We start from the raw sequence: 48,824 nt of genomic DNA, 5'->3' as shown, positions 1-48,824 counted from the left end.
GCCGAACTGCGTCACGACGGCGCCACCGTGGTCGTCGACGACCTTTCCGAGCTCCTGGGGGACGAGGCATGAGTTCCTCGGACACCTTCGCGATCGACCCCTGGCAGATCACCGAACAGGGCCTGGACCTGGCCTCGATGGCCCGCGCCGAGTCCGTCTTCGCGCTCTCCAACGGGCACATCGGCCTGCGCGCCAACCTGGACGAGGGCGAGCCGCACGGCCTGCCCGGCACCTACCTCAACGGCGTCTTCGAGCTGCGGCCGCTGCCCTACGGCGAGGGCGGCTACGGCTACCCGGAGTCCAGCCAGAGCGTCATCAACGTGACCAACGGCAAGATCATCCGACTGCTGGTGGACGACGAGCCCTTCGACCTTCGCTACGGCGAACTCGTCAGCCACAAGCGCTGGTTGGACTTCCGTGAGGGCCTGCTGCACCGCGAGGCCGAGTGGACCTCCCCGGCCGGGCGGACGATCCGGGTCCGCTCCTCCCGGCTGGTCTCGCTCACCCAGCGCGCCGTCGCGGCCGTCGAGTACGTCGTCGAGGCGGTGGACGGCCCGGTGCGGATCGTGCTGCAGTCCGAGCTGGTCGCCAACGAGCAGCTGCCCGGCGGCCCCGAGGGCGACCCGCGCGCCGCGGCCGTCCTGGAGGCGCCGCTGCAGCCCGAGGTGCACCACGCCGGCGCCACCAAGGCCGTCCTGGTGCACCGCACCCGTTACAGCGGCATCCGGGTCGCGGCCGGCATGGACCACATCATCGAGGGCCCGGAGAAGTCCGACACCGTCGCCGAGGCCGAGGCCGACCACTGCCGGATCAGCGTCACCACCGTGCTCGAGCCCGGACAGCGGCTGCGGCTGACCAAGTTCATGGCCTACGGCTGGTCCGGCACCCGCTCGCTGCCCGCCGTCCGGGACCAGGTGGAGGCCGCGCTCACCGCCGCCCGGTACACCGGCTGGGACGGCCTGGTCGCCGAACAGGCCGCGTTCCTGCGGGAGTTCTGGGAGACCAGCGACATCGAGATCGAGGGCGACGTCGAACTCCAGCAGGCCGTCCGGTTCGCCGTCTTCCACGTCCTGCAGGCCGGCGCCCGCAGCGAGGAACGGGCCATCCCCGCCAAGGGGTTGACCGGCCCCGGCTACGACGGGCACAGCTTCTGGGACACCGAGACCTTCGTCCTGCCCGTGCTCACCTACTGCCTGCCCGCCGCCGTCAACCAGGCCCTGCGCTGGCGGCACACGACCCTCCCGCTGGCTCGCGAACGGGCGGCCCAACTCGGCCTGTCCGGCGCGGTGTTCCCGTGGCGGACGATCCGCGGCGAGGAGTGCTCCGGGTACTGGCCGGCCGGCACCGCGGCCTTCCACATCGGCGCCGACATCGCGGCCGCCGTCGCCCGCTACGTCCGGGCCACCGGGGACGAGGAGTTCGAGCGCGAGTACGGGCTCGAACTCCTCGTGGAGACCGCCCGGATGTGGCGCTCGCTCGGCCACCACGACGTCGCCGGGAAGTTCCGGATCGAGGGCGTCACCGGCCCCGACGAGTACAGCGCCGTCGCCGACAACAACGTCTTCACCAACCTGATGGCGCAGACGAACCTGCGCGCCGCCGCCGAGGCCGCCGTCCGCCACCCGCGCGAGGCCGCCGACCTCGGCGTCGACACCGAGGAGACCGCCGCCTGGCGGGACGCCGCCGCCGCGATGTACATCCCGTACGACGAGGACCTCGGCGTCCACCCGCAGGCCGACGGCTTCACCCACCACCAGTTCTGGGACTTCGAGAACACCCCGCCCGAGAAGTACCCGCTGCTGCTGCACTTCCCGTACTTCGACCTGTACCGCAAGCAGGTGGTCAAGCAGGCCGACCTGGTGCTCGCCATGCAGGTCCGCGGCGACGCCTTCACCGACGAGCAGAAGGCCCGCAACTTCGCCTACTACGAGCGCCTCACCGTCCGCGACTCCTCGCTCTCCGCCTGCACCCAGGCCGTCATCGCCGCCGAGGTCGGCCAGCTCGACCTCGCGTACGACTACACCGCCGAAGCCGCCCTGATGGACCTGCACGACCTCGGCGGCAACACCCGCGACGGCCTGCACATGGCCTCGCTCGCCGGGGCCTGCATCGCCCTGGTGGCCGGGTTCGGCGGGCTGCGCGACCACGGCGGGACACTGTCCTTCCGCCCCCGGCTGCCGTCCGGGCTGATGCGGCTCAGCTTCTCGCTGCTGGTGCGCGGACACCTGCTCGACGTCCGGATCAGCCACGAGGAGACGACGTACACCCTGCGCCGCGGCGACGTGCTCCACCTGCGGCACGACGGAGACGCGGTCCAGGTCAAGTCCGGGAAGCCGGTCACCCTGCCCACCACCGCCCCGCCCGCCCAGGAGCGCTGCGCCCAGCCGCCCGGCCGCGAACCCGCCCGCCGCCAACCCCAGGCGGGCCTCGCCGCGGGCAAGCTCGGCCAACACGACCACCTGGCGGCGGAGTAGCGCCCGGGGTGCGGGTCCGCGCCCTCCGCGCGGACCCGCATCCGCACTCGCTGCCGGACGGGCACCCTCGCCCTCACCCGTCCGGCCCACCCCGGCTGCGCCGCCCCGCCGCCCGTCGGAGTGTGCAGGTGCCTGTGAGAACCGGCGCCCCAGCGAAGGAGTGCACCCGTGGCGAGCGTGGCCGAACAGATGGTGGAGGTGCTCCGGCAGGCCGGGGTGGAGCGGGTCTACGGCGTCGTCGGCGACAGCCTCAACCCCGTCGTGGACGCGATCCGCCGGGCCGAGGGCATCGGCTGGGTGCACGTGCGCAACGAGGAGGCCGGGGCCTTCGCGGCCGCCGCCGAGGCCGAGCTCACCGGCCGGCTCGCCGTCTGCGCGGGCTCCTGCGGCCCCGGCAACACCCACCTGATCCAGGGCCTCTACGACGCCCAGCGCAGCGGCCTGCCCGTCCTCGCGCTCGCCTCGCACATCCCGTCCGGCCAGATCGGCACCGGCTTCTTCCAGGAGACGCACCCCGAGCGGGTGTTCACCGACTGCAGCAACTGGTGCGAGATGCTCTCGGCCCCCGCACAGCTGCCCCGGCTGCTGCGGATCGCCGTCCAGCACGCGCTCGGCTCGCACGGCGTCTCGGTGCTCGCCTTCCCCGGGGACGTCGCCGCGCTGCCCGCCGCCGGCCCCACCGGCACCAGCCACTTCCTCACCGAGCAGGCCGTCGCCGCGCCACCGTGGTCGCAGGTGCAGGAGCTGGCCCGGCTGCTCAACGCGGCCCGCAAGGTCGTGCTGTTCTGCGGCGCCGGGGTGCGCGGCGCGCACGCCGAGGTGATGGAGGCGGCGCAGGCCCTGAACGCGCCGATCGGCCACTCCCTGCGCGGCAAGGAGTGGATCCAGTACGACAACCCGTACGACGTCGGCATGAGCGGCCTGCTCGGCTACGGCGTGTGCCACGAGGCGCTGCACTCCGCCGACCTGGTGCTGCTGCTCGGCACCGACTTCCCGTACGACTCCTTCCTGCCGCAGGCGCACACCGTCCAGGTCGACCACGACGCGACCCGCCTCGGCCGCCGCACCGCGCTCGACCTGGCCGTCCACGGCGACGTCGCCGCCACCCTGCGGGCCGTGCTGCCGCTGCTGGAGGCCAAACGCGACCGGGCCTTCCTCGACGGCATGCTGCGCAAGCACGTCCGATCGCTGGAGGACGTGGTAGGCGCCTACACCCGGGACATCGAGAAGCACCTGCCGATCCACCCCGAGTACGTCGCCGCCGTCCTCGACGACGTCGCCGCGCAGGACGCGGTGTTCACCGTCGACACCGGCATGAACAACGTCTGGGCCGCCCGCTACCTGCAGCCCAACGGCCACCGGCGGGTGATCGGCTCCTTCCTCCACGGCTCGATGGCCAACGCCCTCCCGCACGCCATCGGCGCCCAGCTCGCCAACCCCGGACGCCAGGTGATCGCGATGGCCGGCGACGGCGGCCTCGGCATGCTGCTCGGCGAACTGCTCACGGTGGCGAAGCACCGGCTGCCGGTGAAGACGGTGGTGTTCGACAACGGCGCGCTCGGCATGATCAAGCTGGAGATGCTGGTCTCCGGCTACCCCGAGTCGGAGATCGACAACGGGGACGTGGACTACGCGGGCATCGCCCGTGCGATGGGGATCCCGGCCAAGCGGGTGACCGAGCCGGCCAGGGTGCGGGAGGTGCTGGCCGAGGCGCTGGAGCGACCGGGACCGGCGCTGGTCGACGTCGTCACCGACCCCAACGCGCTGTCCATCCCGCCGCACATCACCGCCGCCCAGCTGAAGGGCTTCGCCCTGGCGGCCGGGCGGACGGTGCTCTCGGGCGGCGTCGGACGCATGATCGACCTGGCCCGGAGCAACCTGCGGAACATCCCCCGGCCGTGAGGCCCCGGTCGCGCGTTCGGTCGCGCAACCCGGCGTTTTGCCTCTGAGGCAAGATTCTTGCCCGAGCGGCACGCCGGGTGTCCACTGGGTACATGACCACCAGCTCCACCGGTGCCCCCGCCGCAGGCGACCAGCTCGACGACCAGGAGGTCGTCGGCCTCGCCGCCCGCCTTCGCGAGCACCGGCTCAGCAGCCGTCTCACCCTCGAAGTGGCCGCCGCGCGGGTCGGGCTCTCCCCAGCGTATCTGTCCCGGCTGGAGACCGGCCGCCGACAGCCCTCGCTGCCCGTCCTGCTCGGCCTCGCCCGCGCCTACGGCACCTCGGTGTCCGGCCTGCTCGGCGAGACCATGGCCGAACCGGATCCGGTGGTCCGCGGCGGCGCCATAGAGCCCGGCCGGGCCGGCGGCTGGGGCTACCGACGGGCCGGCGCCCCCGGCCGCGCCATGCAGGCCCTGCGGGTGCACGTCCCGCCCGGCGTCCAGGACGCGGTGGTCCGGGTCCACCCCGGCGAGGAGTGGCTGTACATCCTGCGCGGCGAACTCCGGCTCACCCTCGGCGACCGCGTCCACCACCTCCGCGTGGGCGACTCCGCCCACTACGACTCGCTCACCCCGCACTGCATCGCCGCCGAGTCCGAGAACGGCGTCGAGCTGCTCTTCGTCCACACCCTGCTGCAGAGCCCCGGCGGCGAACTCTGCCTCGGTGGCGGCCCCGCCGCGACCCACTGACCTGCCGTCAGAACCATCCGGAGGAGATCACCATGGCCGATCCCACCACCACCGCCACCGCCCCGGCCGCCCCGGCCGCCCTGGTCGGCGCGGCCGACACCCCCGCCGGCCCGAAGACCATGGACGCCGGGAAGTGGGCCAACAAGCGGGTCTACCTCCGCCTGGTGATCTACACCGCCGGCATCCACGTCTTCGCCGGTTTCATCATGCTCCTGTTCGAACTCGGCAGCCGCAACAAGTAGGCGCCCCCGGCCGTCCGCCCGCCTCCACCCCCGAGGGAGGCGGGCGGAACGCACTCCCGCCCCCGCTGCCCCCGCCCGCCTCCTGCCTCTCCCCTCACGCCCTGCGCAGCAACTCGCAGAGCGCCTGCACCGCCGCCGGGAAGGCGTGCTCCGGGGGCGTGGCGTAGCCGATGACGAGGGAGGGCGGTGCGTCGGTGGCGTTCGAGGTGGCGCGGTGCCAGGAGAGGCCGTTGAGGGAGATGCCGGCGGCCCGGGCGCGGGTGAGGAGTTCGGCTTCGGGGGTGGAGCCGGGCGGGAGTCGGAGGACGACGTGCAGGCCGGCCGCGATGCCGGTGACCCGGACGTGCGGGGCGTGTTCGGCGAGTGCGGCGACCAGGTGGTCGCGGCGGCGCCGGTAGTGCAGGCGGCAGCGCCGTACGTGGCGGTCGTACGTGCCGGAGGTGATCAGCTCCGCCAGCGTCAGCTGGTCGAGCACCGGGGACATCGTGTCGGCCAGGACCTTCAGCCGGGCGACGGGTTCGACCAGGGCGTCCGGCAGGGCCAGCCAGGCCAGCCGCAGGCCGGGCGCGAGGCTCTTGGCGGCCGTTCCGGCGTACACCACGCGTTCGGGGTCGAGCGCCTGCATGGCGCCGAGCGGCTGCCGGTCGTAGCGGAACTCGCCGTCGTAGTCGTCCTCGATGACGTACCGGTCCAGCTCGCGCGCCCACCGCACCGCTTCCGCCCGTCGTTCGGCGGAGAGCACGGCGCCGCTGGGGAACTGGTGGGCCGGGGTGAGCAGGACGGCGCCGGGGCGGGTGTCCAGCCGGTCGACCCGGGCGCCTTCCTCGTCCAGCGGCAGCGGGATGGTGGTGAGTCCGGCGGCCCGGGCGACGGCGTGCTGCGGCGGCAGCCCGTACTCCTCGACGGCGAGCGTGCGGGTGCCGCGTTCCCGCAGGGCGGTGGAGAGCAGGCCGAGGCCCTGGGTGACGCCGGTGCAGATGAGCAGGTGATCGGGGTCGGTGCGGACGCCGCGGACCCGGGCCAGGTAGTGGGTGAGGGCCTGCCGCAGTTCGATCCGGCCGAGCGGGCTGCCGTAGTCGAGGGCATCGTGCGGGGCGGTGGCGAGGGCGCGGCGGGCGGCGGCGAGCCAGGCGCTGCGGGGGAAGAGCGAGAGGTCGGGCCGCCCGGACATCAGGTCGTGCCGGGCGGTCCGTCGCCGCGCAGCCTCCCGGGCGCCGGCCCGCCTGCCGTGGGCGGGGGCTTCGGGTACGGCCCGCCGGGCGACGGTGGTGCCGGAGCCCTGGCGGGAGTCGAGCCAGCCCTCCGCGGTGAGCTGGCCGTACGCCTCGACGACGGTGTTGCGGGCGATCCCGAGGTCCTCGCCGAGGGCCCGGGAGGACGGCAGCCGGGTGCCGGGTGCGAGCCGCCCGTCCTGGACGGCCTCGCGCAGGGCGTCCTCCAGGGCGGCCCGCAGCCCGGTCCCGGCGGCGCGCCGCTCGGTGAGGTCCAGGTGCAGATCGCCGCCGAAGGAGGTCCAGGAGCTGGTCACGGGCCCATTCTCGCGCGGGGGAGCGGGCCGTCGGGGTCACCAGGCGGTGCCGGCGGGCTCCTCGATGGTGGTGTTGATGCGGTTGAAGAAGTTGGTCAGCGCGATCATCAGGATGATCGCGGAGAGCTGTTCCTCGTCGAAGTGGTCGGCGGCGGCGTCCCAGATCCCGTCCGGGACGGCCTTGCCGGAGCGGTCGGCGATCCGGGTGGCGGCCTCGGTGAGTTCGAGGGCGGCGCGCTCCTCGTCGGTGAAGAACGGCGCCTCGCGCCAGGCGGCGACGGCGTGCAGCCGCTCGTCGGTCTCGCCGTGCTTCTTGGCGCCCTGGACGCCCGCGAACACGCAGGCGCTGCAGCCGTTGATCTGGCTGGCGCGCAGGTGGACCAGTTCGAGGAGCTGCGGGGCGACGCCGCCCTGGTACATGGCCTTGTAGACGGCCTGGATGCCCTTCATCGCGTCGGGCAGGACCATGGCGGGGTTCTTCATGCGTGCGGTGGTCACGGTGATCTCCTCTTCGGTTAGCGTCCGTCACTGGACCGACGGATCCCGACGCGAGGATGTGACAGCGTGAGCGAAGAGATTTCTCCGGCCGGGCGAGCCCAGCCGGCCCAGCCGGCCCAGCCGGCCCAGCCGGCCGAGCAGTCCGAACTGGCCGAGCTGGCAGGGCGTTTCGAGGCCGAGCGGCCACAACTGCGCGCGGTGGCCTACCGGATGCTCGGGTCGATCGCCGAGGCGGAGGACGCGGTCCAGGAGACCTGGCTGAAACTGAACCGCAGCGACGTGGCCGAGGTGCGCAACCTGGGGGCGTGGCTCACCACGGTGGTCGGCCGGGTCTGCCTGGACCAGTTGCGGTCCCGTACCTCCCGCCGGGAGGACCCGCTGCCCGAGCAGGAGGGGCGGGTACGGCTGCCGGACCCGGTGGTCAGCGGGCTGGCGGCGCTGGACCCGGTGCACGAGATCCTGGTCGCCGACTCGGTGGGGATCGCCCTGATGGTGGTCCTGGAGACGCTGTCCCCGGCGGAGCGGGTGGCGTTCGTGCTGCACGACATGTTCGAGGTGCCCTTCGACGGGATCGCCGAGGTGCTGGGCCGGACGTCCGCCTCCACCCGGCAGTTGGCCAGTCGCGCCCGCCGCCGGGTGCAGGGCGCCACGCCGGCCGCGGACGCCGACGACGCCCGCAAGCGCGAGGTGGTGGAGGCGTTCCTGACGGCCTCCCGGGGCGGCGACTTCGATGCCCTGCTGACCGTGCTGGACCCGGACGTGGTGGCCCGTTCCGACGGCGGCACGCTGGTACCGAGCGTGCTGCGCCGCGGCGCTGCGGACGTCGCCTCCCAGGCGATCACCTTCGCCCGGTTCGCCGCCGACGGTCGCCTCGTCCTGGTCAACGGTTCGCCCGGGGTGGTGTCGTTCGCCGAGGGCCGTCCGCTGTCGGTCATGTCGTTCACCATCCACGGGGGCCGGATCACCGCGATGGACATCCTCACCGACCCGACCCGCCTGGCCGCCCTGGGCCTCACGGCCTGACCGGGCACCGGCGCTCCCCGGGTCCGTCCGCGAGCCGCGGACGGGTCCGGGGAGCGGTTTCAGGCCAGGCCGCCGGTGGCGCGGAGGTTCTGGCCGGTGATCCAGCGGCCGTCCGGGCCGGCCAGGAAGGCGATGACGTCGGCGATGTCCTCGGGGTGGCCGAGGCGGCGCAGCGGGGTGAGGCCGGCGACCCGGGTGAGGGCTTCGGGCGGGTTGGTGCCGCGCAGCAGGTCGGTGTCGGTGGCGCCGGGGGAGACGGTGTTGACGGTGATCCCGCGCGGGCCGAGTTCGACGGCGGCGACGGCGGTGAGCTGTTCGACGGCGCCCTTGCTGGCGGCGTACGCGGCGATGCCGGGGACGGGCCGGACGGTGTTCGCGGTGGAGACGTTGACGATCCGTCCGCCGTCGCGCATCCGGCGGGCGGCGTAGCGGACGGTGGTGAAGGCGGAGCGGGTGTTGACGGCCAGGACGGCGTCGAGGGTCTCGTCGTCGAGTTCGGCGAGCGGGGTGGGCGCGAAGGACCTGGCGGCGTTGTTCACCAGGACGTCCAGTCCGCCGAGCCGGTCCTCGGCCTCGGCCATCAGCCGCTCGGCGGCGTCCGGCTCGCCGAGGTCGGCCCGTACGGCCCACGCGCGGCCGCCCTCGGCCTCCACGGCGCGGACCGTCTCGGCGGCGGCCTCCTCGTCGTGGGCGTAGCCGAGGACGACCTGCGCGCCGTCGCGCGCCAGCCGCCGGACGACGGCCCGCCCGATGCCCCGCGAGCCGCCCGTGACGACGGCGGCCTTGCCGTTCAGTGCCAGTGGTTGCGCCATGCTTCCTCCACGTGTTCGACGGGTGGGTTGTCACACTCTCGCGCTACCGTGCCGCGCATGGCGAACTTCGTACTCGTGGCGGGCGCGTGGCTCGGTTCCTGGGCCTGGGACGACGTCGTGCCGGAGCTGCGCGCGGCCGGGCACGGGGCGTACCCGCTGACGCCCGCCGAGTTCGCCGGGCAGGGGCTGACGACCGGGCAGATCGCCCGATCGCCGAGTTGGCCACCCCGCACCCGGGCGCCTCGCTGACCGAACCGGCCGTGCTGGAGGGGCCGTTGAGCGCACTCCCGACGGTGTACGTGAAGTGCCTGCTGGACTGGCCGGAGCCGCCGCCGGTGGTCGCCGCGCTGGTCGCGGACGGCCACTGGCGGTTGGCCGAGCTGGACACGGGGCACTGGCCGATGTTCTCCCGGCCGGCCGGACTGGCCCGGATCCTGCTGGAGTCGGCCCGGCTGGACGGGCCTGCTCAGACCGACGGTCCGGTCCGGACCGACAGGCCGACTCAGACCGACAGGTAGACCGCGCTGCCGAGGCCGGCCAGGAAGCAGTACACCGCGAACGGCGTCAGGCTGCGGGTCTCGAAGTACTTGGTGAGGAACCGCACCGAGACGTACCCGGCGGCGAAGGCGGCGACGCTGCCCGCGACGACCGGGCCGAGCACGGCGGAGTTCTCCGGCTTGAACAGCTCGGGGACCTTCAGCACCGAGGCGGCCAGGATGACCGGGGTGGCGAGCAGGAAGGAGAACCGGGCGGCGTCCTCGTGGTGCAGCCCGCGCAGGATGCCGGCGCTCATGGTGACGCCGGAGCGGCTGATGCCGGGGAACAGCGCGAGGATCTGCGCGGCGCCGATCCAGGCGCCCTGCCCGAAGCCCAGCTTGGTGAGCCGGTGGTCGGAGGCGACCGCCGGGTCCAGGCCCGGCTCGTCGACGGGGGCGGCGTGCCCGGCCCGGCGGCGGCCGGTGCCGCCGCGCTTGAGCCGCTCGGCGCCGAGCAGCACGAGCCCGTTGAGGGCGAGGAAGACGGCGGCCGGGAGGGGCTTGCCGAGCGCGTTGCGCAGCGCCTTCTCCAGTACGAGGCCGGCCACGCCGACCGGGATGGTGGAGAGGATGAGCAGCCAGGCGAGCTTCTCGTTGCGGGTCTCCACCCGGCGGTGGCGGATCGAGGTGAACAGTCCGCCGACGACGCGGACCCAGTCCTGCCAGAAGTACACGACCAGCGCGAGCGCGGTGGCCAGGTGCAGGGCGACCAGGGCGGCGAGGTAGGACGATCCCTCGGCGGTCATGTCGAGGTCGTGCTGGATCTTCCCGCCGATCAGGGCGGGCAGCAGGATGCTGTGGCCGAGGCTGGAGACCGGGAAGAGTTCCGTCACACCCTGCAGCAGGCCGACGCCTATCGCTTCCGGGTAGGTCAGGGTGGACATCGCGCACCTTCGATCGGGGGGTCGGTGGCCGGCCTGATCCGGTGGCCCCCGCGAAGCTACTACGGGCATGTAGACGCCCGGCAGTCCCGCCGCCAGAAGTTCACCGACCGTACGTCTGGGGGAAACCGGCGCCGAGATGGTGGATCAGCGCCCCTGCTACGGCGGCCAGCACGGTGGTGGTCGGGACGGCCCGGTGCGCCGGGTCGCCGAGCAGGACGACGGCGGTCACCGCGAGCGGTGTGCCCGCCAGCGGCAGGGCGACGGTCAGGACGGCGGACAGGCGGTGCATCGGGGCTCCCCGGACTCGGCTTCGGGCTCGACGCACGCCACGATGGTGCCTCCCGCAGCGTCAGGTTCAAGTCCTTTTCGCCGCGGCGGCCGGCGTGCCGGGCGGGCCGCGCCTGTCATGCCCGTCGGGGCCGGGCCGGGCCGGGGCCGGGGCCGCCCGGTGCCTGGGTCAGCCCGTCGCGATCCGCCGCCAGCCGGACCCGTCCGAGCCGTTTGAGCCGTCCGCCCCGTCCGAGCCGTCCGCCCCGTCCGCCGCCACCGGCGCGGCCGCGAAGTCGTACCGCAGCAGGTCCGGTCCGAGCGCGAGCAGCGAGATCGACGAGGAGCCCCAGATCCGCCCGTCGCCGAAGTCCCGGCGCTGGATCAGCGCCGCGTCCTCGTCCGGCGCCAGCCCGTCGCCGCTGACGATCGGCAGCCATCCGCCCCAGGCCTGCGCGGCGGGTCCGGCGGCGGTCGGCTTGGGGCGGGGTGCGGCGGTGAAGCGGGCCCGGAAGTGCTCGGCGCGGGCGGCCATCAGCGCGCTGATCCGCTCGGAGGCGGAGCGGTTGGCGGCCAGGCCCTCCAGCCCGTCGTTGAGCACCACGCTGAGGCCGGCGGGCAGTTCGTGCTCCGCCGGCCGGCCGCCGTCCCAACTGGCGACCCGGGCGCCGTCCGGCCGGACCAGGACGAGGTGGAAGGGGTCGTACGGGGTGAGGTCGAGGTGGCCGATCCCGCCCTGCGTGACGGCGGTGAGCGGCAGTTGGCCCCGGGTGAGCCGGGAGCCGGCGGGGGCGAGCGGGCCGAAGCCGTTCAGCAGGCAGGCGGCGGTCCGCCGGCCGGGGTCGACGGCCAGCCAGGTGCCACCGGCCGCGAGGTCGAGGCCGCCGAGCAGCTCGGGCCGGTCCGGCCAGTGGTGGTCCGGCGGCAGCCAGGCGCGCCCCAGGTACTCGTCCCGGACGGACAGCAGCAGTACCGGTACCGCCGCCCCCGGTTCGATGCTGACGAACGCCGTGCACACGACCCTGGCCCCCTGACCTCGTCCTGTCAGCGATCCTCGCACGGCCGTTCGCATGCCGGAAATGGCCCAAGGAAACCGGTGCCGAATGCACCACGGCGACGGGCCACCGGGCTCCTAGGCTGGCGCTCATGACGACGAACGACAGCCTGACCACCCCCGACTCGCACGTGCCCGCCCCGGCCCAGCGCCTCTCGCTCCCGAAGCTCGCCCCCGCCTACTACCAGGCGATGGTCGCCGTGGACCAGGCGTCCCGCACGGGCCTCGACCCGGTGATCGTCGAGCTGGTCAAGCTGCACGCCTCGATGATCAACGGCTGTGCCTTCTGCATCGACATGCACGCCACCGACGCCGTGAAGCACGGCGAGCAGGAGCACCGCCTGCTCTCCCTCCCGGCCTGGCGCGAGACCCCCTGGTTCACCGCCCGCGAGCGCGCCGCCCTGGCCCTCACCGAGTCGGTCACCCTGCTGACCCAGGGCCACGTGCCGGACGCCGTGTGGGCGGAGGCCGCCGAGCACTTCGACGAGACGGAGCTGGCCCAGCTGGTCGCGCTGATCGCGACCATCAACGCCTGGAACCGGATCGGTGTGAGCACCCGCCTCAGCCCGGCCGCGAAGTGAGGTCCGGGGACATGACGGCCCAGCAGGACAAGGCCCGGCTGCTCCGGGAACTGCACCGCCCGGGCGATCCGCTGGTGCTGGCGAACGTGTGGGACGCGGCGAGCGCCCGCCTGGTGGCCGCCGCCGGGGCGCGCGCGGTGGCGACGGCCAGCGCGAGCGTCTGCTGGTCGCTCGGCAGCCCGGACGGCGGCGGCGCCGACCGCGAGCAGGTGCTGGTCCGGACGGCCCAGGTGGTCCGGTCGGTCGACCTGCCGGTCACCGCGGACCTGGAGAGCGGCTACGCGGACACCGCCGCCGGGGTCGGCGAGACCGTCGCCGCGCTGCTGGCCACCGGCGCCGTCGGGGTGAACCTGGAGGACGGCGGACGCCCCCTGGAGGAGGCCGCCGAGCGGATCGCGGCGGCCCGGGCGGCGGCCGACGCGGCCGGCGTCCCGCTCGTCGTCAACGGCCGCACCGACGTGTTCCTGCTGGGGATCGGTGCCCCGGAGGGCCGGCTGGACGAGGCCGTCCGCCGGCTGCGGGCGTACGTCGAGGCGGGCGCGGACACCGTGTTCGTCCCCGGTGTCGCCGAGCCGGAGACCATCGCCGCCCTGGTCGCAGCCGTCCCGGCGCCGCTGAACGTGCTGGCCGGCCCGGGCTCCCCGTCGGTCGCCGAGCTGGCGAAGCTCGGCGTGGCCCGGATCAGCCTCGGCCCGGGCCTGGCCAAGGCGGCCTACGCGGCGGTCCGCCGGGCCGCCGAGGAGGTGTACGCGAGCGGCACGTACGGCGCACTCGACGGCGGGCTGACGTACCCGGAGCTCAACGGGCTCTTCGCCGACTGAACCCCGGTACCGGGCTTGAACCCGGCACCGGGCACCGGACCGGGGGCGGCCGACCGTTCGGGGGACGGCCGGCCGCCTTCGCAGGACCGCCCGCCCGGGCGGCACCGGCCGGTCGGCCGAGGGCGCGGTCGCCCGTCAGCCGATCTGCCCGCTGAGCCCCGGGTGGCTCATCTGGTTGGTGCCGACGGCCTCCACCTCGTTGGCGGCGTGCCCGACCACCGGGAGCTTGCCCGCGGTCTGCAGGGCGAGGTCGGCGGGGGAGAGGTTGAGGCCGTCGGTCAGGCCCCCGGTGGCGTCCGGCGAGGCGGCGGTCTGGGTGGTGGCGGAGGCCACCGGGGCGGCGACGGCCAGGCCCGCCATGGTGAGGGCGGCCAGGGTGGCGAGCTTCTTCATACCGTGGCTCCTCGGGCCGTGCGTGCGGTGCGTGCCGTCGTTCTTGGTGCCGTGGTTCGTCATGCACTGCCGAACGACCGGGCCGCCCTCAGGTCACCGGGCGGGCCGGACGGTCACCCACAGGGTTCGCACGCTGTTGCTGATGAACGACGCGATCGGCTCGTTCGTCCGGCCCTCCGCCAGGGCCAGCCCGGGGAAGCGCCCGAACAGGTGCCGCAGCGCCGTCTCGGCCTCCAGCCGGGCGAGCCCGGAGCCGAGGCAGAAGTGCGGGCCGTGGCCGAGCGACAGGTGCCGGGCGGGCTGCCGGGTGACGTCGAAGCGGTCGGCGTCGGGGTGGTGCCCGGCGTCCCGCCCGGCCGCCGCGTACGAGGCCAGCAGCGCCTCGCCGCGCCGGATGACCACGTCGCCGACCTCGATGTCCTCGATCGCGTAGCGCAGCGGGAACTGCCCGACCGGCGAGTCGTAGCGCAGCGTCTCCTCGACCACCGCCGACCACGGCTGCTCGCCGTCCAGGACGAGCTGCAGCTGGTCCGGGTGGGCGAGCAGGGCGCGGACGGCGTTGGTGATCAGGTTGAGCGTGGTCTCGTGCCCGGCGACCAGCATCAGCAGCAGGGTGCCGACGAGTTCGGCCTCGCTCAGCTGGTCGCCGGCCTCGCGGGCGGCGATCAGGTCGGTGGTCAGGTCGTCGCCGGGCTCGGCCCGCTTGGCCGCGACCACCGAGGCCAGCAGCGCGTTCAGGTCCCGTTGCGCGGCGACGGCGGCCGCCGGGGTGGCCGAGCTGGAGACCAGGGTGTCGGACAGCGCGTGCAACTCGTCCTGCTGCTCCAGCGCGAGGCCGAGCAGCTCGCCGATCACCTGCATCGGCAGCGGGTAGGCGAAGTGCTCGCGAAGGTCGAACTCGCCGTCCAGCTTCGCGACCTCGTCGAGCAGCGCGACGGTCCTGGCCTCGATCGCGGGTGCCAGGGCGGCTATCCGGCGCGGGGTGAACGCCTGGGAGACCAGTCCGCGCAGCCGCCGGTGGTCGTCCCCGTCGGCGGTGACCATGCCGGGCACCGAGATGAAGTTGGCCAGCGGCCAGCCTTCCGGGAGCCGCCCCTCCCGGAAGGTCGTCCACAGCCGGGCGTTCTTGCCGACGCGCGGGTCGGCGAGCAGCGTCTGGAGGGTGTCGTGGTGGGTTATCGCCCAGACCACCACCCCGCCAGGGAGCTCCACCAGGACCGCGGGGCCGGCCGCGCGGAGTCGGGCGTTCTCTCCGTGCTGGTCGCCTCCGAAGGGGTCGAGTCGGACGGGCTCGGGGCGGGCTCCTGCGGGATCGACGGCGGTGTCCATGCGGGCCTCTCGGGGGCTGGCGGGCGGGGCGGGGTGAAGGCGCTGTACAGCACCGGCAGGGCGGTCAGGGCCCGCGACCACGGGGACGGGCGCCAGGCCAGCTCGCCGGGCGGGACGGCGAGTTGGAGGTCGGGCAGGCGGTGCAGCAGGGTCTCGACGGCGGTCTCGACGATGATCCGGGCGGGGTGCTGGGCCGGGCAGACGTGCCGGCCCGCGCCCCAGGCGAGGTGCGCCCGGTTGCCGCCGAGCGAGCCCTGGGCGGCGGCGGAGACGCCCTGGGCGGCCGGGTCGGCGTTGGCCGCGGCCAGGCCGAGGACCAGCATGTCGCCGGCGCTGATGTACTGGCCGCCGAGCACGGTGTCGCCGGTGGCCCAGCGGCCGGGGAAGTTCTGCGTCGGCGGGTCGCGCCAGAGCACCTCCTCCAGCGCGTCGGACACGGTGAGCCGGCCACCGGTGAGGGTGGCCCGGAAGCGCCGGTCGGTGAGCAGCAGCCGCAGCGTGTTGCCGGTCCAGTTGATCGAGGTCTCGTTGCCCGCGACCATCAGCACCACCAGGTGGTGCACCGCCTCCTCGTCGGTCAGCCCGGCCGGGTGGGCGAGCAGCCAGGAGGTGAGGTCGGCGCTGGGCGCGGCCCGGCGGCGCCGGACCAGGTCGACCAGGATCGACTGGAACTCGGCGCCGGCCCGCTGGGACTCGGCGCTGCTGTCCACGAAGTGGCTGATCAGTTCGACCAGTCGGGGCCCGGCCTCGGCCGGCAGGCCGATCAGCTGGGTGAAGACCAGCAGTGGCAGCCGCCGCGCGTACTGGGCGATCAGGTCGGCGGTGCCGTCCGGCCCCCAGCTGTCGATCAGGCCGTTGGCAGCGGCCTCGGTGGTGCCGCGCAGCTGGTGGTGGTCGATCTGGGCGAGGGTGTCCGAGACGGCGGAGCGCAGCCGCTGGTGCTCGGCGCCGTCCAGGTTGAGCAGCGTCGGGCGCCAGGAGGTCATCGTCAGCAGCCGGGAGTCGGCGGCCAGCCGGCCCTCGGCGGGCACCCGCCAGCGGCGCGAGTCCTTGGAGAACAGCGCCTCGTTGCGCGTGAGTTCGAGCAGTTCGGCGTAGCCGAGGACGAGCCAGGCCTCGACCCCGGGCTCCAGCTCGATCGGTGCGACCGGGCCGTAGTGCTCGCGCAGCCGGGCGTACAGGCCGTGCGGGTCCTCGGCGACGGCCGGGCCGTACAGCGGGGTCAGCGGCACGCCCACCGGCAGGCCGCCGGGCAGGCCGGCGCCGTGCGCGACGGGGCAGCCGTGGGCGGCCGCGGCGCCGGGTTCGGAAGCGTTCATCCCTGCAGCTCCAGGATCGAGTTGCGGTGCAGGTGGTCGACGAAGTCGATCAGCAGGTCGTAGGACTGCCGCCGGTCGCGCGCGTCGCAGAACAGGATCGGTACGTCCGGCAGCAGGTCCAGTGCGGTGCGCAGCTCCTCCTCCGGGTAACTCGGCGTGTCCGGGAAGGTGTTGACCGCCACCGCGAACGGGATGCGCTGCTCCTCCAGCCGGCCGAGGACGTCGAAGCTCTCGTCCGGCCGGCGCAGGTCGACCATGGCGATGGCGCCGAGCGCGCCGCGCGACAGGTCGTCCCAGAGCGGCCAGAACCGCTGCTGCCCGGGGGTACCGAACAGGTACAGCGCGAGCCGCGGGTTGAGCGTGATCCGGCCGAAGTCCAGCGCGACCGTGGTGGTCGTCTTGGTGGCACGCCCGGTGAGGTCGTCGACGCCGCTGCTGGCGGCGGTCATGGTCTCCTCGGTGCGCAGCGGGGTGATCTCGCTCAGCGAGCCGACCAGGGTGGTCTTGCCGACCCCGAACGGGCCGGTGACCAGGATCTTGACCGCGCCCTGCACCGAGGAGGGCAGGTACTGCGGCCCGCCGGCGGACCCGGCGGCCTCGGGGGCGGCTTCAGCGGAGTTGGCGGAGGCCAACGAGCACCTCTTCCAGGAGGGTTGCGGGCAGGCGTTCGGCCTGCGGGACGGGTGGGAGCACCTGCACGGCGCCGAGGTCCCACAGGTCCCCGACCAGCACCTTGACGACGCCGAGCGGCAGCCCCAGGTGGGCCGCCACCTCGGCGATGGACAGCAGACTGTGGCAGAGCCCGAGGATGCGCCGGTGCTCCCGGTTCAGCAGCACGTGGTCGGGCAGGTCCGGGGGCTCCGGTAACGCGCTGACCAGGCTCTCCAGGGCCAGCTCGGGGCGGGTGGAGCGGCTGCGGCCACCGGTGATGACGTACGGCCGGACCGGCCCGCTCACCGGTGGCCCCCCGCCGCGTGATCGACTCGCGGCGGGCTGGTGAGGTGGGTTCCGATCCGCTCGACGAGCACCTGCATCTGGTAGGCGACCAGGCCGGCGTCCACCGCCTCGCTGGTCACCACGGCCAGGTGCGCTCCGGCCCCGGCGGCGACGATGAAGAGGTAGCCGCCGCCGTACTCGATGATGATCTGGCGGGTGGCGCTGCCCGGTCCGCCGAAGCCCGTCGCGACGCCGCGGGCCAGCGACTGCAGGCCGGAGCAGGCGGCCGCGAGCCGTTCGGCGTCCTCGCGCGCGATGCCCGCGCTGCGGCCGATCTCCAGGCCGTCGTTGGAGACGACGACGGCGTGCTGGACCTGCGGGACGTTGATGATGTCGGCGAGCAGCCAACCGAGATCAGGGGTGGTGGTCATGGAGTTCTCCGGAGCGCTGGGGAAGTCGGGGGGAGTCGGGGGAGCGGGGCGGGAGTGGTCAGGAGGGGCCGGGTGCGTTCTGGGCCTGGGCCCGGGCGGCCGATCGGCCGCTGGCGGTCCCGGCCTGGAACATCGCCATGAACGTCTGCGCGTCCCGGGCCGAGCGGTACGGCGGGGCGGGCGGCGGGGGAGCGGCGTGCTGGGCGGGGCGGTTGGCGCGGTCGCGCCGGTGGCTCCGGCGGGGCAGCGGCGGTGGGGTGTCGCCGCTGGCGGGGGTCCGGCCGGGTGGCGGGGTCTCCAGCAAGGGGTGGCCGGCGGGGGAGGCCGGCCCGGGGTCGGGGCTGAACGCCGGGTCGCCCGGCCCGAAGCCGGGGACGGTGGGCGGCAGCGGCTCGGTGAGCAGCGCGTTCGGCAGCAGGACGACCACGCGGACACCGCCGTACGGGGAGGGTGCCGAGCTGAGGGTGACCCGGAAGCCGTACTGCTCGGCGAGCCGGCCGACCGCGGCCAGTCCCAGCTGCGGGACCTCGCCGAGGCGGGAGACCTCCAGGGTGCTGCCGCCGGCGAGGGCGGCGGCGGCCTTGGCGACGGCCTGCTCGGGCATGCCGACGCCGCCGTCGTCGATCTCGATGACGGCGCCGTTGTGCACCGGCATCAGGGTGACGAACACCTGGGTGCTGGGCGGGGAGTAGCGGGTGGCGTTGTCCAGCAGCTCGGCGATCGCGTGGATCAGCGCCTCGGCCGCGGCGCCGACCACCGCGGTCTCGATCCGGCTGCGGACCACCACCCGCTGGAAGGGCAGGATGCGCGACTGGGCGCCGCGGACGACGTCCTCCAGGGTGACCGGCTCGGGCCAGTGCCGTCCGGCCCGGGCGCCGCACAGCACGGCCAGGGTCTGGGCCAGCCGGGCCTGTTGGGCGGCCGCGTGGTCGGCCTTGAGCAGGCCCTCCAGCAGCGCCGGGTCGTCGTGGGTGCGTTCCATCTCGTCCAGCAGCGCCTGCTGGTCGTGGGCCATCACCAGGATCCGGCGGGCCACGCTGAGGAAGGCCCGCTGGGTGGAGGCGGTGAGCTCCTGCTCGTGCTGGACGGCGGCCAGTTCCGCGCCCCGGCGGGAGAGTTCGGCGGCGAGCTGCTCCTGGAGCCGGGCGAGTTCGTGCTGCAGCCGGTCGGCGCGGCCGCGCTGGGTGACGGACACGGCGTGGTAGCGCGCGGCGGCCACGAGGGCGAGGACGGCGAGCACGCCGGCTGCCGTTACTGACCACTGAGTCATCGTCACGCCGCGAATTCTAGGGTGATGATCCTACGAAGGTGTGAACGGATCTCGCCAAGTGACCGGATCTCGTCAAAATCAAGTCAATCCGCCCGCAATCCGGACTCGTTCGTCCGCGACCGCCCTGCCCGGCAAGCCCCCGGCCCGGTTTCGTCGGGTCGACCGCCACACATCCCCGTCCCGCCCCGTGGCCGATTCCCGTCCCGGGATGTGTGGGGCCGGTGTGCACGGTGTCACGGAAGCGGATCCTCGGGGCCCGGTCGCACCGGACGGCCCAGGGTGACAGAGCCGCCGCACCAGCTGCTGCTGTCGGTCTCATCCCGGCGCTGCTTTCGCCGTTCCCGCCCCGGCCGGCAGACATCAGAAGTCGGCCGGTCCGACTTCCCGCGCGCGCCCTTCTCCCCTTCTCCGTCCCCTTCTCCTCCGCCCCCGCCGGGGCGGCACGAGGGCTCGGCCGGTCCGACTTCTCGTGTTCGTCGGTCGGCCGGGCTCGTGGGCGGCCTGTCAGGCGGGCCAGCTGCGGAGACCGGTGGTGAGGGTGGCGATGAGGCGGTCCTGGGTGATGGTGAGGTCCTCGGCGAGGCGGAAGGCGCCGGCGGTGGTGAGGGAGGCGAAGCCATGGGCGACGGAGCGGACGGTGCGGGCGGCGTGGATCGCCTCGGAGCCGTCGAGTCCGTACTCCCGCAGGACGGCGATGATCACGCCGACGAGTCGCGCGGCCGCCCCGGCGAGGTCGTCGTCGGCCTGGGGGGCCTGGGGGAGGGCGTTGTAGCGGTGCGGGTGTTCGGTGGCGTACGCGTGGTAGGCGCGCAGGACGGCGGCGACGGCGTCGTCCCCGCTGCGGCCGACCGCGGCGTCCGCGAGGCGGTCGGCCAGTTCGCCGGTGACCCGGACCGCGATCAGCCGCCGCAGTTCGGCCAGGCCGCCGCTGACGTGCTTGTACAGCGAGGGGGTGGCGACGCCGGCCCGGGCGGCGACCGCGGCCAGGGTGAGGGCTTCGGTGCCCTGTTCGTCCAGGAGGGCGATGGCGTGGTCGACGACCTGGTCGGGGGTCAGTCCTATGCGGGGCATGGTCTCGGGTCTCTCCGTACGGAAGTCGGGCGGTGGTCGGGCGGTGGTCCGGCGGCGGTCGGGCGGCGTCAGGCGAGTTCGGCGAGGAAGGGCAGCAGGGCGTCTGCGGTGGCATGCGGGTTGTCGGCCATCGGGTAGTGCCCGGACCCTTCGATCATCGCCTTCCGCGCGCCGAGTGCCGCGACCTGCCGGTCGGCGACGAGCTCCGGCTTGGGGAAGTCGGGGTCCTTGCTGCCCATGACCACCAGCGCCGGGCACCGCACGGCGGCCGTCCAGCCGACCGGCGAGGCGTCCCCGGTGACGTAGCCGCGGGTGGCGGTCTTGCGGCCCGGGGTGCGCAGCGCGGCGACCAGCCCGTTCACGTAGGCGTCGAAGTCGGCGGGCTTGGCGCCGGGGAAGGCCATCCGGCGCAGGTAGAAGCCCCAGAAGGCGGGCCAGTGGACGAGCGCGGCGCCCATCAGGCCGAGGACGCCGCGCATCAGGGCGCCGGGCTGCGGGTTCTCGACGAAGGCGTCGATCAGGACGATCCCGGCGACCCGCTCCGGCGCGTCCCCGGCGGCCTTGACGACCGTCGCGCCGGTGTAGGAGTTCCCGGCGAGGACGGCGCGCTCGATGCCGAGGTGGTCGAGCAGGGCGAGGACGTCGTCGGCGATGGCGGCGGGGCTGTAGTCGTCCCAGGTGATGGAGGACTCGCCGAAGCCGCGCAGGTCCATGGTGACGACCCGGTGGCCGGCGGCGACGAGCAGCGGGCGGAGGTGCCGGTACGCGGCGCGGCTGTCGAGCATGCCCGGGAGCAGGACGACGGGGGTGCGGTCGCCCTGCCGGGTGTCGTCGAAGGCGATCCGCCCGCCGGGGAGGGTCAGGTACTGGGTGTCCGGGGTGATGGTGGCGTTCATGGTGGGCCTCCTCGGTCCGCCGCTGCGGGCATCGGCGGTACTGCCGATAGCCATAAAGCTAAGGCTAATAGCCTTAGCCGTCAAGGGCTCGACCGGAGGGGCGGGGACGAGGGGAGAGGAGGGGGTGTGCCTCAGACCCCCTCGACCTTGAACGGATCGTGCTCGCTGAGCAGCTTCTCCAGCCGGGCCTGGTCGACCCGGCTGACGATCTCGTTCGTCTCCTGCCGGTCCCGGATCACCTTCGCCAGGGTGAACGCGGAGCTGACGGTGTAGAGGAGGCCGATCCCGAGGAACGCCCGAGTCCACCCGCCGACCGGCAGGTAGGCGATCCCGACGGCGAGGGTCGTGCCCGAGAGGGCGAAGGAGAGGATGGCCTGGATGTAGTAGGCGGCCGTCGTGCGGTTCTGCATCGGTGCGCTCATGGCGTCAGGATGCGGCCGCCCGGTCGGGCCGCACATGAGTAGGAGTACTCAGATGGGGTGCTCGTGTCGAAGGGTCGTTCGTTGACGTCCGATCACCCGCTCCACGGCCGTCCCGGACGGATGGCTTGGAATCAGAGCGTCCTAGGATTAACGTTTGATAACGCAGCGCGGTCGTCAACGCCGTACCCAGACGGCACCGTGCGCCGTCGCCTAATCCCGCCGGCCGGCCTCCGGGCAGGTCAGGGAGCCGGGGAACCACGTTCCTTGGGGTGAATCGGCGGGGCCCCGGCCCGGCCGTAGGAGACCTTCCTGCTCCGAACCCGTCAGCTAACCCGGTAGGCGCGAAGGAAGGAAAGGAGCGCGCCTCCGTGGCGTCGACGCACACTCCGGCACACCCGGCCGGCCCCGCAGCCGGTACCCAGCTCCTCGACCACCCCGGTGCGGACGGTCCCGAGGCCTTCGGCCCGGAGGCCGAGACCAACCGGCACCGGATGCCGCGTCAGGCCCGCGGCGCCTCCCCGCTGCTCGGCGTCACCGCCGTCGCCGCCACCCTTGGCGCCACCGGCTTCGCCTCGGCCACCCCGGCCGCCGCGCCCGCCATCGAGGCCCCGGACGAGACGCCGGTCGCCCTCTCCGCCGACCCCGGCCTCGCGCTCGCCGCCCGCATCCAGCAGCAGGCCGACGGCCAGCGCACCGCCGCCGAGGAGACCGCCCGGCTGCAGGCCGCGCAGGAGGCCGAGGCCAAGGCCGCCGCCAAGGAAGCCGAGGCCAAGCGCGCCGCCGACGAGGCGGAGGCCAAGCGGGCCGCCGCCCTCACCCTCCCGGTGAAGGACTACCGGCTCTCCGCCCACTACGGCCAGAGCGCCCGCTACTGGGCCAACCTGCACACCGGCCTGGACTTCGCCGCCGACACCGGCACCCCGGTCTACGCGCTCGGCCAGGGCACCATCACCTCGGCCGGCTGGTCCGGCTCGTACGGCTACCGGATCGTCGAGACCCTGCCCGACGGCACCGAGATCTGGTACTGCCACCTCTCCTCGATCATCAAGGGCTCCGGCACGGTCACCTCCGGCCAGCAGATCGGCAAGGTCGGCGCGACCGGCAACGTCACCGGCCCGCACCTGCACCTGGAGGTCCGCCCCGGCGGCGGCGCCCCGGTCGACCCGGAGCCCTGGCTCCAGCAGCACGGCCTCAACCCGTAACGGACACCCGGGAGCCCGTGACGGACACCTGAGAGCCCGTGACGGACACCCGGGAGCCCGTGACGGACACCCGAGAGCCCCCGGTCGCACGCGGCCGGGGGCTCTCGGTTTCCGCGGGCGCCTACTCCTCGGCGGGCAGCTGCGTCAGGTAGGCGTCGATCTCCTCCTGGCCCGGCTCCGGCGCCAGCTCCGGGAACTCCGCCACCAGCAGCCGCGGCAGCCCGGGCACCGTCCACTCCCCGAACAGGTCGAGCGCCGCATCGACCGCCGCGTCCTCGAAGTGCCCGAAGTCCCCGGTCAGTTCGTCCGGCATCGGCCGCCCGAGCGCGGTCAGCTCGGCCAGGTTGCGGTAGCTGCGCCGCATCAGGCCCTGCTCCAGCAGCCGCCGGGCGCCGTCCGTGGCCATGCCGACGGACAGCACCCGGCCCGGTCCCCAGCCCTGCTCGTCCGGCTCGTCCAGCCAGCCGGCCGGCACCAGGGCCTCGTACGCGGCCAGCCGCTCCTCCTCCGCGAGCCCGCCGAAGCCGGTCAGCCAGTCCCGCACCGCCGACCCGTCCGCGACGTCCACCCCGTGCGCGTGCAGCAGCAGCGCGTACAGCCGGGGCCAGGTCACCAGGTCGGCGCGGCGCAGCAGCCCGGCCGCGACCTCGCCCTGCCACTCGGCCTCCGCGTGCAGCCGCTCCTGACGCTTGGCGTTGAGCCGCCGGGCCGCCCGCTGGTGGTCGATCAGCAGCCGGACCGCCTCGCCGTACGCGAGCGGGTCCTCCTCGGGTTCGGGTTGGACGTACAGGTGGAGGCGCTCGTACAGCAGGTGCTCCACCGCGTCGGAGGTCAGTTCGGGCCAGCCGTCGTGCATCCTGCTCTCGCCCAGCTCCAGCAGCGCCAGCACCGCGTGCAGCGGCCCCTCGGCCACCGGCGTGCGGCCCTGCTCGGCCGCCCAGGCGAGCAGGTCGGCGGCCCTGGTGCGCGGGGCGAGCCGCAGGTCTTCGTCGTTCATAGTCCGAACGGTAGCCGCCGGGGGCGGGTAGGGTCGGCAGCCATGGTCCCCGTTCGACTCACCGGCCCCCGGCTGGCCATCCGCGAGTACCACCACACCGAGGGCGACGTGGACGCGTTGCACGCGCTGTTCGGCGACCCGGAGGTCACCCGGCACCTGCCGTTCGAGCCGCACGACCGCGAGACCTGCGCCGACCAGATCGAGCTCTACCTGGACGAGGCGATGGCCGAGCAGCGGGACACCTACCGGCTCGCCGTCACCAGGCTGGCCGACGCCGAGGACCCGCAGGACGCGACCCCGATCGGCCAGGCCTCGCTCACCCTCGGGGAGCACCGCGACGCCCACCTCGGCTGCGTCCTCGGCCGCGAGTTCCAGGGCGGCGGCTACGGGGGCGAGGTCACTGCCCTGCTCTGCGACTTCGGCTTCCGCGTCCTGGGCCTGCGCCGGTTGGAGGCCCGGGTCGAGGCGGACAACACGGCCTCCGCCAAGGTGCTCACCAGGCTCGGGTTCCGGCCGGAGGGGCGGGCGCGGCAGGACCGGCTCCAGGCCGGCGACCGGTCCGACTCGGACCTCTACGTGCTGCTCGCCGTCGAGTGGTCGGGCCCGGCCGGTAGCCGGTAGCCGTTCGACCAGTGGCCCGGAGGGGAGGGGGGTTAACCCCACCCCCGATCCGCCAGGCCTCCGGATGCCCCCGCGACCCCCCGTTCGACCAGACTGGACGACGTCAGGGAACGCGAACGACCGTCACAACGAGGGGCCGGGGGCCGGTACATGAGCAGCAGCCGAAGCACACTGGACCACGAGTCGGACATCCTGGGCGGTTACGGCGCCGACCCGCGCCCCGACCGGGCCAACCGGACGGAACAGCCGCCGGCCTTCCTGGCGGCGCCGTTCTCCGCGCACTACTACCGCGAGATCGGGTACGTGCTCACCGGCCTGCCGGTGGCGATCGCCGGGTTCACCGTCACGATCACGCTGTTCTGCCTCGGCCTCGGCACCTTCGTCACGGCCCTCGGCCTGCCCGTACTGGCCGGCCTGGCCGTCGCCGGCCGGGGGTTCGGCCGGCTGGAGCGGGCCCGGGTGCGCGGCATGCTGGCCCTGGACGTCCCCGGCCCGAAGCCGGTGCGCCAGGTCCGGCCGGGCACCTGGGGTGCGATCACCGCGCGGCTGGCGGACCCGGCGGGCTGGAAGGCCGCGCTGCACCAGGTGGTGATGTTCCCCTGGGCGATCTTCAGCTTCACCATGACGCTGGTGTTCCTGCTGGTCGGCTGGGCGATGGCGCTCTACCCCGTCTACCACTGGGTCTTCCCGACCTACACCGACTGGCGCGGGTACCAGGTGTTCGACTACACGGACAGCCACCACGTGCGGCACGTCTACTACATCGAGGGGGTGTGGCAGATCGCCGCGGTCTCGCTGGTCGGGGTGGTGCTGGTGTTCCTCACCGCGCAGCTGGTCCGCGGCCTGACCAACGTCAACCGGGCCGCCGTCCAGGGCCTGCTCGGCCGCTGAGCCGGTACCGACCGGTCCGGGCCGGTCCGGTTCGGTCCGGTTCGGTCCGGCCCCTCCGGCCCCTCCGGCCCCTCCGGCCCCTCCGGCCCCTCCGGCCCCTCCGGCCCCTCCGGCCCCCTCCGGCCCCGTCCGCCCTCCGGGTGCGGGCGGGGCCGCCGCGTGTTCGGATGGCCGCGTGGCCGCCGAAGGCTTTCCCTCCGAACGTTTCCCCGCCGAAGGCTTTCCCCCCGAACGCTTCCCCGCCGAAGGGTTCCCCCTCGAACAGGGTCCCTCCGGCCCGCCGGACGTCCTGGTCACCTCCCGTCCGCTGGACGAGTACTGCGCCCTGTTCGACCTCACCCGGGCCCGGCTCGCCGCCCTGCCGGGGCCGCTGCTGGACTGCCCCGGCGGCGCGGCCGGCCTGGCCGCCGAGGCGTGCGAGCTGGGCTGCCGGGTGATCGCCGTCGACCCGGCGTACGCGCTGCCGCTGCCGGTGGTCGCGGACCGCGCCCGGGCCGCCCGGGAGGCGATGGCCACCGCGATGGCCGACCGTCCGTACCTCTACCCCGCGCCCCGCCCCCACCGACCCGAGCGCTACCTGCGCAGCTGGGACCGCGCCCGTCGGCTGTTCGCCGCCGACTCGGCCGCGCACCCGCAACGGTACGTGGCCGCCGAACTGCCCCGGCTGCCCTTCGCGGACGGCACCTTCGCTCTCACCCTGAGCGGCTACCTGCTCTTCGCCTACCCCGAACTCTTCGGCCCCGAGCACCAGTTGGCGGCCCTGACCGAGCTGGTCCGGGTCACCTCCCCTGACGGCGAGGTCCGCGTCCAGCCGCTGTGCGACGGTCGCGGCCGCCGCTGCGGCCACCTCGACCCCCTGCGGTACGCACTCGGCGAGCGCCGCATCGCCAGCGAGGTCCACCGGGTCCCCCTGGCCGAGGACGGCCGCACCCTCCGCGTCCTGGTGCTGCGTGCCGCCGACCGTCGCCGCCGGGCGGCGGCCGCCTAGCATGTAATGATCACTAGCGCCCTGCGCCCCTATACTGGCCGCATGACCGACACGACGATCCGGCGTGCCGAAGCGGCCGACGCCGACCGGCTCACCGGGCTGATCCGGGCCTCCGACGCCTACCGCGGCGAGTACTTCGCCATGATCGACGGCTACGAGGTGACGCCCGACTACCTCGCGCGGCACGAGGTGCGGATGGCCGTGGACAGCACCGACGATCGCCTGCTCGGCTTCTACGCGCTGATCCGCGAACCGGCCGAGCTGGACCTGATGTTCGTCGCCGACGAATCCCAGGGGCGCGGCGTCGGGCGGCAGTTGATCGAGGACATGTTGGACCGCGCCCGGGCCGCCGGGATCGCCTCGGTCAAGGTCGTGTCGCACCCGCCCGCCGAGCGCTTCTACCTCCGGATGGGCGCCGAGCGCACCGGCACCCGGCCGCCGCAGCCCAAGACCCCGTGGGAACAGCCCGAACTGCGTTTCACCGTCTAGGACTCGCCCGCAGCGTCCGAGACCGACGCTGCGGGAGAGGCGGAGGAAGCCGGGGAGGCGGGCGAGGCCGGGGAGTCCGGGGAGGCCGCCGCCGCGGCCGCAGTCGGCCCGGTCGACTTCACCGACTGCGCCGACCCGACCGACTGCGCCGACCCCGCCGCCGCCGGCTGCGTCGGAACGAAGGCCGTCATCTGCAGCCGGGAGAGGATCTTCTCCGCCAGCCAACTGCGGTCCGACCCGTACGGAATGCCCCGCGGGTCGACCAGCTGCGCCGCCACCGCGTCCCGCAGCCGCTGCGCCTCGGCGGCCGGCAGTCGGGAGAGCAGGCCCCGGGCGGCCAGCAGCGCGTGGTACTGCTCGAAGCCCGAGCGCGGGTGCTCGATCGCGTCCAGCACGCTCGTCAGGTCCGCCAGAGCGGGGTCGCCCTGCATCAGCGCGAGCGCCTGGATCCGCCGCCCCTCGGAGCCGTCCGTGAAGAGGTCGCGTACCTGGTCGGCGGTCAGTGCCGAACGCCGCGCGGTCGAACGGACCTCGGCCACCACGCCCTCCGGCCCGGCCGGCGAGCCCGAGGCGGGCGGCAGCTGCCCGGCCAGCGCGGCGGGGTGCTCCGCGCTGCCGCCCAGCAGTCCGAGCTGCTGCATCGCGCGGACCCGCAGGTCGTCCGCGCCCACCTTGTCGCCGTGCCGGTCGCGGTCCTGCCCGGCGAGGAAGAGGTCCAGCGCCCGGTCGGCGTCGTTCAGCACCTGTGGCAGCGCGAGCCTGGTCACCAGCCAGCCGGCGAGGAAGCCGAGGACCAGGAAGTAGAGCACCAGCGCCGCCGCGAACGGCTCGGCGGCGGCGCCCCCGCCGAGCACGGGTGCCAGCGCCGACCCGAGTTCGTGCAGCCGCTCGCCGAGCGAGCCGAGCTGGGTCAGTCCGACGCCCAGCAGCACCTTGGTCAGCCAGTCCGAGACCTGCTCCAGATTGGTGTTCGGCGCGTACGAGCCCTGCGGCTGGTCCGCGCCGCCGCCGCGCACCCGGGGCACCCCGAACAGGAAGCCCAGCGCGCCGCCGAGCACCGCCGAGGCCCCGGTCACCACCAGGCCGCCGCCGAGCGTCTGCCAGGTCTGCTCCCGGCCGAGCGCGAACAGTAGCAGTCCGATCAGTCCTGTCCCGGCCAGTACGCCGGCGGCACCCCACTGCGCCGTCCGCACCGCGGACCTGCCGCCCAGTCGCCGCGCCCTCGCCATCGCCTACCCCCTGTGCCCGTGCCGCTCCGCTCCGGAACCCCGCGCCGACTCTAGCGCCGTGGCCCCACCACGGAAACGCCTCGGGCACGCCCCGGCTACGACACGGGGCCCTCGAAAAAACCGACGGCCCCCGAAAAACCGACGGCCCCGAAAACGCAGACGGCCCGCAGGCTGCTCCTTCGACGCCGGCCCGTGCACTGGCCTGGCGCCGAGGCACCGGGGATGTACCGGTGAGCCTGCGGGCCGGGTGACTGCTATGGATTTCGCCTGCCGGAGGCCATGGGCCTCACCCTGCGCAGGCAGGGGCGGCTCTAGCGAGCAGCCACCTCACGCATCCTGGTCGTACTCAACTCAGGATCACCTCCTTTCAGTGTGTCGCCACCATAGGCAGGCCACTGTCAGGAGGGCAACGGATTTATCCGGGCCGTTGCTCAGGCGGTCTTGAACTGGCTCTTGAACTTGCTGAAGTCGATGACGTTGTCGGCCGACGGGGCCTGGATGGTCAGCGGCTTGTCGAAGTCGGAGAAGTCGATCTGGCCGCTGCCGTCCTTGCCGCCGGTGTGCTCGATCCGGACCGGGTACGGCTTGCCCTCGGTGGCGACGTGGATGGTCGACACCCCGCCCTTGGAGTCGGTGGACTTGAGGCTGAAGGTCTTCACGCCGTTGACGTTGCCGGCGGAGCCCTTCTCGACCTTGTTGTCCGTGCCGTCGTCCTCGGTGATCTTCTTGCTGAAGTCGGCCAGGTTGCAGACGCCGGAGAGGGACTTCATCTCCGGGTCGCTGTCGAGGCCGGTCAGGTAACGGCCCTTGAACAGCTCGGCGGCCTGGGCGCCGTTCGGGCCGCCGAGGCTGGTCCAGAAAGCGGTGTCCGGCTTGATGTACGAGGTCTTGCCGTCGCTGATGATCTCGAACTTGCCCATGCCGGGCACCGACATGGTGCCGGTGCACTGGCTCTTGTTGTCCAGGGAGAGGTTCATCTCCATCTTCCCGTCCTCGTCGACCATGTTGCCGCTGATCTTGAGGGCGGTGGCGCCGGCCAGTGCGTCCTTGGCCTGCTTCTCGATGTCCTGCGCGCTGAGCTTGTCGGTGTCGAGCTTCTGCGAGGCGGCCGCCTTGGAGTCGCCGCCACCCTTGCTGTCGCCCTTGTTGTCGCCGCACGCGGCGGTGCCCGCTGCCAGGACGAGGCAGATCGCGGCGGTGCTGACCAGGCGCTTCGAGAGCATTGGTGCTTCCTTGTCCCGGGGGAGGCCCCGGGCCGCCCCCGACTGGATGAATTTTTCCTCAGTATGGGTCAGGCGCCCGACAGCGGATCTTCTTATCCGTCGCCGTTACAGGTTCGTGGCAGGACCGTGCTCTCCGTGTGCCCGGGAACGCGAAAGGCCCGGAGGACGAGTCCTCCGGGCCTTTCGTGCTACTGAGTAGCGGGGACAGGATTTGAACCTGCGACCTCTGGGTTATGAGCCCAGCGAGCTACCGAGCTGCTCCACCCCGCGTCGGTGAACACAACAATACGTGGAAGTCGCCGAGATGGGAAATCGGTTCTTCAAGCACCCCCGCCGCGGTCCCCCGACCACCCGTTCCGCGGGCCCCGTCACCTGTGGCGCGGGCCTCAGCCGCCGCCGCCGGCCGGGTGCGGGGCGGGCCGCCGCCCGCCCCGTGGCCGGTGCCGGGCCGAGCGGGCCCTCGCCCAGGCCGCGAAGCAGACCAGCGCGACGAAGCAGGGCACCATCAGCGCCGCGTACACCACCAGGAAGCCGTGCGTGCCGAGGTCGGCGGCGGCGTTCCAGGTGCCGTGCAGCACCATCGCCAGCAGCAGCCCGGCCGGCGCGGCCAGCCGGGCGAGCCGGCGCCGCCCGGTGGTCAGGGCGACGGCCAGGCCGATCCCGGTGAGCGCGGTGAACAGCGGGTGGGCGAAGGGCGAGAGCAGGGCGCGCAGCACGAAGGTCTGCACGGTGCTGTCGAAGTCGCGCAGGCTGGGCGGATCGCCGAGGCCTATGCTGTCCAGCCGCTGCCGCTGGTCGCTGGTGAAGGCCCGTCCCAGGTAGAGGGCGTTCTCGGTGAATGCGAAGCCGCAGGCGGTCATCCCGCCGAGCACCACCCCGGCGGCCAGGGTGCGGGGCCGGGAGCGGCGGTGCGGCGTGCCGCCGGACGGCGGGGCCGGGCGGAGGTAGGGCAGCGGCCGCAGGTAGGGGCGCAGTCGCAGCCGGTCCCGGGCGTGCGGCCCGACCTCGCGGCGCGGGTACGGGCGGGGGCGCCGGGGCGCGGGCGACCGGTGCAGCAGCGGCGCGCAGGGGCGCCCGGTGCGGCGGCCCCGGCAGCGCAGCCGGCGGCCGAGCGGCAGCAGCAGCACCAGCAGGGCGGTGGCCTTGGCGCTCTCCTCGATCACCGGGGTGGCGATCCCGGCACCGAGCAGCTCGCCGAGCGGGCCCTGGTGCCTGGTCAGATAGCTGGCCGTCCAGTTGTTGGCGAGGATGGCGACGGTGGTGGCCGCGCAGGCGCCCCAGGCGAGGCAGAACACGGTGTGCCGCAGCGGCACCCGGGCGGTGAGGTTGAGCCAGGCCAGGCCGCCCAGCACGAAGGGCAGCGGCACCATCGCCAGCCCCAGGCCGACCAGCAGTCCGACGGTGCCGGTCTGCCGCTGGACCAGGTGCAGGATCAGCACTCCGCAGCCGACCAGGGTCAGGACGGCGGTCGCGGTGACCGAGGAGAGTGCCATCGAGCGGCTGCGGCCCGGTGTCCCCCCGGGCGCGCCGGGGGCGGCGGAAGCGGTGGCAGGGGCGCTCGCGGTAGGCGGTGACGAGCCGCCCGGCCGGGGCAGCAGCCGTCGGCCCCGGCGCCTCCGGGGCCCCGGGATCGTCCGGGTGTCGCCGGTGCTCGGGACCGTCTCCGGTGCGTCGGCGGCGACCTGAACAGCCGTCCGGACCGTCGTCCGGGCGGTCGGCCGGGACCCGCCGCCGGACGGGCTGCCCATGCGGCACAGGGTAGGCCACGGCGGCCGCCGCTCGGGAGGACTCGGGACGAAACGTCCGTTCGGGGCACGTCCGTACGGACGCCTCGCTGCCGCCGTTCGAACGGCCGCCGGTGGGTCAGCGCCGGCGGAACAGCAGGTCGTGGACCACGTGGCCCTTGGCGATCCCGGCCCGTTCGAACTTGGTGACCGGCCGCCACTGCGGTCGCGGTGCGTAGCCGGGGATGCTGCCGTCCGGGTGGTCCGCGGGCTCCAGCCAGCCGGTCCCGTCACCCTCCGGGTGCAGGTTCTCCAGCTCCGGAGAGGCGGACAGCACCGCCAGCATCTGCTCCGCGTACGGCTCCCAGTCGGTGGCGCAGTGCACCAGGGCGCCGGGGGCGAGGCGGGGCAGCACCAGGTCGAGGAAGGAGTCCTGGACCAGCCGGCGCTTGTGGTGCTTGGGCTTGGGCCACGGGTCGGCGAAGAAGACCCGCAGGCCGGCCAGCGAGGCGTCCGGGAGCATGTCGCGCAGCAGGATCACCGCGTCGCCGGCGGCCAGCCGGACGTTCCCCGAGCCGTCGCGCTCCAGCAGCCCGAGCAGGTTGCCGTGGCCCGGAGTGTGCACGTCGGCGGCGAGGATGCCCGTGGCCGGGTCGGCGGCGGCCATCGCGGCGGTGGTCTCGCCCATGCCGAAGCCGATCTCCAGCGTCACCGGCAGCTCGCCGAACAGCTCCCGCAGGTCGAGCGGGGTTCCGTCGATCGGGATGCCGTACGTCTCCCAGCCGCGGTCCAGTGCGCCCGCCTGGGCGTTGGTCATCCGGCCCCGGCGCGGCTGGAAACTGCGGATGCGCCGCTCCCGGTGCTGCTCCTCGGTGGCCTTGTGCGGGTACATCGGGGCGGGGTAGCCGGCCGGCGCGGCGGAGAGCCGGGCGGACGGCGAGGGCTGGGGGATCGGGGCGGTGGCAGTCACAATCCCCCGAGTCTACGGGGCCGCGCTCGGCGCCCGGCGGGGTGTGTGACGGGGCTCATCCGCCCGCTTCCAGCGCGGCCAGGGCCCGGCGGGCCACCTCCCGGCCGATCGGCAGCGAGGCCGTCGCGGCGGGGGAGGGCGCGTTCAGCACGTGCACCGCGCGGCGCGGGGAGCGCGGGTCCTGCGGGTCGAAGCCGGCGAAGGCGAAGTCGTCCAGCAGCGAGCCGTCCCTGGCCACCGCCTGGGCCCGCACCCCGGCGGTGGCCGGCACCAGGTCCTCGGCGGAGACGGCGGGCAGCAGCCGCCGGACGGCCGTGGTGAACGCCCGCTTGGACAGCGAGCGGTGCAGCTCGCCCAGCTCGTACCGCCAGTGCCGGCGGGCGATCCGCCAGGTGCCGGGGAAGGCCAGCGTCCCGGCCAGGTCGCGGGGGCGGACGGTGCGCCAGTCGTACCCCTCGCGGGCAAGCGCGGGCACCGCGTTCGGGCCGACGTGGACGTCCCCGTGGATGCCCCGGGTGAGGTGCACGCCGAGGAAGGGGAAGGCCGGGTCGGGCACCGGGTAGACCAGGCCGCGCACCAAGTCCCGCCGGTGCTCGGCCAGTTCGTAGTACTCGCCGCGGAACGGCACGATCCGCACGCCGGTCTCGTCCCCGGCCATCCGGGCGATCCGGTCGCTGTGCAGTCCGGCGCAGTTCACCAGTACCCGGCACCGCAGCTCGCCGGTGGCGGTGCCCACCGTCACCCCGTCCCGGCGCCGCGCCACCGTCCGGACCTCGCTGCCGGGCCGCAGTTCGGCCCCGGCCTCCCGGGCCAGCCGGGCGTAAGCCGTGGCGACGGCGGGGAAGTCGCAGATGCCGGTGGTGCCGACGTGCAGCCCGGCGAGCCCGGACACCTCCGGCTCGTACCGGGCGATCCCGGCCCGGTCCAGTTCGGCGACCGGGATGCCGTTGGCCCGCCCGCGTTCCGCCAGGGCCGCCAGCCGGGGCAGCTCGGCGGCGCCGGTGGCCACGATCAGCTTGCCGGTCACCTCGTACGGGATGCCCTGCTCGCGGCAGAACGCCACCAGCTCGGCGGCACCCTCGACGGCGAACCGGGCCTTGTACGAACCGGGTCGGTAGTAGACGCCGCTGTGGATCACCCCGCTGTTGCGTCCGGTCTGGTGCGCCGCGAAGCCGGCCTCCTTCTCCAGCACCGCGACCCGCAGCCCCGGCCGTGCCCTGGTCAGCGCGTACGCCGTGCCCAACCCGACGATCCCGCCGCCCACCACCAGCACATCGATCTCGTCCGCCACCACAGGCTCCTCGCCTCGCCCGGCCGCCCCCACCGCCGCCGATGCTGCCACGGCGGCCGGGCCGGGTCGAGAGTGCGAACGGCCCGCGCGGGAACGGCGAGCGGCCGGGAAGGAACCACCCCCGTGGATCCCTTCCCGGCCGCTCGCCCGCTCGCTCGCCCGCCCGGGCCGGCGCCGCAGCAGCAGTGCCTCCCCCGGCGCCGTCCACGGACGGCCACGGACGGCTTCCCTCCGGCGCTGGTCCCGGCCCGACGGCCGCGGTCGGCCGCCGGTCCCCCTCACTCCTCCCAGGGCCAGTGGGCGTTCGCCCCGGCCTCCAGGAGTGGGATGAGGCGGAAGGCCGCGTCGCTCAGGCCGCCGAAGGTGTGGCGGTGGGCGCCGCCGCTGGGGCCGTGGGCCGGCGCGTAGCCGGCCAGGTTCCAGGTGTAGACGGGGACGTGGGCGGGGACGGCGGCGAGGGGGTCGCCGCCCCAGTGGTTCGGGCCGGTCTGCTCGTCGGTGACGATCACCACCCGGTCGTGGCCGCGGTAGTGGGCGCGCACGGCGTCGGCGGTGTTGGTGCCGCCGAGGCTGGAGAAACGATCCAGCACCCGCAGCACCGCCTCGCCCCGGCCGACCTGGATCACCCGGCTGGTGGTGCCGAACTCGACCAGGTCGGCCTTGGCGGCACGGACCTTCAACGCGGTGCCGAAGATCGCCGCCGAGTCCGCCCGGTTGAGCTCGGTCGGGCCGCCGGAGCGGTCGAACATCGAGCCCGAGCGGTCCACCAGGATCAGCGTCCGGCCGGGCAGCTCCGGCACGTTGGACAGCGAGTGGCCGAGCGCGGTGTCCAGCGCGTGCCCCCAGCGCAGCGAGGGCGCGTGCCGGTGCGCGGACAGGTAGCGGAACGGGAACTGGCGCGAGCGCCGCACCTCGCCCTTGTCGGAGATCCGCCGGGCCACGTCGGCCGCGACCGCGTCCGACACCCCCGCCTGGTCGAAGTTGCGCAGGTTCCGCACCAACGCCATCGGCCCCATCGACGGGATGACCGCCTCCCAGACCGGCGCGTCCAGCGGCCCCTGCAGCCAGCCGGCCAGCGCCTCCCAGGTCAGCCCGGCGGCGGCCAGCCGCTCGGCGCCGTCCTCGGCGGTCACCGCCGCCCGGCGCTCCTCGACGGGCAGTGCGAGCAGCTCGCGGTTGGCGGTCAGCAGCGGGTCGGACGCGGGCGGGACGGCCTCGTCCGGCCGGTGCTGGCGGTCCAGCGCGTACGCGAACAGGGCGCCCTGCCAGGGCTTGTCCGGGTCCGGCGAGGGGTGGGTCAGCTCGATCACGTCGCCGAAGCGGTAGCCCTTGCCCGCGGTGTCGTACTTGAGCAGCGAGCGGGCGTCGTACAGGCGCCGGACGGCGTCCGCGACGCCGCGCTTGAGCGGCTTGGGCAGCGCCCGGCCGTAGCGCGACGTCCAGTACGCGAGCAGCTCGCCGGGCTCGTCGGCGCGCCGCAGCACCGCCGCGACCGCCTGTCGGGAGTGCCCGTGGGCGCCCGCGTCGAGCCGGGCGCGGGTGAACTCGGCGGCGCCGACCAGGGCGGCGGTGCGCATGTGGGCGCCGTAGCGCAGCCAGCGCAGCAGCCCGACGGTCCACTCGGGATCGGAGACGGCGAGTTCGCGCACCAGCGCGGTGTAGCGGTCGTCGCGGTCGCCGCCGCGCTCGTAGTAGGTGTCCTTGCCGACCATGTTGGCCACCGCGAGCAGGAACAGCTCGGACTTGGCGTCCCGGACGTGGCCGGTGCCGCCGTTGTGGTTGCGGGTGAGCCGCCCGGTCGTGGCCACCGGCGAGCTCGGACTCGCCTTCGCCCTGCGGATGTTGAATCTGGACATGGGACAGCCCCCCTCGGCCTGTCGGTGTCAGTGGGAGGGAGGCATGCTGCGGCCGGGGTGCCCGAGATCATGCCGGCCGTCGCGAGGACGGCCGACGTCGGCGGAGGTTGGTATGCCTTGTGCTCTACCCGATTGAGCTAGCGGCCGCACTCGCGCACGGCACGCCCGGGACTCGAACCCGGAACCGCAAGATCCGAAGTAACCCCCGCCTGCGCACCGGGCACTCCGAAGCGCACTGCCTCCCGAGATCAAAGGTGGCCGCGGTCGATGGAACTCAGCTTCAACGCGCCCACGGGGGGCACTCGACCGAAGTAACCGCTGCCGTCGCACCGGGAGGTGCGGACGAACTATTCACGTATGGGTGTCCAGAGTTCAAGGACGGCTGAGGTGACGAAGCTGCTCTGGCCACTGAGCTACACCGGCCCGAAGCCGATGACGGGATTCGAACCCGCGACCTGCCCAATTAGGAGTTGGAAGTAACCTCTGCCTGCGCACCTGGACAAGAGAGACCTTAGCCAGGCCCCTCTCGCAGGCGCACCTCATTTACCGTCAGGCCCGGCCGGTGCACGGCCAGGCTCGCCCGGCGCTCCTCAAGCCGGAGCGACGATCACCGCCCGCGCCCGCTCGGCCAACTCCCGCACCCGGCGTTCGCCCTGGAACGGTTCCAGGCGCCGCAGCATCTCCACCACGTACTCCCGGCTGCGCTGCGAGGAGATCCGGCCGGCCACCTCGACGGCGCGTTCGCCGGCGGCGACCGCGGCGTCCAGGTTGCCCGCCTCGGCCTCGGCCATCGCCGAGACCACCAGCCGCAGGCCGTGCGAGCGGACGAAGCCCTCGGTGGGCTTGGCCAGTGCCTCGCGGGTGAACTGCCGCACCTTGGAGGGCACTCCGAGGTCACGGAAGCACTCGGCGGCGTCGGCGGCGAGCCGGTCGTAGGCGTAGAAGTCGATCCACGCCGGATCGGGATCCCCGGCGCGCGCTCGTTCGAGTGCGCTCTCCGCCGCCCCGAGCGCCGTCGCACACGCCGCCGCGTTGCGGGCCTTGGCCTGGGCCCGCGCCTCCACCAGGTGGAAGAAGCTCATCGTGCGGGCGGTGGCCAGGCCCCGGTTGCGTTCCAGGGCGGCCTGCGCCAGGTCCACCGCCTCCTCGGCGAAGCCCCGGTAGCCGGCCTGCAGGCTCATCGAGGCCAGCACGTAGCCGCCGAGCGGCACGTCGGCGGCGGCGCGGGCGAGCCGCAGGGCCTGGATGTAGTACCGCTGGGCGGCCTCGTGCTGCCCGGTGTCGAACGCCATCCACCCGGCCAGCCTGGTCAGTTCGGCCGTCGCGCCGAACAGCGCCCGGCCGACCGCGTCGCTGTACGAGGCCAACAGCAGCGGCGCCGCCTCCACCCGCAGGCACTCCGGCACCATCGACGAACGCCAGTCCCCGCCGCCGTACTTGGAGTCCCAGCGGCGGGCCTCCTGGGCGGCCTCGCGGAGCTTGGCCGCGTCCGAGTGGCCGACCCGGTAGGAGGACGTGTCGCTGGGGGAGCGCGGCACCTCGCGGGCCACCGAGCCGTCCGCCGGGGTGATCAGCCAGCGGGAGACGGGCGTCGCGTAGGCGGCGACCGAGAAGGTGCCGGCCAGGCTGTCGCTCCACCGGCCGCCGCCGGGGCCCCGGCGCAGGTCGAGGTCGACCCGCCACAGGTCGGTGGCGGAGCGGACGGCCTCGGCGACGTCGCGCGGGAAGGCCAGGCCGAGTTCGGGCGCCGGGTCGGTGTCGCCCAGGCCGATCTCCTCCAGCGGGACGGGCCGGCCGAGCTTGCCGCCGATCGCGGTGGCGATCAGGTGCGGGACGGGCCCCTGCGGGACCATGCCCTTGCTGACCCACCGGGCCACCGAGGTCTTGTCGTACCGCAGGGTCAGCCCGCGCTGGGCACCGAGGTCGTTGACCCGGCGGGCCAGTCCGGCGTTGCTGATCTGGGCGAGGGTCAGGAGCGTGCCGAGCCGTTCGTTCGGTCCACGTGGGCTGACGGTCATGGTGGCGGCGGCACCTCCTGCGGCCTTGTGCGCGGGGCCCGGGCGGCACCGGGCCGTAGCTGCTGTACCTAGAGTAGTCGGACGCGTTCCGACGGTTAAGAGGTCGCATTCCGGATGGCGGGATCGCGCACTCGGCGGCGCCGCACGGGGGTTGGTCCGGACCACTCGGATCCGGCCGATCGCGCCGCGCGCCGGAGCGTCGTGCTCCGGTCCCGTGTTCACGTGCGCCCGGCCGTGCCCCCTGGCCGCACCGGCTGGTCGGCGATTCGCTGGTGGTCGTGGGTCGGCCCGCCGTCGAGGACCCGGCGGGCCGGGGGATGCCGCCGCCTCAATCCCCGCGGGCGGCGGTGAAGTCCGGGAGGGCATGCGGATGCCCTCCCGGGCCGGGCGACGCCTTTCGGCCATCTCGCGATGCCCATGCCAAGGCGGCCCGCGGGCGGCCCGGGCCACGGAGGGGAAGGCCCGGCCCGCCCGGCCCCACCCCGCAGCCGCGGGCCGCTCCGCCCGGTTCCGCCGCGCCGCCGGTCGGCTCTCGCGCCCGGTTCGCCGCGCCCGTCGGCCGGCTCTCGCGCCCGGCTCCGTCGCGCCGCCGGTCTGCTCCCCCGCGCGGATCCGCCCCGCCGTCGGCAGGCCGCCACCGAAGCGGAACCCGCAACACCGGCCACAGCGACGCCGAGCGGTGGCACGATGTCCCCTGACGGCGCATCGAGCTGCGGGGGCACGTCGGGACGCGCGGGCCGCCACGGCACACCCACCCGGCGTTCGGCGCGCCGCGCGGATGCAGGTCCTCGTCCGGTGGAGGCGCGATGCGGTGGCTGACGGGCTGGTGCACGGGCGCGCCCCGGGCGGGCGCGCCCGCACACGAGACGCCCGGCACGGTCGCGCCGATCGCCGCGCGCCCGCTGTGGACCGGCCCCGACCCGCTCTGGGCCGTCGGCGACTGGCGCCCCGAGGAGATCCGCCTGGTCACCCTCCGCCCCGGCGCCCCCGCCGCGGTCAGCACCGGCCCCACCGCCCCCGACCCGGTCGAGGACACCCCCGCCACCACCCGGCTCGCCGTCCTCGGCCACTGCGGCGCCACCGACGCCGAGCTCGCCGCCGGCCTCGCGGCCGCCCGCGGCGGCGCCGTCCGCCACCTCACCGCCTGGCCCGGCAGCTACACCGTCGTGCTGCGCGCCGGCACCCGCTCCACCCTGCTGCTCACCGACCTCGCCGGCGCCCAGCCGGTCTTCCACACCCCCTGGGGCGCCGGCACGGCGTACGCCACCGCCGCCCTCCCGCTGGCCGACCTGGTCGGCGCCGCCCTGGACACCGGCCACCTCGCCGCCCGGCTCGCCTGTCCCGAGTCCCCCGAGGCGCTCGGCACCGGAACGCCGTACCTGGGTGTCCAGCAGGTGCCGCCCGGCCACGTGCTCGGGATCCGCGGCGGCCGCCCGTACCTGTCCGGCTACGACGACCCGGCCGCCGCCGAACAGCCCCGCGACGAGGCGCCCGCCGTCCGCGAACTCACCCGCGCCCTGCTGGAATCCGTCCGCTCCCGGGTCCGGACCACCGCGCAGGTCCTCGACCCCGCGGGGCGGCCCCGGCTCGGCGTCGACCTCTCGTACGGCACCGCCTCCGCCACCGTCGCCCTGCTCGCCGCCGCCGTACCGCTGCCGCCGGTGCCCGCCGCGACCGTCCCGGCCCCGAGGGCGCCGGGGGCCGCAGGGCTGCCGGGAGCCGCGGGGGCAGCCGGGGTCCCCGGCGCCAGGAACGGCGCGGTCAAGGGTTCCTGGGCCCGGGCCGCCGTCCGGGAACCCGCCGCGCCCGAGCAGTTGGCCGCCGTCACGCTCGGCGAGACCGAGCCCCCGGCCACCCTCGCGCTCGCCCCCGACACCCCGCGACTGCGGCACACCGTGCTGGACCCCGGCCCCGACACCCTCCCGTACGCCGGACTGCGCACCGACCCGCAGGCCGGCCGGCTCACCGACGAGCCCGGACCCGAACTCGTCGCCGCCGCCCGCGCCGAAGTCCGCTTCGACGCCGGCGGCACCGACCACCTCACCGGCTACGGAGCCCGCCAGGTCCTCGACGGCCACCCGGCCCGCCTCGCCGACCTCCTCCGGTCCGGCCGCCCGCGCGAACTCCTGCCCCCGGTCGCCGCGCTGGCCGGGGCCGACCGGGCCGTCGCGGGCGTCCTGGCCGGCGCGCTGCGCACGCCGCTCACCGTGGTCCGCGCCGCGCACCGGCTCTCCCGGGTCGGCTACGCCGAGGCACTGGACGAGGCCGCCGCCAAACTGACCGCCCGGCACGTCCCGGACGGCGGCGGGACGGCGGGGAGCCGCTCGGCCGTCGACCTCGCCTGGTGCGTGCCCGGGCCGGCCGCCCGCTGGCTCTCCGACGAGGCGCTCTCCTCCGTGGCCCTGAGACTCCGCCTGGCGGCGCGCAAACCGGCGCCCGACGAACGCCCCGGCGCGCACCGCGCCCGGCACGCCCTCTACCGCCAGGCACGCTCCTTCCGCACGCTCGTGCACGCTGCCGAACAGCCCGGCCAACGGCTGCACGCGCCCTTCCTCGACAACCAGGTCGTCCGCGCCGCCCGTCTCCTCCCCGACGACGTCCGCCTCCAGCCCGGCGCCCGGCACGCCCTCCTGCACGCCGTGCTCACCGGCGCCGGCCGCACCGACCTGCCCCCCGACTGGGGCCGCAGCCCCCGCCCCGACCGCACCGCCCCCGCCCGCGCCGGCCTGCGCCTCGCCGCCGACGGCCTCGCCGAACTCTTCGACGCCCCCCTCCTCGCCGAAGCCGGCCTCATCGACCTCCCCGCCGTCCGCGCCGGCCTCGCCCACTCCGCGGACCCGGACTCCCCGCTCTCCCCCGCCGCCCTCGCCGGCCTCGCCGACCTCGTCTCCACCGAACTCTGGCTGCGCCGCGTCCGCGCCCGGCGCCACGGCGCCTGCTGGACCGGCCTCCCCCACCCCCAACCCCCCGCCCTCACCCCCTGACCCGGCGGGGCGGCCTCCGCGCCCCGCCGCCGCCGCCCGCCCGGGCCGTGCCCGTCGACCCGCGGCCTTCTCTCGGCGCGGTTGCGGCGGCGGCGTCGTCCGGGCACCCATGATGGCGGGGGTGTGGATCCGGGGCGAGGAGGGTGTGCGGTGGCCGGTGGGAGCGCGGGGCGGGACGTGCCCGTGGTGCTGTCGGTGCTCGGGCGGCCGCCGGCCGGCCGGCCGGCCGGGGTGCTGGCGGCGTGCGACGGGTCGGACGGGTCGCTGTGGGCGCTGGACCGGGCGATGACGGAGGCGGAGCTGTTCGGCCTGCCGCTGTACGTGCTGGCCGTGGTGAACCCGGCGCCGGCCGGCTATCCGCCGGGGATGGCGGAGCTGGTGCAGGAGAGCGTGGAGACGCTGGTCGAGAGCACGGCGGACGGGCTGCGCCGCTCGGTGGCCGCCGTGCAGCGGCAGCGCCCGGCGCCGTACGCGGGGGAGATGTCGCTGCACGTGGTGCTGGGCAACGTCATCGAGGTGTTGCTGGAGGCGGCGCCCCGGCAGCACACGCTGGTGGTCGGCACCCGGGGCAACGGTGGGTTCGCCCGGCTGCTGCTGGGCTCGGTGAGTTCGGCGATGGTGCACCACGCGGCATGCCCGGTTCTGGTGGTCCCGGCGCCGCCGGCCGGCTGAACCGGCAGGTCAGGGAGTTGTCGGGAATGTACCGAGATGGTTCATCGTTCACCCATCTCGTACACATCTGACAAGACGCCCCCTGGAGACCCCGCATGAAGGTCGAGATCTGGTCCGACATCGCCTGCCCCTGGTGCTACATCGGCAAGCGCCGCTTCGAGGAGGCCCTCGCGGACTTCCCGGGCAAGGAGCAGGTCGAGGTCGTCTACCGTCCGTACCAGCTGGTCCCGGACGCCCCCACGACGGCGAGCCCGCACCGCGCCTGGCTGGCCGAGCGCTACGGTCCGCAGTCCGTGGCGATGGACGCCCGGGTGGCCGAGCTGGGCCTCGCCGAGGGCATCGCGTACGACTTCGACGCCGCACTGCACGCCAACACCTTCCTGGGCCACCGGCTGCTGCACCTCGCCGAGTCCGAGTACGGCCCGGAGGTCCAGGGCCGACTGAAGGAGGCGCTGCTCAAGGCGCACTTCACCGACGGCGTCGACGTCGGGGACCGCGCCGCGCTGGTCGACGTCGCCGTGGCGGTCGGCCTGGACCGGGAGCGGGTGACGGCCTACCTGGCGGGGGACGAGGGCACCGCCGAGGTCCATGCCCAGCTGGCCGAGGGCCGGGAGCTGGGGATCTCCGCCGTCCCCACCTTCGTGTTCGAGGGCAAGTGGGCGGTCCAGGGCGGTCAGGACGCCGGGACCTTCCGCAAGGTGCTGGACCAGGTCGCCGCCGAGATCGGCGAGCGCCGGCCCGCCCCGGTGCAGGTCGCCCCGGCCGGGGAGGCCTGCGCGGACGGCTCCTGCGCCGTCTGACCTCCGCGCGCCACCCGCGCGGAGCCCGGGGCCCGCTGCAGGAGCACCTGTGTCAGGAGCACCTGAAGCGGGCCTCGGCCCAGTCCGCGACGTTCAGCGCCGACCAGATCCCGTTCGCCGGCGTGACCACCAGCCGGATCGACTTCTGCCCGGTCAGCGGCACGTGCACCGGCACCGCGTCGTCGCCGACGGCGAGCGCCCGGGAGCGCCACAGGGTCCGGCCGTCGCCGCCCTCGACGGAGAAGACCACCCCGCCGGGCGTGAGCGTGACGTCGTCCACCCCCGCCACCGCGTCGAACGACGTGCAGCTGCGGTTGAGGTCGATCAGGGTGGTCGCCGGGGCGCGCACGGTGAGGACGTGCGGGTGGTGGTCGCCGCCGATCCAGCCGCTGCTGCGCTGCCAGAAGTTGTCGCTGCCCTTCTGCCGGATGCTCGGCTGGGGCGGCGGCACCCGGTTGTGGCCGGGCTTGACCACGGGCAGCGAGTCGGCCCAGAAGTCGGTGGGCGCGGGCGGCGAGGGCGGGGTGACGGTCGGGGTCGGCACCGGCGGCGGGGTGGGTGTCGGGACGACGGGCGGTTCGGGCGTGGGCACCGGCGGCAGGGTCGGCTCGGGCACGACCGGGGGCGCGACGGTCGGTTTCGGGGCCGCCGGGCTACTGGGCGCGGCCGGGGCGGGCCTGGGCGCCCGGGCGGCGGGCGGTGCCGGGGCGGGTTCGACGGGCGGCTTCGCGCTGGGGCTCGGCGCGGGCTGCTCAGGCTCCGGCGCGGCGCTGCTGGGCGCGGGTGCCGGGGGCGGGGCGGGTGCGGGCGCGGCCGGCACCGGGGAGGGCGCGGCCGGGGAAGGGGCAGCCGGGGCGCTGACGGCCGGGGGAGCGGCTGCCGGGGGAGCCGGCTCGGGAGATCCGGTCAGCGCGTACGCGGCGACGGCGGCCGCGGCCACCGCGACGGCGGCGGCGATCCCGGCCTTGGCGGCGGCGCCCAGGCCCTCGCCGACCGCGGCGGCCGCGTGCCCACCGGAGGCCGCACCGGCCCCCGCGGCCCCTCCGCCCGCGGCTCCGCCCGAACCCGCGGCTCCGCCCGAACCCGTGGCACCGACGGACCCGGCGGCACCCGCGGTCCCGGCCGCCGTGCCCGAGGACCCGGCGGTCGCGGCCGCCGTGCCCGCCGCCGCCCCGCCGACCGCGGCGACACCGCCGACGGCGGCCGCGGCGGCGCTGAACCCGCCGACCCCGACCCAGACGAGCACGCCGCCGGGCAGCAGCGCGCGCAGGCCGGTGTTGATCTCGGTCAGTTCCAGGCAGGCCGCCGTACAGCGGTCGCACTCCTTGAGGTGCCGTCCGACCTCCGCCGAGGCCCGCTTGCGCAGCGAGCCGCGCGCGTACGCGCCGAGCCGGTTCGCGTACGCCTCGCACGCCCGGTCCTGGCTGCCGGAGACGTGCGCCTGCAGGAACGCGGCAGCGAGCCGGTCGCGGGCCCGGTGGGCCTGGACGGCGGTGGCGTTGGCGGTCTTGCCGAGCATCACCGCGACGGTCTTGGGGGACTCCCGCTCGACCTCGGTGTGCCAGAGCACCACCCGGTCGTCCTCGGGCAGTTCGGCGTAGGCCTGCATGACCATCCGCTGGTCGCACATCGCCATAGCCCAGGCGTCGGCGCCCGGGTCGGCCAGGTCGGGGCCGGCCACGGCGGCCGAGGTCTGTGCGAAGACGGCGAAGTCGTCCACGAGTTGCTCGCGCCGTTCGCTGCGGTGCCAGGCGGCGGCGACGTTGCGCACGGCGGTGAGCAGGTAGGCGCGGACGGCGAACTCCGGTCCCCTGCCCGCCCGCAGCGCCTGCAGGGTGCGGGCGAAGACCTCGCCGGCGAGGTCCTCGGCGGTGAAGCTGTCCCGGCAGCAGGTGCGCGCGTAGCGGCGGACCGATTCGGCGTGCCGGCGGTAGATCTCCTCGTACGCGGTGTCGTCGCCGGCCCGCACTCGGGCGGTCAACTCGGCGTCGGAGGGCGGGCGCTCGCCGTCCACCGGGTCGGCGGGCGCGGGTACGGTCGGCCGAGCGGGCCGGCTGCCGCCGAACTGCTCGCCGACGAAGGCCTCGGGGGCGACGCCGCCGCGGCCCGCCGGGGCCTGGCCGGGCACCCGGCCGGAGGGCAACGCGGCGGCGGAGGCGGAGAGCGACTCGCGGCTGGGCATCCCGGCCTGGTCGGGGACGTGTCCGGCTGCGGAACCCGGTGCGGCGCCCGGCACTTGGGCCGATCCGCCGATCCCGCCGGCACCGCCGATCCCGCCGGGGTTGCCGATCCCGCTCGCACCGCCGACCCCGCCGGAGCCTGCGGCGGACCCTTCGGCGGTGCTACCGGAGAAGCCTCCGAAGTCGAGGCCGTACCCGTAGTCGTTCTGTTCCTCGGCGCTCACAACGGACCCCAGATTCCACGACAGCCCCCGTAGTGTGGCAGGGCGCGCGGGAGTGCGTAGGCGCACCGTTCCCCGGCGTACGGCGCCGACGGCGCGCGAAGGGCGCGCATCGGGACATTGGCTCCAACCACGGGCAAAGGATGGCATAGCGCAGGGACGGGCGGTAGCCGGACCGGCCGTTCCCCACTCTTCCGTGGGGCCGTCGCGGATGTGTTCGCCCAGCGTGCTGCGCCGGGTCGTGCGACACCCGCTCCCGGCGCGCGCTCCTGTCCCGCGCGCCGGTGATCCGCCCAACTCCCCTGCCCGCCAAGCGCGGCGTCCGCGCCCGTCGTCGGGTGTCAGCGTGCCCGCAGACCGTCCAGCAGGATCTGCAGCAGCCGGTCCGCGGGCCCGGCGAGCGACTGACCGTCCGTCTGCGGAGCAACCGGCGAGAAGCCACCCGCCGTCGGCGTCGAGACCGACGGGCGGGCCGCGTGCACCGGCACCGAAGCGGTCAGCACCAGCACCACGTCCGACACCGTGACGCCCGGCCGCAGTTCGCCCGCCGCACCGGCCCGCGCCACCAGCGCGGCCAGCAGCTGGAGCAGCAGCCGGGGATCGGCGTCGGCGGCCGACGGCTCGACCGCTCCGCCGGAACGGGCCTCCTCGCCGCGCAGGTCGAAGCGGACCACCGCGGGCGGTTCCGGCACCCGCTGGTGGGGCACCCGGCCCAGCTCCTCCGCGTACCGGAACGCCTCCGGCGGCAGCAGCCGCCCGGCTCCACTGCTCACCGCGCGGGCCAGGTAGCCGGCCAGCGACTCCCAGGCACCGTCGCCGCCGTACAGCGACTCGCGCGCCTGCGCGGTCAGCCATGCCACCTCCTCGGCGGCGATCCGCTGGACCAGCACCTCCTTGCTCGGGAAGCGCCGGTAGACGGTGCCGACCCCGACCCCGGCCCGGCGCGCGACCTCCTCCATCGGCGCGCCGTAGCCGAACTCGCCGAACACCTCGCGGGCCGCCCGCAGCACGCTCTCCAGGTTCCGCCGGGCGTCCACCCGCAGCCGGGCCCCCGGCACCGGCGGCGCGGCCTGCGCGGGCTCGGTCCGGTACGGCGCGGCGCCCTGGAACATCCCGGCCTGCGCCATCCCGGCCTGCGCCGGCAGGTCCACCGGGCCGCGTTGTTCGGGCACCATGCCCGGTCCGGCCTGTGGCGCACCCGCCCGCCCCAACACCTGCTCCTGTTCCATCATCCCAACTCTCCCCCGCAGGCGTCCGAATCCGGACCCTGTCGTCGCCCGCCCCTGCACCCCCCGGTGCAGCTCAGCCCGTCAGAAATGACCTGATGAACCATCGCTCGTGCCGCCCGTCCCGTTCCGGTGACCACGGTTTCGTGCCGCCGGGCCGGGTCCATGTCCGGCTCGGCGCGTCGGCACCGTCCGGGGCCCTGTCCGGGAACTACCCTTCCCCGGATGACTGTCCCCCAGTCGGGTTCTCACGCCAACGCTGGAACTGGCCGTAGTGGCCGCTCCACGGTGCGTCGCCGCCGATTGTCATGGCGACAGCCGCCCCGGTACACAATCCGACCATAGTTCACGGCTCTTCGCGGCCGAAAGTGCGTCAGAAAGTCGCCCAGGAAGCACAACTGGCCACGACAGCCACTCGCGTCGCAACCAGCCCCGTACGGACTGTGGACAAGACCACCTCCGCCGGTCCTTCATAGGGGGGCGTGATGGGGGGACACCCCCGGCCGCGGGGCCGGGACGAAACGTCACATCGGCAGGAGGTGCACCATCAGGATCCTGATCGCCGGCGGCGGTTGCGCCGGCACGGCCACCGCACTCCACCTCCAGCGCGGCCTGCGGGAGCGGCTGCGACGCGGCGAGGTGGAGATCACCGTGGTCGAACCCCAGGCCTACTTCACCTACCACCCGCTGCTGGCCGAGGTCGCGGCCGGTTCGATCGACCCGAGACACGTGGTCGTCCCGCTGCGCCGGGTCCTGCCGGACTGCCGGGTGCTCACCGCCCGGATCACCCGGATCGAACACGCCGCCCGGCGCGCCCTGGCCGACGCCGCGAGCCCCGGCGAGCCCCCCGCGCCGATCGAACTCCCCTACGACGTCCTGGTGGTGGCCCCCGGCTCGGTCTCCCGGACGGCACCGGTGCCGGGCCTCGCCGAACACGGCCTCGGCTTCTCCACCGTCGGCGAGGCGGTCGGCCTGCGCAACCACGTCCTGGAGCAGCTCGACCTCGCCTCCGCCACCCGCGACCCGGCGCTGCGCCAGTCCGCGCTCACCTTCGTCTTCGTCGGCGCCGGCTACGCGGGCGTCGGGGCGCTCGCGGAGCTGGAGGACATGGTCCGCACCGCCGTCCGCGGCTACCACAACGTCCGCGCGGAGGACCTGCGCTGGGTGCTGGTCGAGGCGACCGACCGGATCCTCGCCGAGGAGTCGCCCGAGCTCGCCGAGCACACCCTCGGCGAGCTGCGCGAACGCGGCGTCGACATCCGCCTGCGCACCACCCTGGAGTCCGCCGTCGACCGGGTCGTCGCGCTCTCCGACGGCAGCCGCTTCGGCGCCCGCACCCTCGTCTGGACGGCCGGCGTCCGGCCGTCCCCGCTGCTGCGCGACACCGACCTGCCGCTGGACACCCTCGGCCGGGTCCGCTGTCTGTCCACCCTGCAGGCGGTCGGACCGGACGGGCGCGCGCTGCCCGGTGTCTGGGCGGCCGGCGACTGCGCGGCCGTACCGGATCCGAACGCGGACGGCGCCCCCTGCGCGCCCAACGCCCAGCACGCCTTCGCCGAGGCCGCGCTGCTCGCCCGCAACATCGCGGTGGCCCTGGACGGCGGGCCGCACGCACCGGGCCTGGCCCGGTACGAGCCCGGCCCCGCGGCGTGCTCGACCTCCCTCGGCCCGCACCGGGCCGTCGCGCACACCCGGCGGGGCGGCAAGCTCACCGGCCGACGGGCGTGGTGGCTGCACCGGGCGAGGCACCTGCGGCGGCTGCCGAGCGCGGAGCGCCGCGTCCGGGTGCTGATGGACTGGGTGCTGGGCGGGGTGTTCTCCCGCGAGGTGGTCTCGCTGGGTGCGATGGAGCACCCGCGTTCGGCTTTCGAGAAGGGGTTCGACCCCAAGCTCGGACGACCGTCCGACGCCGGACCGGATGCGCCCCGCTGACGGCCCCCGCCGGCACGGCCCGGAGGCCGATCGGACGGCCACGCCGGACGCGCGACTTCCGAAACCAGGCCTCTGCCTGACAGGATCAGCCCGACCTGGTCATTACCCCGTGTACTGCCGTGTACACAAAAAGTGATGATATGCCTGGAAAACGAGGAAGCGGCCGTCGTTTGAACCTGATGCGTTGGAGCGCCCGGCTCACCGGAGCCCCCTGGCGTGCCACCCCGACCAGCGGGGTCGGCACCGCCGAGGGCGCGCCCTCCGCCGCCGACGGCGTCGTCGTGCCCGGCCCCCGTGACCCGATCGGCCCCACCAGCGCCGCCGAGCTCCTCGACCCCCACAGACCCCAGAACCTGCGCGAGGTCCTCAACCGCATCCCCGCCCCGGTCGCCGTCACCTACGGCCCGCTCCACCAGCTCGGCTACGCCAACCGCGCCTACCGCGAACTGTTCGGCGAACGCCCCACCGGCCTGCCCGCGGGCGAGGCACTCCCGGAACTCGGGACCATGGGCGTCCTGCCCCTGATGGACCAGGTCATCCGCGGCGGCCGCCCGCGCAGCGTCAAGGCCCGCTGCATCCTCGGCCTCACCGGCAACCGCTACTACAACGTGTCCTGCGTCCCGCTCGGCTCCGGCGACACCACCGACGCTCCCGCCGAGGGCGCGCCCGCCGGCGTCCTGATCTTCGCCGCCGAGGTCACCGACCAGGTCCTCGCCGCCGCCCGTCTCCGCGAAGCCGAACGCCGCCAGCGCGAGGCCGCCGTCACCCTCCAGCGCAGTCTGCTCCCGCAGAAGCTCGACCAGCCCGCCGACCTGCGGGTCGCCGCCACCTACCAGCCCGGCGGCGCCGAGGCGGCCGTCGGCGGCGACTGGTACGACGTCATCGCCATCGACGGCGGCCGCACGGCACTCGTCATCGGCGACGTCATGGGCCGCGGACTGCGGGCAGCGGCCGTCATGGGCCAGCTGCGCACCGCGGTCCGCGCCTACGCCCGCCTCGACCTGCCGCCGCACGAGGTGATGCGCCTGCTCGACGGCCTCGCCATGGAGATCGACGCCAACCAGATCGCCACCTGCACCTACGCCGTCTGGGACCCGGAGCGCCGCACCCTCTCCTACGCCTCGGCCGGCCACCTCCCGATCCTGCTGCGCTGCCCCGACGGCACCATCCTGCGCAGCGAGGAACAGAACGGCCCGCCGCTCGGCACCGGAGGCGGCATGCACGTCTCCCACACCCTGCGACTGCTCCCCGGCACGACCGGTGTCCTCTATACGGACGGCCTGGTCGAGCGTCGCGACGAGGACATCGACCAAGGCCTCGACCTCCTGGCCCGCACCCTGACCGGTGCGATCGGTGCCCCCGACGTCATCTGCGCCCGCCTGCTGCGGGCGATGGGGGTCACCTCGGAGCACGACGACGACGTCGCCGTCCTGGCCTTCCACCTGCCGGCGGAGGAGGTCGCCGAAAATTCGCTTGCGGGCCTTGACTCGGTCATCCCAGAGGTCTAGTGTTCTTCGAGTTGCCTGACAGGGAGCACCGGACACGCATCAGCGCGGACGGCCCCCGGGGCGGCCAATCCTCTGAAACACCACTTCCCAGGTTCGGGCTGGGTTGCGTTCGCATGTCTGCGTCGCGGCTCGGTCCTTATTCGGGGTGCTCGTTTTATCGGATTGCGGCCGATTCGCCTTTCGGGGCAGGGATCGGCTAGAGTTTGAAACGTCGGACGGGGCGTCAAGCCCCGGAAGACACCGGCGAGTTGGATGAACGAAGCCCCGGAAACGGAGCGGAAAACATCTGGTAAGCTGGAAACACGAAAGAACGAAGCCCGGAGGGTCCGCTGGAAGGCGGTCCGAAGGAAGCGTCCGTTCCTTGAGAACTCAACAGCGTGCCAAA

The 48,824-nt window shown here is 74.6% G+C and carries 42 protein-coding genes, 1 tRNA gene, 2 pseudogenes and 1 riboswitch; of the genes and pseudogenes, 18 read left to right on the top strand and 27 right to left on the bottom strand.

Annotation, left to right across the window (positions count from 1 at the left end):
• The first annotated feature begins 68 nt into the window (after positions 1 to 68).
• From ABTY56_RS32970 to ABTY56_RS32955, 4 genes are all read left to right on the top strand, one after another.
• A complete protein-coding gene (locus ABTY56_RS32970; RefSeq protein ID WP_350633047.1) occupies positions 69 to 2,474 on the top strand; it encodes a glycoside hydrolase family 65 protein in 2,406 nt (801 codons plus the stop codon).
• Positions 2,475 to 2,642: 168 nt separating this feature from the next.
• The gene (locus ABTY56_RS32965) at positions 2,643 to 4,376 is read left to right on the top strand and encodes a pyruvate dehydrogenase (protein ID WP_350633046.1); all 1,734 of its coding nucleotides are present in this window, start codon (positions 2,643 to 2,645) and stop codon (positions 4,374 to 4,376) included.
• 92 nt (positions 4,377 to 4,468) lie between these two features.
• Positions 4,469 to 5,104, top strand: coding sequence for a helix-turn-helix domain-containing protein (locus ABTY56_RS32960; RefSeq protein ID WP_350633045.1), 636 nt, complete (start codon positions 4,469 to 4,471; stop codon positions 5,102 to 5,104).
• Positions 5,105 to 5,136: 32 nt separating this feature from the next.
• Positions 5,137 to 5,346: a DUF6126 family protein gene (locus tag ABTY56_RS32955; protein ID WP_350633044.1), complete on the top strand. Its 210-nt coding sequence runs from the start codon at positions 5,137 to 5,139 to the stop codon at positions 5,344 to 5,346.
• A 94-nt stretch (positions 5,347 to 5,440) separates the two neighbouring features.
• Here the strand turns inward: ABTY56_RS32955 and pdxR are convergent, their stop codons facing one another.
• Both pdxR and ABTY56_RS32945 read right to left on the bottom strand, forming a co-directional pair.
• On the bottom strand, positions 5,441 to 6,874 hold the full coding sequence (gene pdxR, locus ABTY56_RS32950) for a MocR-like pyridoxine biosynthesis transcription factor PdxR (RefSeq protein ID WP_350633043.1): 1,434 nt from the start codon (positions 6,872 to 6,874) through the stop codon (positions 5,441 to 5,443).
• Positions 6,875 to 6,910: 36 nt separating this feature from the next.
• Positions 6,911 to 7,357 (bottom strand): carboxymuconolactone decarboxylase family protein, encoded by a 447-nt coding sequence (locus ABTY56_RS32945; RefSeq protein ID WP_350633051.1) that lies wholly within the window; start codon positions 7,355 to 7,357, stop codon positions 6,911 to 6,913.
• Between the two features lie 162 nt (positions 7,358 to 7,519).
• On the opposite strand from ABTY56_RS32945, the gene sigJ reads away from it, so the two are divergent.
• The gene (gene sigJ / locus ABTY56_RS32940; protein ID WP_350633050.1) at positions 7,520 to 8,395 is read left to right on the top strand and encodes an RNA polymerase sigma factor SigJ; all 876 of its coding nucleotides are present in this window, start codon (positions 7,520 to 7,522) and stop codon (positions 8,393 to 8,395) included.
• Between the two features lie 59 nt (positions 8,396 to 8,454).
• Here sigJ and ABTY56_RS32935 read toward each other — a convergent pair whose 3' ends face one another.
• A complete protein-coding gene (locus ABTY56_RS32935; RefSeq protein WP_350633042.1) occupies positions 8,455 to 9,207 on the bottom strand; it encodes a glucose 1-dehydrogenase in 753 nt (250 codons plus the stop codon).
• 57 nt (positions 9,208 to 9,264) lie between these two features.
• On the opposite strand from ABTY56_RS32935, the pseudogene ABTY56_RS32930 reads away from it, so the two are divergent.
• A pseudogene (locus tag ABTY56_RS32930) lies at positions 9,265 to 9,725 on the top strand (hypothetical protein).
• On the opposite strand, the gene ABTY56_RS32925 reads toward ABTY56_RS32930, so the two are convergent.
• From ABTY56_RS32925 to ABTY56_RS32915, 3 genes are all read right to left on the bottom strand, one after another.
• Positions 9,710 to 10,627 carry an undecaprenyl-diphosphate phosphatase gene (locus ABTY56_RS32925; protein ID WP_350633041.1) on the bottom strand — a complete coding sequence of 306 codons (918 nt, stop codon included), beginning with the start codon at positions 10,625 to 10,627 and terminating at the stop codon, positions 9,710 to 9,712. The pseudogene ABTY56_RS32930 and the gene ABTY56_RS32925 overlap by 16 nt on opposite strands.
• Before the next feature lie 100 nt (positions 10,628 to 10,727).
• Positions 10,728 to 10,916 (bottom strand): hypothetical protein, encoded by a 189-nt coding sequence (locus ABTY56_RS32920; RefSeq protein WP_350633040.1) that lies wholly within the window; start codon positions 10,914 to 10,916, stop codon positions 10,728 to 10,730.
• Positions 10,917 to 11,084: 168 nt separating this feature from the next.
• Positions 11,085 to 11,912 (bottom strand): NRDE family protein, encoded by an 828-nt coding sequence (locus ABTY56_RS32915; RefSeq protein WP_350633039.1) that lies wholly within the window; start codon positions 11,910 to 11,912, stop codon positions 11,085 to 11,087.
• Between the two features lie 128 nt (positions 11,913 to 12,040).
• Between ABTY56_RS32915 and ABTY56_RS32910 the strand changes: the two genes are divergently transcribed.
• Both ABTY56_RS32910 and ABTY56_RS32905 read left to right on the top strand, forming a co-directional pair.
• Entirely contained in the window at positions 12,041 to 12,529 is a 489-nt protein-coding gene (locus ABTY56_RS32910) for a carboxymuconolactone decarboxylase family protein (RefSeq protein ID WP_350633038.1), read from the top strand.
• A gap of 11 nt (positions 12,530 to 12,540) precedes the next feature.
• A complete protein-coding gene (locus tag ABTY56_RS32905; RefSeq protein ID WP_350633037.1) occupies positions 12,541 to 13,350 on the top strand; it encodes an isocitrate lyase/PEP mutase family protein in 810 nt (269 codons plus the stop codon).
• A gap of 135 nt (positions 13,351 to 13,485) precedes the next feature.
• On the opposite strand, the gene ABTY56_RS32900 is transcribed toward ABTY56_RS32905, so the two are convergent.
• The 10 genes from ABTY56_RS32900 to ABTY56_RS32855 all read right to left on the bottom strand — a co-directional run bounded on the left by ABTY56_RS32900 (position 13,486) and on the right by ABTY56_RS32855 (position 21,417).
• Entirely contained in the window at positions 13,486 to 13,743 is a 258-nt protein-coding gene (locus ABTY56_RS32900; protein WP_350633036.1) for a hypothetical protein, read from the bottom strand.
• Between the two features lie 93 nt (positions 13,744 to 13,836).
• A complete protein-coding gene (locus ABTY56_RS32895) occupies positions 13,837 to 14,934 on the bottom strand; it encodes a cytochrome P450 family protein (protein ID WP_350633035.1) in 1,098 nt (365 codons plus the stop codon).
• Entirely contained in the window at positions 14,919 to 16,391 is a 1,473-nt protein-coding gene (locus tag ABTY56_RS32890) for a cytochrome P450 (protein ID WP_350633034.1), read from the bottom strand. The genes ABTY56_RS32895 and ABTY56_RS32890 overlap by 16 nt, the downstream gene beginning before the upstream one ends.
• Positions 16,388 to 16,957, bottom strand: a complete 570-nt coding sequence (locus ABTY56_RS32885) for a GTP-binding protein (protein ID WP_502893236.1) — start codon at positions 16,955 to 16,957, stop codon at positions 16,388 to 16,390. Before ABTY56_RS32885 ends, ABTY56_RS32890 begins: the two co-directional genes overlap by 4 nt.
• A 43-nt stretch (positions 16,958 to 17,000) precedes the next feature.
• The gene (locus ABTY56_RS32880; protein WP_350633032.1) at positions 17,001 to 17,348 is read right to left on the bottom strand and encodes a DUF742 domain-containing protein; all 348 of its coding nucleotides are present in this window, start codon (positions 17,346 to 17,348) and stop codon (positions 17,001 to 17,003) included.
• The gene (locus tag ABTY56_RS32875; RefSeq protein ID WP_350633031.1) at positions 17,345 to 17,758 is read right to left on the bottom strand and encodes a roadblock/LC7 domain-containing protein; all 414 of its coding nucleotides are present in this window, start codon (positions 17,756 to 17,758) and stop codon (positions 17,345 to 17,347) included. Before ABTY56_RS32875 ends, ABTY56_RS32880 begins: the two co-directional genes overlap by 4 nt.
• A 58-nt stretch (positions 17,759 to 17,816) precedes the next feature.
• Entirely contained in the window at positions 17,817 to 19,028 is a 1,212-nt protein-coding gene (locus ABTY56_RS32870) for an ATP-binding protein (RefSeq protein ID WP_350633049.1), read from the bottom strand.
• A 504-nt stretch (positions 19,029 to 19,532) separates the two neighbouring features.
• On the bottom strand, positions 19,533 to 20,099 hold the full coding sequence (locus tag ABTY56_RS32865) for a TetR/AcrR family transcriptional regulator (protein ID WP_350633030.1): 567 nt from the start codon (positions 20,097 to 20,099) through the stop codon (positions 19,533 to 19,535).
• Between the two features lie 68 nt (positions 20,100 to 20,167).
• A complete protein-coding gene (locus tag ABTY56_RS32860) occupies positions 20,168 to 20,995 on the bottom strand; it encodes an alpha/beta fold hydrolase (protein WP_350633029.1) in 828 nt (275 codons plus the stop codon).
• A gap of 131 nt (positions 20,996 to 21,126) precedes the next feature.
• Positions 21,127 to 21,417, bottom strand: a complete 291-nt coding sequence (locus ABTY56_RS32855; protein WP_350633028.1) for a YiaA/YiaB family inner membrane protein — start codon at positions 21,415 to 21,417, stop codon at positions 21,127 to 21,129.
• Between the two features lie 197 nt (positions 21,418 to 21,614).
• A riboswitch (cyclic di-AMP (ydaO/yuaA leader) is annotated at positions 21,615 to 21,773 on the top strand.
• 12 nt (positions 21,774 to 21,785) lie between these two features.
• Between ABTY56_RS32855 and ABTY56_RS32850 the strand changes: the two genes are divergently transcribed.
• A complete protein-coding gene (locus tag ABTY56_RS32850) occupies positions 21,786 to 22,619 on the top strand; it encodes a M23 family metallopeptidase (protein WP_350633027.1) in 834 nt (277 codons plus the stop codon).
• Between the two features lie 121 nt (positions 22,620 to 22,740).
• Here the strand turns inward: ABTY56_RS32850 and ABTY56_RS32845 are convergent, their stop codons facing one another.
• Positions 22,741 to 23,616, bottom strand: coding sequence for a hypothetical protein (locus ABTY56_RS32845; RefSeq protein WP_350633026.1), 876 nt, complete (start codon positions 23,614 to 23,616; stop codon positions 22,741 to 22,743).
• A gap of 42 nt (positions 23,617 to 23,658) precedes the next feature.
• Between ABTY56_RS32845 and ABTY56_RS32840 the strand changes: the two genes are divergently transcribed.
• From ABTY56_RS32840 to ABTY56_RS32825, 4 genes are all read left to right on the top strand, one after another.
• The gene (locus tag ABTY56_RS32840) at positions 23,659 to 24,237 is read left to right on the top strand and encodes a GNAT family N-acetyltransferase (protein ID WP_350633025.1); all 579 of its coding nucleotides are present in this window, start codon (positions 23,659 to 23,661) and stop codon (positions 24,235 to 24,237) included.
• 150 nt (positions 24,238 to 24,387) lie between these two features.
• Positions 24,388 to 25,128, top strand: a complete 741-nt coding sequence (locus ABTY56_RS32835; protein WP_350633024.1) for a sensor domain-containing protein — start codon at positions 24,388 to 24,390, stop codon at positions 25,126 to 25,128.
• 175 nt (positions 25,129 to 25,303) lie between these two features.
• A complete protein-coding gene (locus tag ABTY56_RS32830) occupies positions 25,304 to 26,116 on the top strand; it encodes a class I SAM-dependent methyltransferase (RefSeq protein ID WP_350633023.1) in 813 nt (270 codons plus the stop codon).
• Positions 26,117 to 26,158: 42 nt separating this feature from the next.
• Positions 26,159 to 26,605 carry a GNAT family N-acetyltransferase gene (locus ABTY56_RS32825; RefSeq protein WP_350633021.1) on the top strand — a complete coding sequence of 149 codons (447 nt, stop codon included), beginning with the start codon at positions 26,159 to 26,161 and terminating at the stop codon, positions 26,603 to 26,605.
• On the opposite strand, the gene ABTY56_RS32820 is transcribed toward ABTY56_RS32825, so the two are convergent.
• The 8 genes from ABTY56_RS32820 to ABTY56_RS32785 all read right to left on the bottom strand — a co-directional run bounded on the left by ABTY56_RS32820 (position 26,602) and on the right by ABTY56_RS32785 (position 36,916).
• Positions 26,602 to 27,834, bottom strand: a complete 1,233-nt coding sequence (locus ABTY56_RS32820) for a hypothetical protein (RefSeq protein WP_350633020.1) — start codon at positions 27,832 to 27,834, stop codon at positions 26,602 to 26,604. The two genes, ABTY56_RS32825 and ABTY56_RS32820, sit on opposite strands and share 4 nt — an antisense overlap.
• A gap of 431 nt (positions 27,835 to 28,265) precedes the next feature.
• Complete coding sequence (locus ABTY56_RS32815) at positions 28,266 to 29,057, bottom strand: hypothetical protein (RefSeq protein ID WP_350633019.1); 792 nt, start codon at positions 29,055 to 29,057, stop codon at positions 28,266 to 28,268.
• A 196-nt stretch (positions 29,058 to 29,253) separates the two neighbouring features.
• A tRNA-Met gene (locus tag ABTY56_RS32810) sits at positions 29,254 to 29,327 on the bottom strand.
• Positions 29,328 to 29,443: 116 nt separating this feature from the next.
• On the bottom strand, positions 29,444 to 30,550 hold the full coding sequence (locus ABTY56_RS32805) for a PrsW family intramembrane metalloprotease (RefSeq protein ID WP_350633018.1): 1,107 nt from the start codon (positions 30,548 to 30,550) through the stop codon (positions 29,444 to 29,446).
• Positions 30,551 to 30,920: 370 nt separating this feature from the next.
• Positions 30,921 to 31,751, bottom strand: a complete 831-nt coding sequence (gene trmB / locus ABTY56_RS32800) for a tRNA (guanosine(46)-N7)-methyltransferase TrmB (protein WP_350633017.1) — start codon at positions 31,749 to 31,751, stop codon at positions 30,921 to 30,923.
• Between the two features lie 55 nt (positions 31,752 to 31,806).
• Positions 31,807 to 33,045 carry an L-2-hydroxyglutarate dehydrogenase gene (lhgD, locus tag ABTY56_RS32795; RefSeq protein ID WP_502893234.1) on the bottom strand — a complete coding sequence of 413 codons (1,239 nt, stop codon included), beginning with the start codon at positions 33,043 to 33,045 and terminating at the stop codon, positions 31,807 to 31,809.
• A gap of 275 nt (positions 33,046 to 33,320) precedes the next feature.
• On the bottom strand, positions 33,321 to 34,898 hold the full coding sequence (locus ABTY56_RS32790; RefSeq protein WP_350633015.1) for a TROVE domain-containing protein: 1,578 nt from the start codon (positions 34,896 to 34,898) through the stop codon (positions 33,321 to 33,323).
• A 590-nt stretch (positions 34,899 to 35,488) separates the two neighbouring features.
• The gene (locus tag ABTY56_RS32785) at positions 35,489 to 36,916 is read right to left on the bottom strand and encodes an NsdA family TPR-like regulatory protein (protein WP_350633014.1); all 1,428 of its coding nucleotides are present in this window, start codon (positions 36,914 to 36,916) and stop codon (positions 35,489 to 35,491) included.
• 806 nt (positions 36,917 to 37,722) lie between these two features.
• Between ABTY56_RS32785 and ABTY56_RS32780 the strand changes: the two genes are divergently transcribed.
• From ABTY56_RS32780 to ABTY56_RS32770, 3 genes are all read left to right on the top strand, one after another.
• Positions 37,723 to 39,900: an asparagine synthase-related protein gene (locus ABTY56_RS32780; protein WP_350633013.1), complete on the top strand. Its 2,178-nt coding sequence runs from the start codon at positions 37,723 to 37,725 to the stop codon at positions 39,898 to 39,900.
• Positions 39,901 to 40,050: 150 nt separating this feature from the next.
• On the top strand, positions 40,051 to 40,572 hold the full coding sequence (locus tag ABTY56_RS32775) for a universal stress protein (RefSeq protein ID WP_350633012.1): 522 nt from the start codon (positions 40,051 to 40,053) through the stop codon (positions 40,570 to 40,572).
• Between the two features lie 95 nt (positions 40,573 to 40,667).
• Positions 40,668 to 41,372: a DsbA family oxidoreductase gene (locus ABTY56_RS32770; protein WP_350633011.1), complete on the top strand. Its 705-nt coding sequence runs from the start codon at positions 40,668 to 40,670 to the stop codon at positions 41,370 to 41,372.
• 52 nt (positions 41,373 to 41,424) lie between these two features.
• On the opposite strand, the gene ABTY56_RS32765 is transcribed toward ABTY56_RS32770, so the two are convergent.
• The gene (locus tag ABTY56_RS32765) at positions 41,425 to 43,776 is read right to left on the bottom strand and encodes a sigma-70 family RNA polymerase sigma factor (protein ID WP_350633010.1); all 2,352 of its coding nucleotides are present in this window, start codon (positions 43,774 to 43,776) and stop codon (positions 41,425 to 41,427) included.
• 338 nt (positions 43,777 to 44,114) lie between these two features.
• The gene (locus ABTY56_RS32760; protein ID WP_502893235.1) at positions 44,115 to 44,885 is read right to left on the bottom strand and encodes a TetR/AcrR family transcriptional regulator; all 771 of its coding nucleotides are present in this window, start codon (positions 44,883 to 44,885) and stop codon (positions 44,115 to 44,117) included.
• A gap of 642 nt (positions 44,886 to 45,527) precedes the next feature.
• Here ABTY56_RS32760 and ABTY56_RS32755 point away from each other — a divergent pair.
• Positions 45,528 to 46,931: an NAD(P)/FAD-dependent oxidoreductase gene (locus ABTY56_RS32755; RefSeq protein WP_350633048.1), complete on the top strand. Its 1,404-nt coding sequence runs from the start codon at positions 45,528 to 45,530 to the stop codon at positions 46,929 to 46,931.
• Positions 46,932 to 47,101: 170 nt separating this feature from the next.
• Positions 47,102 to 48,382, top strand: a pseudogene (locus ABTY56_RS32750) (PP2C family protein-serine/threonine phosphatase); the annotation flags it as partial.
• Between the last annotated feature and the right edge of the window lie 442 nt (positions 48,383 to 48,824).

The sequence above is a fragment of the Kitasatospora sp. NPDC097691 genome (assembly GCF_040302665.1).
Lineage (GTDB): Bacteria > Actinomycetota > Actinomycetes > Streptomycetales > Streptomycetaceae > Kitasatospora.
The sequence above is the reverse complement of the archived record's forward strand: the minus strand, read 5'-3'. Positions and strand labels throughout refer to the sequence as shown.

Coding starts and splice junctions, on each gene's coding strand:
- ABTY56_RS32970 (WP_350633047.1), top strand. CDS start 69: ATGAGTTCCTCGGACACCTTCGCGATCGACCCCTGGCAGATCACCGAA.
- ABTY56_RS32960 (WP_350633045.1), top strand. CDS start 4,469: ATGACCACCAGCTCCACCGGTGCCCCCGCCGCAGGCGACCAGCTCGAC.
- ABTY56_RS32955 (WP_350633044.1), top strand. CDS start 5,137: ATGGCCGATCCCACCACCACCGCCACCGCCCCGGCCGCCCCGGCCGCC.
- ABTY56_RS32945 (WP_350633051.1), bottom strand. CDS start 7,357: ATGAAGAACCCCGCCATGGTCCTGCCCGACGCGATGAAGGGCATCCAG.
- ABTY56_RS32935 (WP_350633042.1), bottom strand. CDS start 9,207: ATGGCGCAACCACTGGCACTGAACGGCAAGGCCGCCGTCGTCACGGGC.
- ABTY56_RS32925 (WP_350633041.1), bottom strand. CDS start 10,627: ATGTCCACCCTGACCTACCCGGAAGCGATAGGCGTCGGCCTGCTGCAG.
- ABTY56_RS32920 (WP_350633040.1), bottom strand. CDS start 10,916: ATGCACCGCCTGTCCGCCGTCCTGACCGTCGCCCTGCCGCTGGCGGGC.
- ABTY56_RS32910 (WP_350633038.1), top strand. CDS start 12,041: ATGACGACGAACGACAGCCTGACCACCCCCGACTCGCACGTGCCCGCC.
- ABTY56_RS32905 (WP_350633037.1), top strand. CDS start 12,541: ATGACGGCCCAGCAGGACAAGGCCCGGCTGCTCCGGGAACTGCACCGC.
- ABTY56_RS32900 (WP_350633036.1), bottom strand. CDS start 13,743: ATGAAGAAGCTCGCCACCCTGGCCGCCCTCACCATGGCGGGCCTGGCC.
- ABTY56_RS32890 (WP_350633034.1), bottom strand. CDS start 16,391: ATGAACGCTTCCGAACCCGGCGCCGCGGCCGCCCACGGCTGCCCCGTC.
- ABTY56_RS32875 (WP_350633031.1), bottom strand. CDS start 17,758: ATGACCACCACCCCTGATCTCGGTTGGCTGCTCGCCGACATCATCAAC.
- ABTY56_RS32870 (WP_350633049.1), bottom strand. CDS start 19,028: ATGACTCAGTGGTCAGTAACGGCAGCCGGCGTGCTCGCCGTCCTCGCC.
- ABTY56_RS32865 (WP_350633030.1), bottom strand. CDS start 20,099: ATGCCCCGCATAGGACTGACCCCCGACCAGGTCGTCGACCACGCCATC.
- ABTY56_RS32860 (WP_350633029.1), bottom strand. CDS start 20,995: ATGAACGCCACCATCACCCCGGACACCCAGTACCTGACCCTCCCCGGC.
- ABTY56_RS32855 (WP_350633028.1), bottom strand. CDS start 21,417: ATGAGCGCACCGATGCAGAACCGCACGACGGCCGCCTACTACATCCAG.
- ABTY56_RS32845 (WP_350633026.1), bottom strand. CDS start 23,616: ATGAACGACGAAGACCTGCGGCTCGCCCCGCGCACCAGGGCCGCCGAC.
- ABTY56_RS32840 (WP_350633025.1), top strand. CDS start 23,659: ATGGTCCCCGTTCGACTCACCGGCCCCCGGCTGGCCATCCGCGAGTAC.
- ABTY56_RS32835 (WP_350633024.1), top strand. CDS start 24,388: ATGAGCAGCAGCCGAAGCACACTGGACCACGAGTCGGACATCCTGGGC.
- ABTY56_RS32825 (WP_350633021.1), top strand. CDS start 26,159: ATGACCGACACGACGATCCGGCGTGCCGAAGCGGCCGACGCCGACCGG.
- ABTY56_RS32820 (WP_350633020.1), bottom strand. CDS start 27,834: ATGGCGAGGGCGCGGCGACTGGGCGGCAGGTCCGCGGTGCGGACGGCG.
- ABTY56_RS32815 (WP_350633019.1), bottom strand. CDS start 29,057: ATGCTCTCGAAGCGCCTGGTCAGCACCGCCGCGATCTGCCTCGTCCTG.
- ABTY56_RS32805 (WP_350633018.1), bottom strand. CDS start 30,550: ATGGCACTCTCCTCGGTCACCGCGACCGCCGTCCTGACCCTGGTCGGC.
- ABTY56_RS32790 (WP_350633015.1), bottom strand. CDS start 34,898: ATGTCCAGATTCAACATCCGCAGGGCGAAGGCGAGTCCGAGCTCGCCG.
- ABTY56_RS32785 (WP_350633014.1), bottom strand. CDS start 36,916: ATGACCGTCAGCCCACGTGGACCGAACGAACGGCTCGGCACGCTCCTG.
- ABTY56_RS32780 (WP_350633013.1), top strand. CDS start 37,723: ATGCGGTGGCTGACGGGCTGGTGCACGGGCGCGCCCCGGGCGGGCGCG.
- ABTY56_RS32770 (WP_350633011.1), top strand. CDS start 40,668: ATGAAGGTCGAGATCTGGTCCGACATCGCCTGCCCCTGGTGCTACATC.
- ABTY56_RS32760 (WP_502893235.1), bottom strand. CDS start 44,885: ATGTTCCAGGGCGCCGCGCCGTACCGGACCGAGCCCGCGCAGGCCGCG.